The sequence below is a fragment of the Gilliamella sp. W8145 genome (assembly GCF_016101145.1).
Taxonomy (GTDB): domain Bacteria; phylum Pseudomonadota; class Gammaproteobacteria; order Enterobacterales; family Orbaceae; genus Gilliamella; species Gilliamella apis_A.
This window is the reverse complement of record NZ_JACFRC010000001.1, coordinates 1,268,773-1,326,443: the sequence shown is the minus strand read 5'-3', so window position 1 is coordinate 1,326,443 and position 57,671 is coordinate 1,268,773. Positions and strand designations below refer to the sequence as shown.

The 57,671-nt window shown below is 34.8% G+C and carries 41 protein-coding genes, 5 tRNA genes and 2 CRISPR repeat arrays (2 of these 48 only partly in view); of the genes, 40 read left to right on the top strand and 6 right to left on the bottom strand.

Annotated features, from left to right (window positions below):
• The 7 genes from proQ to H3T80_RS05855 form a co-directional block, all read left to right on the top strand.
• Positions 1-333, top strand: partial view of an RNA chaperone ProQ gene (gene proQ, locus H3T80_RS05885; protein WP_110447294.1) — the 3' portion only. Its footprint begins 204 nt before the window's first position; only the last 333 of its 537 coding nucleotides appear in the window; its start codon lies off the left edge, out of view; the stop codon is at positions 331-333.
• A 9-nt stretch (positions 334-342) separates the two neighbouring features.
• Positions 343-2,415 (top strand): carboxy terminal-processing peptidase, encoded by a 2,073-nt coding sequence (prc, locus tag H3T80_RS05880; protein ID WP_198200671.1) that lies wholly within the window; start codon positions 343-345, stop codon positions 2,413-2,415.
• 29 nt (positions 2,416-2,444) lie between these two features.
• Positions 2,445-2,534: a YnhF family membrane protein gene (locus H3T80_RS05875; protein WP_110447296.1), complete on the top strand. Its 90-nt coding sequence runs from the start codon at positions 2,445-2,447 to the stop codon at positions 2,532-2,534.
• Between the two features lie 67 nt (positions 2,535-2,601).
• Positions 2,602-2,689 (top strand) — tRNA-Ser (locus H3T80_RS05870).
• Between the two features lie 150 nt (positions 2,690-2,839).
• Positions 2,840-3,733 carry a 50S ribosomal protein L3 N(5)-glutamine methyltransferase gene (prmB, locus tag H3T80_RS05865; RefSeq protein ID WP_198200670.1) on the top strand — a complete coding sequence of 298 codons (894 nt, stop codon included), beginning with the start codon at positions 2,840-2,842 and terminating at the stop codon, positions 3,731-3,733.
• A 34-nt stretch (positions 3,734-3,767) separates the two neighbouring features.
• The gene (gene aroC, locus H3T80_RS05860; RefSeq protein ID WP_110447298.1) at positions 3,768-4,835 is read left to right on the top strand and encodes a chorismate synthase; all 1,068 of its coding nucleotides are present in this window, start codon (positions 3,768-3,770) and stop codon (positions 4,833-4,835) included.
• A gap of 2 nt (positions 4,836-4,837) precedes the next feature.
• Positions 4,838-5,590, top strand: a complete 753-nt coding sequence (locus H3T80_RS05855) for a TSUP family transporter (RefSeq protein WP_198200669.1) — start codon at positions 4,838-4,840, stop codon at positions 5,588-5,590.
• 281 nt (positions 5,591-5,871) lie between these two features.
• Positions 5,872-6,979: a CRISPR direct-repeat array (repeat unit 28 nt; unit sequence GTTCAACGCCGTATAGGTGGTTTAGAAA).
• Between the two features lie 52 nt (positions 6,980-7,031).
• Here H3T80_RS05855 and H3T80_RS05850 read toward each other — a convergent pair.
• Positions 7,032-8,396: an MFS transporter gene (locus H3T80_RS05850; RefSeq protein ID WP_198200664.1), complete on the bottom strand. Its 1,365-nt coding sequence runs from the start codon at positions 8,394-8,396 to the stop codon at positions 7,032-7,034.
• 319 nt (positions 8,397-8,715) lie between these two features.
• On the opposite strand from H3T80_RS05850, the gene H3T80_RS05845 reads away from it, so the two are divergent.
• The 12 genes from H3T80_RS05845 to H3T80_RS05790 all read left to right on the top strand — a co-directional run bounded on the left by H3T80_RS05845 (position 8,716) and on the right by H3T80_RS05790 (position 27,328).
• Entirely contained in the window at positions 8,716-9,570 is an 855-nt protein-coding gene (locus H3T80_RS05845) for a helix-turn-helix domain-containing protein (protein ID WP_198200663.1), read from the top strand.
• 370 nt (positions 9,571-9,940) lie between these two features.
• Positions 9,941-10,894: a type I-F CRISPR-associated endonuclease Cas1f gene (gene cas1f, locus H3T80_RS05840; RefSeq protein ID WP_367274772.1), complete on the top strand. Its 954-nt coding sequence runs from the start codon at positions 9,941-9,943 to the stop codon at positions 10,892-10,894.
• The gene (gene cas3f / locus H3T80_RS05835) at positions 10,891-14,214 is read left to right on the top strand and encodes a type I-F CRISPR-associated helicase Cas3f (protein ID WP_198200654.1); all 3,324 of its coding nucleotides are present in this window, start codon (positions 10,891-10,893) and stop codon (positions 14,212-14,214) included. Before cas1f ends, cas3f begins: the two co-directional genes overlap by 4 nt.
• A gap of 619 nt (positions 14,215-14,833) precedes the next feature.
• Positions 14,834-16,210: a type I-F CRISPR-associated protein Csy1 gene (gene csy1, locus H3T80_RS05830; RefSeq protein ID WP_198200652.1), complete on the top strand. Its 1,377-nt coding sequence runs from the start codon at positions 14,834-14,836 to the stop codon at positions 16,208-16,210.
• The gene (gene csy2 / locus H3T80_RS05825) at positions 16,210-17,127 is read left to right on the top strand and encodes a type I-F CRISPR-associated protein Csy2 (protein WP_198200644.1); all 918 of its coding nucleotides are present in this window, start codon (positions 16,210-16,212) and stop codon (positions 17,125-17,127) included. The genes csy1 and csy2 overlap by 1 nt, the downstream gene beginning before the upstream one ends.
• 36 nt (positions 17,128-17,163) lie before the next feature.
• A complete protein-coding gene (gene csy3, locus H3T80_RS05820; protein ID WP_198200642.1) occupies positions 17,164-18,177 on the top strand; it encodes a type I-F CRISPR-associated protein Csy3 in 1,014 nt (337 codons plus the stop codon).
• Between the two features lie 4 nt (positions 18,178-18,181).
• Positions 18,182-18,751 (top strand): type I-F CRISPR-associated endoribonuclease Cas6/Csy4, encoded by a 570-nt coding sequence (cas6f, locus tag H3T80_RS05815; protein WP_110447307.1) that lies wholly within the window; start codon positions 18,182-18,184, stop codon positions 18,749-18,751.
• Positions 18,752-19,024: 273 nt separating this feature from the next.
• A CRISPR array of direct repeats spans positions 19,025-19,640; the repeat unit is 28 nt; unit sequence CTTCAAGGCTGCATAAGCCGTTTAGAAA.
• Between the two features lie 924 nt (positions 19,641-20,564).
• Positions 20,565-21,488 (top strand): LysR family transcriptional regulator, encoded by a 924-nt coding sequence (locus H3T80_RS05810; RefSeq protein ID WP_198200640.1) that lies wholly within the window; start codon positions 20,565-20,567, stop codon positions 21,486-21,488.
• Positions 21,489-21,635: 147 nt separating this feature from the next.
• The gene (gene rpsO / locus H3T80_RS05805; RefSeq protein WP_065578587.1) at positions 21,636-21,905 is read left to right on the top strand and encodes a 30S ribosomal protein S15; all 270 of its coding nucleotides are present in this window, start codon (positions 21,636-21,638) and stop codon (positions 21,903-21,905) included.
• A gap of 317 nt (positions 21,906-22,222) precedes the next feature.
• On the top strand, positions 22,223-24,337 hold the full coding sequence (gene pnp, locus H3T80_RS05800) for a polyribonucleotide nucleotidyltransferase (protein ID WP_198201170.1): 2,115 nt from the start codon (positions 22,223-22,225) through the stop codon (positions 24,335-24,337).
• Between the two features lie 24 nt (positions 24,338-24,361).
• Positions 24,362-25,213, top strand: coding sequence for a lipoprotein NlpI (gene nlpI / locus H3T80_RS05795; protein WP_110447308.1), 852 nt, complete (start codon positions 24,362-24,364; stop codon positions 25,211-25,213).
• Positions 25,214-25,561: 348 nt separating this feature from the next.
• Positions 25,562-27,328 (top strand): DEAD/DEAH family ATP-dependent RNA helicase, encoded by a 1,767-nt coding sequence (locus tag H3T80_RS05790; protein ID WP_198200638.1) that lies wholly within the window; start codon positions 25,562-25,564, stop codon positions 27,326-27,328.
• A gap of 50 nt (positions 27,329-27,378) precedes the next feature.
• Here the strand turns inward: H3T80_RS05790 and H3T80_RS05785 are convergent, their stop codons facing one another.
• Positions 27,379-28,776 (bottom strand): MFS transporter, encoded by a 1,398-nt coding sequence (locus H3T80_RS05785; protein ID WP_110447310.1) that lies wholly within the window; start codon positions 28,774-28,776, stop codon positions 27,379-27,381.
• Positions 28,777-28,927: 151 nt separating this feature from the next.
• Here H3T80_RS05785 and H3T80_RS05780 point away from each other — a divergent pair, with 151 nt between their 5' ends.
• From H3T80_RS05780 to H3T80_RS05765, 4 genes are all read left to right on the top strand, one after another.
• Positions 28,928-29,224, top strand: a complete 297-nt coding sequence (locus tag H3T80_RS05780) for a YfcZ/YiiS family protein (protein ID WP_065651730.1) — start codon at positions 28,928-28,930, stop codon at positions 29,222-29,224.
• Positions 29,225-29,249: 25 nt separating this feature from the next.
• Positions 29,250-29,693, top strand: a complete 444-nt coding sequence (sixA, locus tag H3T80_RS05775; protein ID WP_198200636.1) for a phosphohistidine phosphatase SixA — start codon at positions 29,250-29,252, stop codon at positions 29,691-29,693.
• Positions 29,672-33,151 (top strand): exodeoxyribonuclease V subunit beta, encoded by a 3,480-nt coding sequence (recB, locus tag H3T80_RS05770; protein ID WP_198200634.1) that lies wholly within the window; start codon positions 29,672-29,674, stop codon positions 33,149-33,151. Before sixA ends, recB begins: the two co-directional genes overlap by 22 nt.
• A gap of 775 nt (positions 33,152-33,926) precedes the next feature.
• Positions 33,927-35,669, top strand: a complete 1,743-nt coding sequence (locus tag H3T80_RS05765; RefSeq protein ID WP_198200632.1) for a carbohydrate porin — start codon at positions 33,927-33,929, stop codon at positions 35,667-35,669.
• A 98-nt stretch (positions 35,670-35,767) separates the two neighbouring features.
• Here the strand turns inward: H3T80_RS05765 and H3T80_RS05760 are convergent, their stop codons facing one another.
• Positions 35,768-36,772 carry a substrate-binding domain-containing protein gene (locus tag H3T80_RS05760; RefSeq protein ID WP_198200631.1) on the bottom strand — a complete coding sequence of 335 codons (1,005 nt, stop codon included), beginning with the start codon at positions 36,770-36,772 and terminating at the stop codon, positions 35,768-35,770.
• Positions 36,773-37,786: 1,014 nt separating this feature from the next.
• Here H3T80_RS05760 and H3T80_RS05755 point away from each other — a divergent pair.
• From H3T80_RS05755 to H3T80_RS05730, 6 genes are all read left to right on the top strand, one after another.
• Positions 37,787-38,401, top strand: coding sequence for a TIGR04211 family SH3 domain-containing protein (locus H3T80_RS05755; protein WP_198200622.1), 615 nt, complete (start codon positions 37,787-37,789; stop codon positions 38,399-38,401).
• Positions 38,402-39,499, top strand: a complete 1,098-nt coding sequence (locus H3T80_RS05750; protein ID WP_198200620.1) for a multifunctional CCA tRNA nucleotidyl transferase/2'3'-cyclic phosphodiesterase/2'nucleotidase/phosphatase — start codon at positions 38,402-38,404, stop codon at positions 39,497-39,499.
• A 117-nt stretch (positions 39,500-39,616) separates the two neighbouring features.
• Positions 39,617-39,693: transfer RNA gene (locus tag H3T80_RS05745), tRNA-Met, on the top strand.
• A 37-nt stretch (positions 39,694-39,730) separates the two neighbouring features.
• Positions 39,731-39,815: transfer RNA gene (locus H3T80_RS05740), tRNA-Leu, on the top strand.
• A gap of 26 nt (positions 39,816-39,841) precedes the next feature.
• A tRNA-Gln gene (locus H3T80_RS05735) sits at positions 39,842-39,916 on the top strand.
• A 131-nt stretch (positions 39,917-40,047) separates the two neighbouring features.
• Positions 40,048-40,122 (top strand) — tRNA-Gln (locus H3T80_RS05730).
• 265 nt (positions 40,123-40,387) lie between these two features.
• Here H3T80_RS05730 and H3T80_RS05725 read toward each other — a convergent pair.
• From H3T80_RS05725 to H3T80_RS05715, 3 genes are all read right to left on the bottom strand, one after another.
• Entirely contained in the window at positions 40,388-41,893 is a 1,506-nt protein-coding gene (locus H3T80_RS05725; protein WP_198200618.1) for a hypothetical protein, read from the bottom strand.
• Positions 41,894-42,126: 233 nt separating this feature from the next.
• Positions 42,127-42,927 (bottom strand): YdgH/BhsA/McbA-like domain containing protein, encoded by an 801-nt coding sequence (locus tag H3T80_RS05720; RefSeq protein ID WP_198200616.1) that lies wholly within the window; start codon positions 42,925-42,927, stop codon positions 42,127-42,129.
• A 300-nt stretch (positions 42,928-43,227) separates the two neighbouring features.
• Positions 43,228-43,851, bottom strand: a complete 624-nt coding sequence (locus H3T80_RS05715) for a CoA pyrophosphatase (RefSeq protein WP_198200614.1) — start codon at positions 43,849-43,851, stop codon at positions 43,228-43,230.
• Positions 43,852-43,959: 108 nt separating this feature from the next.
• On the opposite strand from H3T80_RS05715, the gene H3T80_RS05710 reads away from it, so the two are divergent.
• The 11 genes from H3T80_RS05710 to H3T80_RS05660 form a co-directional block, all read left to right on the top strand.
• Positions 43,960-46,431, top strand: coding sequence for a class I adenylate cyclase (locus H3T80_RS05710; protein WP_198200612.1), 2,472 nt, complete (start codon positions 43,960-43,962; stop codon positions 46,429-46,431).
• A 201-nt stretch (positions 46,432-46,632) separates the two neighbouring features.
• Complete coding sequence (rpoE, locus tag H3T80_RS05705; protein ID WP_198200610.1) at positions 46,633-47,205, top strand: RNA polymerase sigma factor RpoE; 573 nt, start codon at positions 46,633-46,635, stop codon at positions 47,203-47,205.
• Positions 47,206-47,240: 35 nt separating this feature from the next.
• Entirely contained in the window at positions 47,241-47,801 is a 561-nt protein-coding gene (locus tag H3T80_RS05700; protein ID WP_198200607.1) for an RseA family anti-sigma factor, read from the top strand.
• Positions 47,802-47,900: 99 nt separating this feature from the next.
• On the top strand, positions 47,901-48,809 hold the full coding sequence (locus H3T80_RS05695) for a MucB/RseB C-terminal domain-containing protein (protein ID WP_181414627.1): 909 nt from the start codon (positions 47,901-47,903) through the stop codon (positions 48,807-48,809).
• A gap of 127 nt (positions 48,810-48,936) precedes the next feature.
• Positions 48,937-50,733: a translation elongation factor 4 gene (gene lepA / locus H3T80_RS05690; RefSeq protein ID WP_065578602.1), complete on the top strand. Its 1,797-nt coding sequence runs from the start codon at positions 48,937-48,939 to the stop codon at positions 50,731-50,733.
• 20 nt (positions 50,734-50,753) lie between these two features.
• Entirely contained in the window at positions 50,754-51,755 is a 1,002-nt protein-coding gene (gene lepB, locus H3T80_RS05685) for a signal peptidase I (RefSeq protein WP_110447323.1), read from the top strand.
• Positions 51,756-51,766: 11 nt separating this feature from the next.
• Positions 51,767-52,441, top strand: coding sequence for a ribonuclease III (gene rnc / locus H3T80_RS05680; RefSeq protein ID WP_110448027.1), 675 nt, complete (start codon positions 51,767-51,769; stop codon positions 52,439-52,441).
• A complete protein-coding gene (era, locus tag H3T80_RS05675; protein WP_110447324.1) occupies positions 52,438-53,343 on the top strand; it encodes a GTPase Era in 906 nt (301 codons plus the stop codon). Before rnc ends, era begins: the two co-directional genes overlap by 4 nt.
• A gap of 174 nt (positions 53,344-53,517) precedes the next feature.
• Entirely contained in the window at positions 53,518-55,110 is a 1,593-nt protein-coding gene (gene purH, locus H3T80_RS05670) for a bifunctional phosphoribosylaminoimidazolecarboxamide formyltransferase/IMP cyclohydrolase (protein ID WP_198200603.1), read from the top strand.
• 27 nt (positions 55,111-55,137) lie between these two features.
• The gene (gene purD / locus H3T80_RS05665) at positions 55,138-56,427 is read left to right on the top strand and encodes a phosphoribosylamine--glycine ligase (RefSeq protein ID WP_198200602.1); all 1,290 of its coding nucleotides are present in this window, start codon (positions 55,138-55,140) and stop codon (positions 56,425-56,427) included.
• Between the two features lie 1,043 nt (positions 56,428-57,470).
• Positions 57,471-57,671: the 5' end (the start) of a non-ribosomal peptide synthetase gene (locus H3T80_RS05660; protein WP_198200600.1), read on the top strand. 14,682 nt of this gene lie beyond the right edge of the window; the window shows 201 of its 14,883 coding nt (coding positions 1-201); it begins with the start codon at positions 57,471-57,473; its stop codon lies beyond the right edge, outside the window.

Sequence of the window (57,671 nt, the reverse complement as noted above, 5' to 3'; positions counted from 1 at the left end):
CGTTATCTATATAGTATAAAAGAAGGCACACATCGAGTTGATTTAGATGGTAACCCAACTGAAGTTATCACCAAAGAACAAGAGGAACATGCTCAACAGCAATTGAAAGAAAGCAAAGAACAAGCTAAAGAACGAGCAAAACAAAAACGTAAAGCGGCCCCAAAACCGGCTAGAAAGCCACGAGCTTTGAAATTAGGTGATTTTGTCAAAGTTAATGTTGGTAATAAACCAATAAAAGGACAAATCATCACAATTGAAAAGGAACATATCAAAGTTAAAGTAGGCGCTGGAATGGAATTAATGGTCAAACCTGAGCATATTATTAACAGATAGAGAATTTATATGAATAAGCTACTGAAAAGTTTTGTTAAATTCGGTCTCATTTTATGCATAATTAGTACTGCCGCTCAGGCTAAAACGTCGGCAACAGAACAAATTCCTGTTTTAAAGCAAGACGAAGTACATCAAGTGGTTGCCAAACGCGTGACCAATTTTTTTACGCAATCACATTACCGTGACTTTTCGTTAGATGGTGCTTTTTCTGCTAAAATTTTCGATCGTTATTTCAAATTGTTAGATGGTAATAAGACCATCTTTCTTCAAGATGATGTAAATAAATTTCGTAATCGCCAGGAACAATTGGGGCAAGAACTCATGGATGGCGATTTAAAAACTGCATACGATATTTACAATCTTTTCTTGCAAAAACGTTATAATCGTTACCAATATGCGCTTGAGGTTTTACAGCGTCCGATGGACTTTAATACTAAAGACCAAATAAATTTCAAACGTGAAGATATGGCGTGGCCAACCTCTGAAAAAGAGCTTGATGAATATTGGGATAAACGAGTTAAATATGATGAGTTAAATTTATCTTTAACTGGTAAAAATGAAAGCCAAATTCGTGAAGTTCTAACCAAACGTTATCAACGAGTATTAAAAACCATTGTCCAATCCAATAATGAAGATTGTTTCCAAGTATTTATGAATGCCTTTGCGCGAGAAATTGATCCTCATACCAGTTATTTAGCGCCACGTAAAAAACGCGATTTTGATTCAGAAATGAGTCTTTCCTTTGAAGGTATTGGGGCAACGCTTAGCCAACAAGATGATTATACTGTTATTATGTCTTTTGTGACTGGTGGCCCAGCCGAGAAAAGTAAATTATTATCAGTCGGAGACAGAATTATTGGGGTAGGACAAAGTAATTCTGCAATTGAAGATGTCATCGGTTGGCGTTTAGACGATATCGTTGACAAAATACGTGGACCTAAGAATACCGTAGTTAAATTAGAAATTTTACCCGTTGGTAATAACAGTAAACCGAAAGTGATTGAAATCACTCGTGATAAAATTCATTTTGAAGATCGTGAAGCTAAATTAAAAACTATCGATAATAGCCGTGGAAAAATCGGTGTGATTGAAATACCGAGTTTTTATATTGGTTTAACCAAAAAAGTTGAATCTTTAATTATAGAAGCCAATAGCGCAAAATTACAAGGTTTGGTTATCGATTTACGTGATAACGGCGGTGGTTCATTAGCTGAAGTAATTGAATTAACAGGATTATTTATCGATAGTGGTCCAGTTGTACAAGTACGTGATAATTTACAGAAGATCACCACTTACAATGATAAAAATAAAGGTATTGAATATGCTGGCCCAATTGTTGTCATGATTAATCGTTATAGTGCATCAGCATCAGAAATTTTTTCAGCAGCGATGCAAGATTATGGTCGAGCTGTTATTGTTGGTGAAACTACCTATGGTAAAGGTACAGTACAAACTTCTCGTAATATTTCATACCCAGTAGATGCCAGATTGCATCCTAAATGGCCAGAACTTGGTGGTGCGCAATACACGGTACAAAAATTTTACCGTATTAACGGTGGAAGTACTCAGTTAAAAGGTGTCGTACCTGATATCGAGATGACGAAAAGTCAATATGTTGATGAAACTGGAGAACGCTTCTTAGATAATGCTATGCCGTGGGATAAAATTCCATCCGCTGATTATCTCACTGTTGCTAATATTAAACCATTGCTAGCTAACTTAAAATCTCAGCATCAAGCTCGTATAGCTAATAATCCTGAATTTAATTATATTGAAGAGGATATTAAGCGATTTAATGATAAAAAAGATAATGAATATTTGGTTTCTTTGAATAAAAATGAACGAGAAACAGAACAAAAAGCTAACGATGATCGTGATTTAAAAAGAATGAATGAACGTTTAAATCGTGCTGGGTTAGCACAAATTACCAAATTAAAAGATTTGCCTAAAGATTATAAACAACCAGATGCATTTTTAGATGAGGCGGTCGAAATCCTACTTGATTTAATACCAAATTATCCTAGCATTGAAGCTAGTAAAATTAGAGGTGGATTTCTTTCTTTAGATAAACCAATTGAATAGTGATAAACAAAAAGTAAGGAATAAGTATTATGAGTATCAATTTAAAATATGCTTTAATCGCAACGGTTCTTGTTTTAGCTGTTTTTGCTGTATTTGGAACCATCGTTTGCATGAATTAACACTTGATTAATTGTTTGCAGATAATTATAGTATGCACCCTGCTTTCAAAAAGCAGGGCTAAATTAAGGTGAGGTGTCCGAGTGGTTGAAGGAGCACGCCTGGAAAGTGTGTATACGGCAACGTATCAAGGGTTCGAATCCCTTCCTCACCGCCATAAATATTTATTTAGTCATCGAAGGAAAGAGCCATTAGGTTCTTTAGCATTGCCAATAAAATCTATTAATATGGTCTTGGCATTTACCTCAGCTTTAATGACCTGACGTGACGATTAATCTCTTCCTCTCCACGATCTTTCGGAGTTACTATGGAAAACTTACGCACTGTTCAGGATTATATACGCTGGACCACTTCGCAACTTAGTCAATCGGATATCTTTTTAGGCCATGGCACCGATAACCCTATCGATGAAGCTAAACAACTTATCTTAGCTACGCTAGGCTTATCACTATTTATTCCTCCAGAATTTTATGCTGCAAATCTGACTAATGATGAAAAACAACAACTAAATGAGATCATCAACAAACGTATTAATGATCGCTTACCAACACCTTACCTAACTAATCAAGCGTGGTTCTGTGGTCATAGTTTTTACGTTGATGAACGGGTCTTAATTCCACGTTCTCCTATTGGTGAACTGATTAATAATCAGTTTAAAGATATAATCAGTAGTGAACCAAAAAATATTTTAGATCTCTGTACTGGTAGTGGGTGTATTGGTATTGCTTGTGCTTATGCATTTCCTGATGCTCAAGTTGATATTACCGATATTTCATTAGAAGCATTAGATGTCGCTCAAACTAATATTGAATTGCATGATATGCAATATCAAGTTACACCAATTTTATCCGATCTATTTAATCAATTAGAGAATAAAAAATATGACCTAATTGTGACTAATCCTCCTTACGTCGATGATGAAGATATGAGTGATCTTCCTGACGAGTTTTTATATGAGCCAAAATTAGCACTCGAAGCAGGATTTGATGGGTTAGACTTAGCAAAAAGAATTTTACACGATGCTTGTGACTATCTAACACCTGATGGTGTATTAGTCTGTGAAGTTGGTAATAGCTGGGTGTCTTTACAAGAACAATATCCAGATGTACCCTTTAATTGGATCAGTTTTGAGCATGGTGGATTTGGCGTATTTGCAATCACGCAGGCTGACTTGAAGACTTATCAGCACTATTTTAAATAAATTAACTATAAAATAAAAAATTGGAATAAGAACTATGGCTGGAAATTCAATTGGTAAATTATTTAAAGTCACTACCTTTGGTGAATCACATGGTACTGCATTAGGTTGTATTGTTGATGGCGTACCACCCGGAATGAATTTAAGCGAATCCGATATGCAACACGATCTTGATCGCCGCCGTCCTGGTTCATCTCGTTATACTACGCAACGTCGAGAAGCTGATCAAGTAAAAATCCTATCCGGGGTATTTGAAGGTGTGACTACAGGTACAAGTATTGGATTATTAATTGAAAACACCGATCAACGTTCACAAGATTACAGCAAAATAAAAGATATTTTTAGACCGAGCCATGCCGATTATACCTACCAAAAAAAATATGGTATTCGGGATTACCGTGGTGGTGGTCGGTCATCGGCACGTGAAACAGCCATGCGTGTTGCGGCAGGTGCTATTGCCAAAAAATATTTACATGAAAAGTTAGGTATTACCATTCGTGGTTATTTAGCTCAAATGGGTGATATCCAGTGTCAATTAAATGATTGGCAACAGGTCGATCAAAATCCTTTTTTCTGCCCAGATGAAAGTAAACTAGAAGCACTTGATCAACTATTAAGGCAGCTTAAAAAAGATGGCGATTCAGTTGGCGCTAAAGTCTGCATTGTGGCAGAAAATGTTCCGGTCGGTTTAGGAGAGCCAGTCTTTGATAAATTAGATGCTGATCTTGCCCATGCATTAATGAGCATTAATGCAGTAAAAGGGGTTGAAATTGGTGATGGTTTTGCTGCGGTTAATAAACGTGGTAGTGAAAATCGTGACGAAATAACCCCGCAAGGATTTTTATCAAATCATGCTGGTGGTATTTTGGGGGGAATTAGCTCGGGACAAACTATCATTAGCAGCATAGCATTAAAACCAACTCCAAGTATTGAGATTGCTGGACAATCAATTAATATTAATGGAGAAAGTGTTGAAGTTTCAACCCATGGTAGACATGATCCTTGTGTCGGTATTCGAGCAGTGCCTATTGCTGAAGCAATGGTCGCGATCGTATTAATGGATCATTATCTTCGCTATCGGGCCCAATGTAGTGAAGTAAAATAATCATGAGTTACGAATTACTGGTTTTACTTTTTTTAATTGCGACGTTAGCAGGCTTTATTGATTCAATTGCTGGTGGCGGTGGACTATTAACAGTACCAGCACTACTTGCTGTAGGATTACCACCAGCTAGTGCGTTAGCCACTAATAAATTACAAAGTTGTGGCGGTTCGTTTTCTGCTAGTTTCTATTTTATTCGCCAGCGTATGGTTGATTTAAAACAGCAAAAATGGGCGATTGCTTGTGCATTCATTGGGTCCGCTCTTGGTACATTATCAGTCATGCATATACAAGCGGATTTCTTAAAATTATTGTTACCAATATTAACCATTAGCGTCGGACTTTATTTTCTACTATCACCAACAATCGGAGATAGTGATCGTAATAGTCGGCTTTCGGTTTTACAGTTTGCTTTGATTCCTGCGTTGATTATTGGCTTTTATGATGGTTTTTTTGGGCCCGGTGCAGGATCATTCTATGCACTCGCATATATTACTCTGGCTGGATTCAATTTAACTAAAGCAACCGCTCATACCAAAGTACTCAATTTTACCTCTAATTTAGCAGGATTAATCTTCTTTATTGCTGGCGGTGAAGTGGTATGGTCAATTGGTTTAGTTATGTTAGTTGGCCAATTTATTGGCGCAAGATTAGGTGCAAAAATGGTTATAGCTAAAGGACGAAAATTAATAAGACCAATGTTAATTACCGTTTCAACCATTATGAGTTTCAAATTAATCTATGAAAACTTCTTTTAATCATCGCTAATAAAATTTAGAATCAGTTTTAGTACAATCAATAAGCTAACAACCAAGAATACATTAGCCAATTAAAAACCCCGTTCCTCAAAATTTTGAGGAACGGGGTTTTTGCATTTCCCAAAGTCTATATTTTAAATCAATAATAAACCCTTTTTTTTTACATTAAAATTAATTTATTAAAAATCAGAGAGTTGAAATTAACCGCAAAAAAAGGGTTTTTTATATCAAAATTGTCATTTACCTTTATTTGAACAATGATTATATTATATTGGTTTCTAGTTCAACGCCGTATAGGTGGTTTAGAAAAAGTAGCGAATTTGATAGTTGGGATGGTGAAAGTTCAACGCCGTATAGGTGGTTTAGAAAACGTTGGGAAAAACGGAAAACTGCTATTTGTCGTTCAACGCCGTATAGGTGGTTTAGAAAAATACTAGGAGGGATGATTAATGTATCTATTAGTTCAACGCCGTATAGGTGGTTTAGAAAAGTACAGGGGGGGCCGAACGGAATCGATAATCGTTCAACGCCGTATAGGTGGTTTAGAAATGGTGCAACTATCACACCGGGTAAAACGCGATGTTCAACGCCGTATAGGTGGTTTAGAAAAGCCGAAATGCTCACATCAGTCCAGCCACCAAGTTCAACGCCGTATAGGTGGTTTAGAAAGCGTGGTCCGGGCACTGCAAATCTATATTTGTGTTCAACGCCGTATAGGTGGTTTAGAAAGATCGCGATTTTACATTAAATGCCGGTTTTGAGTTCAACGCCGTATAGGTGGTTTAGAAACGCGACAAATTTTTTACGTCGAATTGTATTACGTTCAACGCCGTATAGGTGGTTTAGAAAAATCATCTTCTGTTGCAGCAGTAGGCCTATTAGTTCAACGCCGTATAGGTGGTTTAGAAAATATAAATATCGGCACTCGACGCCCTAAACGAATTCAACGCCGTATAGGTGGTTTAGAAAAATGCTAGACAAAAAGATGTATTCATTGAATTGTTCAACGCCGTATAGGTGGTTTAGAAAAGAATCGGACAAAAGACCAGCTATTAATATAGGTTCAACGCCGTATAGGTGGTTTAGAAAAGAAGAAGGTACCGAAGTTGAGATTGGTTTTAGTTCAACGCCGTATAGGTGGTTTAGAAATGCAAACAATAAATATGACGACAGCGTTATATGTTCAACGCCGTATAGGTGGTTTAGAAAGACTGTAAATAAATTCATGTTTAAGAAAAAGGGTTCAACGCCGTATAGGTGGTTTAGAAAATCCCAAACCTTAGTTGATCAGTGATCAAATTGTTCAACGCCGTATAGGTGGTTTAGAAAAAATTACCAATTTGAACGACTAACGCGCCAGTGTTTAACGCCGTATAGGTGGCTTAGTGGTATTGCTAAATAAGCTAAAAAACTGAACTCACATGTTCAGTTTTTTTGTATACTAACTTTTTGTATTCACTCGATAAGAGAAAATATAGGCTATAACAGCAATAATGCCAAATACAAGAGATAGAAAAAACATTGTCTGATAGGCGCAATTTACTGAAATTATTTGATCTAGAGTTAGGTTGATTAATATTCCTGATAATATGCTTCCAAATGCACCTCCAATTTGCTGTATCACACGAGTGATAGCACTTGTATCCTTAATCTGATTTTTTTCACAAAACTCAAATGGAGAAGAGAGAACAGCAATCGTTGCAACACCTAATCCGGAGCCTCGAACAGTAAAACCGATGATTTCAGAGGCGTTTCCACCTACTTGAATTATTAATATACTTATTGCTGATATTATTAGACCTATACCAATAATTAGAAATGAATTTATCTCACTTAAAGATTTATAAATAAATTTTCTCGCCAACCAAGCTCCTACACCTTGTAAGGCAAGTAGCAGACCAATATAAGTAATGGATATATTATTATTTATTGCTTGTATTAAAGGAAAAAAAATCATGAAACCGAAAAAGATAAGTGATGTCAAAAATCCCATCATTATTGACATTGAATATTGAGGACTATTAAATGCACTTAAATCAATCAGTTTACTGTCTGACTTATTATTAGTAATAAGCGAAACCATCATCAAACCAATACCTAAAACCAGCATAATAATATTAGAAATATCAAAAAAATTCCCAGATGCGATATTTTTAATTGAGATGAAAAATAGGATTAAAGCAATTAAAAATGTCATAAATACATAAATATTCATATTATATTTAGATGTTTTAGTCTCTGGTATTGTTGTCCTACCAAAGAAAAAAGCTAAAAGCGCCAAAGGTATGTTGATAAAAAAAGCAATTCTCCAATTTAATTGTTCCGATAGGATTGCGCCAAAAATTGGTCCTAGTGCTGGGGCAAAGACTGACGGAATAGCAATCAATGCCATAACCGGCTTTAGCCTTTGCTTAGCAAAATGAGTCGCTATTATCGATTGAGTGATAGGTATTAATATTCCTGCACCAAAACCTTGTAGGCATCTGAACAAGATTAAAGAAACCAGATTATATGAAAATCCAACTAATATAGAACTAATAAGAAAAACAAGAATTGAGCTGATCCATGCGTTCTTGAGCCCAAAATTTTCATGCATATAAGGTGATAGTAATATGCCAGCTGCGCAAGCAAGCATATATATGGTAACCGCCCATTGTATATAAGCATAAGAGGCATTAATGTCATTCGAAATTGCGGGTAAAATAACATTAATAATACTGCTATCTAATAATGGTAATATACTAGATAGCGTCATCGCAAATACTAACTTTCTTTCTGAAATGGTCAGGTCTAGCGATTGTTTCATATTAAATCCTTTCCATATTATATTTAGTTGCGCCTTGTGTATATATTCCATTGAATGTTGATGATGTAATTTCTTTATAATTTTTATGTTTTTCTTTCATGTATCTGTTTCCTTATTAAAACCAGACTATTAAACAATTAATAAATTTGAAAATTACCAATTAATTTGTCTAAAAAACGATTATTTTGTTGATTTACAACTTATCTATTTATTGCTAACGTGTTACCTTTAACTTAATTGAGAAGACTTTAGGATAGCCAGTAGAATAGCGTTTTACTAGCCAATTTAAGCCACAAAATATCCCATTGGGGCCATATAAATGAATACTCCACTCATTTCTCCACAGTTTGCTTCTTCTGATGGCGAACCGATGATCATATCAACAGCCAGCCACTCTTCACAAAGAGTGACACAACGTCATGGTCATTCGAGAGGACAGTTACTCGGCTCATTACAGGGATTAATTTCAATTGAAGCAGAAAGTAGTCAATGGGTAGTGCCTGCAACTCATGCTGTCTGGATCCCCCCGAATGTACAACATAGTCTTCTTGGAACGCATGGACCATTCGAAGGATGGAGCCTCTATATACAAAAAAATGCATGCATTAAACTACCTATCAAACCATGCATTTTAGAATTATCTGACTTATTGCGCGAAGCAATTAACCGAACCATGTCATGGCATAATTCAGAACTGCAACCAGAACAGAAACGATTAATTGCCGTGATACTTGACGAGATTAGAACAATCCCGCAAGTTGAGCTAGCACTGCCAATGCCTAAAGATATGCGTCTGTTAAAAATCGCTTTAGCTTTGTCTGATAATCCTAGTGATGATAGAAATATTGACGAATGGGGCGTTTGGGCTGGTATTTCCCGACGTTCATTAACACGTCGATTTACCAATGAAACCGGATTTAATTTTACCGAATGGCGTCAGAAACTGCGCATGTTAAAAGCGTTAGAATTGCTTGCAGCTGGAAAACCAATTACAGAAATATCTTTATATTTAGGTTATGACAATATAAGTGGGTTTATTGCTATTTTCCGGCGAAATTTTGGGGTAACACCAGGTAATTATCAAAGAGCCATGCGAAACCGTCTCTCATGGCGAAACTTTACTTATACTTCTATTCAAAATGATAATCATATTAATGATAAATTAATCAAATAAATTTTTTCTAAGCCTCGTAATGTAATTAGCAATAAAAGTCGTTTTTAGTAAATAGATCAATTTTTAGAGCAATATAATTTTTTTAATAGAAATAAAAAACTTGTACTTGATAAGTTAATCCCAAAATACCTTCAGATTTAAAAAATCATCTAAGCTATTCAATAATAATTAGCAAAAACCTCAATTAAACAATTTATTATATGATTTAAGTATTAACTTAAAAAGAAAATAACTTACTATGAGATTCATGCCGTATAGGCGGTAAAATCATTTATTAAATCTCTTAGATAATTATTTAAAAGACTCGTTTTATAAATAAAACAATGTTAATTTATTGCTATCTAGAACTTGAGTTTATTTACTTATTATCATGGATTTGATTCATTCGTCTGATCTTAAAACGATTTTACATTCTAAGCGTGCTAATATCTATTATTTGGAGCATTGTCGAGTTTTAGTCAATGGTGGTCGAGTTGAATATGTGACTGATCAAGGGCAGCAGTCATTATATTGGAATATTCCAATAGCCAATACTAGCTGTATTTTACTTGGTACAGGCACTTCATTAACTCAAGCTGCTGTGCGTGAGCTTTCTCGTGCAGGAGTCATGATTGGTTTTTGTGGCGGTGGTGGAACGCCTCTATTTTCCTCGACAGAATCGGAATTTGCCTGCCAATTTTTTTCACCGCAAAGTGAATATCGTGCAACCGAATATCTGCAAAGTTGGTGTCAATTCTGGTTTGACGATAATCTCCGCCTACAAGCTGCTAAAACCCTTCAACAACAGCGACTCAAAATCATTCAACAATGTTGGCCGAAATTTGATTGGCAAATTGACGATAAGCAACTAACTACGTTGTTAAACGATGCTGAAAAACAGTTCAATGATGCTACAACAAGTCAAGCATTGTTAGCTGCTGAAGGGCGCATCAGCAAACGCCTTTATGGCATGGCAAATCAACTGACTTTACAAGATGATAATTTTAAACGGGAGCAAGGCTCACGAGGCAAGCATTATGATCCTGCTAATCAATTTTTAGATCATGGTAATTATTTAGCTTATGGATTAGGAGCAACAGCTTGTTGGGTATTAGGCTTACCACATGGTTTGGCTATATTACATGGCAAAACTAGGCGAGGAGGGCTAGTATTTGATGCTGCTGATATTATTAAAGATGGTATTGTGTTACCCCAAGCTTTTATATCAGCTAAACAAGGTGATAGTGAAAAAGAGTTCCGACAGGCATGTATTTCACAGTTTGCGCAATTAGGTGCGCTGGATATGATTATTGATACATTGAAGCAGATAGCAGATAAAACATGAATATTTTACTGGTTAGCCAATGCAAGAAAAATGCATTAACTCAGACTCGTCGTATTATCGATCAGTTTGCTGAACGTTGTGGTGAACGAACTTGGCAAACGCCGATGACTGCCGATGGTTTACAGACACTGTATAAATTATTACGTAAAACAGCGCGAAAAAATACTGCCGTTGCTTGTTACTGGACGCATGGAAAAAATCTAACCGATCTACTCTGGATTGTTGGCGATAAAAGTCAATTTAATCAACAAGGCCGAGTGCCAACTAATCGTACTAAGCGCAATATATTACGCAATGATAGTGAAAATAGTTGGCAATATGCCACATCTATCCAACTTATCGCAACCATTGCTGCACTATTGCATGATTTGGGTAAGGCGACAGTCGGTTTTCAAGATAAATTACGTAAAAGTCGACCGGCAGGTGATCCGTTTCGTCATGAATGGATTTCATTACAGTTATTCTTATTGATGATTCGTGATTGTAATACTAATCAAGATGTTTTAGTTCGATTAACCAATTTTGCTGATTATCAACAATTAAGACCTGATTGGTATAGAGAGCTAGCAAAGACAGAAAAAAACGATCTCTCTCAATTGCCATTATTGGCCCAATGGATTGGCTGGTTAATTGTTTCACACCATCGCATGCCTTTTTTAATGCCAGTTAGATATAAAGATTGTCAAAATAAACAAAAAGATGATTTCGATATTTCGGGTCTCACAATAAAAAGCTTTTTTAAAACATTCAAAGCAGTTGAACAATGGGTTAGAAATTGTAATATTGAAGACAGTACCGATTTTTGGCAACTTAAAAGTGATATAACCTTAAGCCAATCTTGGCTTAAAAAATTAAGTCGCTATGCAAATAAGGCAATTAATCACCCACCTTTAATGCAACTAACCAATGTTGATTCATTATTATTACATTTATCACGATTAAGCCTTATGGTTGCTGACCATAACTATTCCAGCATATCAATCAATGACGAAGAAGCCCAAAAGGTTGAAGATATTCTTATCGCCAATACCAATAAAAGCCAGCAAGCCAATCAACGATTAGATGATCATCTATTAGGTGTTGCTAATTTTACCGCTCGTTTTGCTCGCTTATTACCTAAAATCAACACTGAATTACCAGCAATTAATCAGCATAAACCATTTACGCAACGCACTACCATTAAACGCTTTCAATGGCAAAACCATGCTTTTGATTTAGCTAAAAGTTATCAACAATTAAGTGATGATAATGGCTTTTTTGGTGTCAATATGGCATCGACTGGCTGTGGTAAAACCTTAGCTAATGGTCGAATTATGTATGCATTATCAAATCCACAGCGTGGAGTACGATTTACGATTGCTTTAGGATTACGAGTATTAACTTTACAAACAGGTAAAGCGTTACGAGAAAGATTGCATTTAACTGATGAGCATTTGGCTATTTTGGTTGGGGGTCGAGCAACAAAGACCCTATTTGAGTTAGAAAATCAACCGCATATTACTAAAAATGAAAATGAGATAAATCCAGAAACTCTTGGTAGTGAATCGACAGAATCATTAGTCGATGAATATATTGATGTGGCAGAGAGTGGTATTGCTGATGGTGAGCTCGGTACCATTATCGAAAACAGTAAGGCCCGTCAATTAATCTATGCGCCGATTATGACATGTACCGTTGATCACTTAATGCAAGCTAGCGAATGTCTCAGAGGTGGCAAATATATTGCCCCTACCTTAAGGTTGCTTACCGCTGATTTAATTTTAGATGAACCGGATGATTTTGATCAGCGAGATTTACCTGCTTTGGCAAGGTTAGTTTATTTAGCCGGGCTTTATGGCAGTAAAGTGTTACTCTCATCAGCCACCTTAACGCCAGATCTGATTGCTGGTTTATTTGATGCTTATCAAGCCGGTCGCAAAATTTGGAATCAGAATACAGGAAGGTCTAATCAGGAGATTATTTGTGGATGGTTTGATGAATATCAGCAGTCAGTCGAACAAATAGCTGATACGGTTAATTTTAAACATCATCATATGCAGTTTATCGAAAAAAGAATAGCGAAGTTGCAACAAGGGACAATTCGCCGTCGAGGGCAAATTTTAGAATTATTAAATTACCCATTCAATAAAAAAGAAAATTTAGATGCAGGCTATGCTTTATTGGCACAACAATTATTAGATCAAGCTTATCATTTTCATTTACAGCACCATCAACAAGATCCGCAAACTAACAAAAAAATTAGTCTCGGTTTAATGCGCTTTGCGCACATTGATGATGTGATGTCGCTCACCAAGCAAATCTACCAGCAAACTGAGTTACCGGCAAATGTTCAATTTCATCTGGTGGTTTATCATGCCAGACAACTGCTACTATTGCGCAGTCAATTAGAAGAGAAACTGGATAGAATTTTAAACCGTGGTGATGCTAATAAATTATTTGAACAACCTGAAATCCGTGCAGCAATAAAAGACAGTGATAAACAACATCATATTTTTATCGTCATCGGCACACCGGTTACTGAAGTTGGACGTGACCATGATTATGATTGGGCAATTGTTGAGCCATCTTCAATGCGTTCAATTATTCAGTTAGTAGGACGAGTTTGGCGCCATAGACCGGAAAAAACAGCCGAAAGTGCCAATGTGGCGATTCTAGGCAGTAATTTAGAAGCGATGAAAAACGGCAACAATTTAGGTGTTAATAGCGCTTGTTTTACTAAACCGGGGTTTGAGCAAAAACCATTATTTTTATTAAAAACGCATAAGACTGAACAACTGATAACGTCAGAACAATTAGCTAATATTAATGCGATTCCTCGTATTATGACTGATTCACAAGCTGGCTTAACACTAGCAGAACTAGAACATAAGGTTATGGCAAATTTATTTCCAATCAATGCACGCAAAAGTAATTATGTTACTAGTTATTGGCAAACTGATTTGGCACATCATCATTGTGTTCATCTACAATTAATCTCGCCTTTCAGGTTGCAAGAGCAACCACAAGATGAGTATATCTGCCAACTTGATGACAACGGTGAATACCAATTTAGTTATGCCGAAATCGCTTGGCAAAAACCAAACCAACAGAGTGAAGATACACAAAATTACAATTTTAAATATGATAATTGGCAATTTACCAATCCATTGATACAGCCATGGCTTATCAACACCGTTGAGCAAGCGATTACTCAAATAGCAGAATATTTTCCAGATAAAAATCATTATCGGCTAGCTAATGAATTTTGTACTATTAATTTAAATAGCGAAACACGCTGGTGCTTTCATCCCTATTTTGGTTTTTATAAAGATAGAAGCTAAAAGAAGAGGTTATTTATTATTTTTTAGAAAAATTTATATTTAAAAAAGGTTTTTACATAACTATTTTTATAGAAAATAATCAGCTGAGTTATGCATGCTAGTAATGTTAGAGTAATTACTCTATACTTAACTGCACTGCCGTATAGGTGGTTTGTTAAAGTTGAATATTGACGTGATTATAACTACTCCAGTCTTCACGGCTGCATAAGTCGTTTAGAAAGCATTTCGATTAAATATAATTGCTGCGATTGAATACCGAATAGGTAGTTTAGAAAATTTGAGAAACTCCAATTATTAATATTGTTAAGGATTAACGCCGTATAGGCAGTTTAGAAAAAGTTATTTATTTCTTAATTAGTTTTTAAATATTGATTATTTCATAGGAATTAAATTAATTAATAACCGCATTTCGATTTAATATAAAATTGACTTTTTGTTTTCTTAATATATAGTTTCTATTGTTAATTATTTTTATATTAAGCATTATGATTTAAATTATTAGTGCTTTGAATTAAATTGATTATTAAGTAAAAATCCTACAAATTTTAAATAATTAAGATGTTAATGCGACAATAAACCGATAACCTAAATAGTATAAAAATGAGCATAAGGAGGGCCAATGAATAATATTTCTTGGCAAGATATAAGAAAGGGGATGATGCATAGCCTTGCAACTATGTATAATTCAGAATATGCAAGTGAACTATTAAGTTTAGAAAAAGCGATTTCTTCAAATGATAGTATTGCTATTAATCAAAGTAATATTAAAATTCAGGCAATAAGTAAACAATTTGAATTTGAAAATTGGATTGAAAATTTTATTACTCAAAAATTAGAAGGAGTAGCTATTGTTACTCACTCTGGAAAGGGAATTCATTCAGCAATTAAAGATTGTAATATCAATTATGACTTACAAGTTAAACCTGAAAATTATCAATTTATTTCGTCAGCAACCCCAAATATTCTACCATTTGATTGTACTAATAATGCTGCTAGAGTTGGGAGTGTATACGTTTTTCTTAATCAGATAATTAAAGATAATATCACTTTATTACAACTAATTATTGATAATAATCCAGAAATTCCTCGAGCTTTATCTGATGATAAAGAGATTGCAAATCAATATTTGCAGTGTTTAAAAAAAGCAATTTTCGATGATTTTCAGAATCCTAAAGCTTCCGAACTAAATAAGCAGTTTTATTGGCCAAACAGTGATTACTCATATTTATCATATTCAGAAAATAATTATCGCTTACTTATTCCACTATATCCAAATTCACTTTGTTATTTGGTTTATGAAAAAATACGAAGTCGATATTCGGAAGAGAATAAAAAAGCACGTGAATTGAGAAAAACAAAAGATATAGAACATCAATCTTATTTTTCTTTTAAGGATTTAGCAATCTTAAAGCTTGGTGGTACTAAACCTCTTAATGTTAGTAAATTAGTTCAAGCACAATTTGGTAATAATTATCTCTTACCTTCAATGCCACCTAAGTTCGAGCGCTCTCGATTTCCGTCAATCAGCTTAAATAAAAAAAATGTATTTGACCATTCCTTACAGTATTTCTGTCGATTTGGTTTTCGATTATTGTTCGATATGGTTGCTGCACCCAAAAATGTAATTGAAGAGCGGGATAACCGAAAAGATGCCTTTGCGGTTATTTTAACTTTATTGCTTAAATTTGCTCGGAATATACAAACTTCCATGCCGGCAGGTTGGAGTCGTGATTATTCGTTGCCAATGTCACAAAAACTTTGGCTTGATCCTAATCGGGCTGAACTTGAAGATGAAGAAAACTTTAAACATCAGTATGAGCAAGGTGATTGGTTAGGGGAGTTAGAGCTTGATTTTGCTTCCTGGATTCAAAAAGCCTTAAAAAAGAAATTCAAAAATATTGAAACACAATTTTCTGATGTTGAATATCGAGAATGGTGTCGTGAATTTCACGCGGCAGTAAAAGCAAGTCAACGTAGGAAGGAGGGGATCTTCTAATGGCATCTTTAAAATACTATCTTCTATTTGACCATGTCAAAATTCATAATGCCAATGCTATCTCCAGTCCATTAACTTATGGTTTTCCGGCTATCTCTGGCTTTTTAGGGGCGGTTCATGCTTTAAATCGAAAAATTGAGTCGGATGATCCTATCTATCTGGATGGTGTATTAATCGCTTGTCATGATTGTGATGTACAAGTTTATCGACCTAATAATTATGCGGATTATACATTTCGACTCACTCGCAATCCGTTAGCTAAAAATGGTGATACCCGCTCGATTATCGAAGAAGGTCGGGTTCATCTAGATGTGTCTTTAATTGTTGAGGTGAAAATTGAGGATCGTGAAACCCTCGATGATGTTAATGATCAAGAAAAATTTATTAACCAGATAAGACAAAAGCTCTATCAGCAACGTATTGCTGGTGGTCAAGTTATTGAGATTGAATCAGTAGGATTATATTCAGCTTCAGAATCTCTTGATGATTTAACTCAAGCTTTATTACCTGCTTTTGTCTTAGTTGAAGCGCAGCAAGATTTACAGGAAATCACTGCCGAGCTACAACAAAAAGATCCGAATGCCACTGCACTTGATGCATTAGTTGAAACTGCCATGTTGCATCATCATCCACAAGAAAAAGATCAGTGGCAAACCACCTCGGTCAAGCAGGGACGAGGTTGGTTAGTGCCAATACCCCTTGGTTATCAAGCTATTTCACCACTGTTTGAAGCAGGAACGGTTGAAAATGCCCGTAGTAATGAGCATCCAACGCAATTTGTCGAATGTATTTATGGATTAGGTAAGTGGGTATTTCCACTAAGGTTACAAGACAATTTATATCAAGCATTTTGGCGTTATAAATGCAGCGAACTGCAATCGAATGACGCAGATATATATATTATTAATCAAGATTAATTAAACAAGTTTAGCATTGAAAAAAAGGAATGAATTATGAGTAAAGATAAAATCACCACCGCATCAGTATTAGCCTTTGAACGTAGTTTTGATATTTCTGATGCCATTTTTGCCCAGCAAAATAGCCATGATGACCAAAAATTAACACCAGTTTTATTATCTGAAAAATCTGTTCGCGGTACCATTTCGAATCGGCTTAAAAATGCTTTAGCAAATGATCCGGCTAAATTAGATGCTGAAATTCAAAAACCTAATTTACAAACAGTCGATGTTGCAGCACTTGATGCCGATAAAGATACCTTAGTGGTTAAATGGAGCTGTAAAGTACTACCTTTCTTAGGTTCGCCATCAGTCTGTAATGATATTGATTACCAAGAAGAGTTAACCAAAACGACCCAAAGCTATATCAAATCAGAAGGGTTACAAGCACTAGCGAAACGTTATGCAATTAATATATTAAATGGCCGTTGGTTATGGCGTAATCGTATGGCTGCTGAACAAATCAGTATTAGCATTACTCGTAAAAAAGATGACAAAATAGCAACGATTGAAGTGAGTGATGTTAAGCAATATCAATTAAATTCATTTGATTGTGATGACAAATCGGTAAATGACCTCGCTGCTTTGATTGAAGCTGGCTTATTAGGCAAAGAGTTCGTTATCTTTAATATTCAAGCCAAATTAAAAATGGGATTAGGGCAAGAGGTCTATCCATCACAAGAATTGATTTTGGATACAGGTAAAGAAAAAAGCAAAGTCCTGTATGAAAAAAATGGTCAAGCAGCAATGCACTCGCAAAAAATCAGCAATGCCATTCGAACTATTGACACCTGGTATGCAGAAAACGCCGAGTTTCCGATTGCCATTGAACCTTATGGTGCAGTTACCACTATGGGACATGCTTTTAGACAACCTAAACAAAAACAGGATTTTTATACCTTATTTGATAATTGGGTACTGAAAGGTGAAAAACCAACGCTTGAACAACAACATTATGTTATTGCAGTTCTGATTCGTGGTGGTGTATTTGGTGCTAGTGGTAAGGAGTAATATTATGCTTACTCACTATTTTGAACTACGGGCAATTCCACAACTGGAGATAACTGAAACTGAAGTGATTAATCAAGTTATGCAATCACTGCATCAGGTGTTAGTTAATCATCAAGGCAATATTGCGGTTAGCTTTCCTTGTTATAATGTCCACAGAACATTAGGTGGGATTATCCGGTTATTTGGCGATGAAGCGCAGTTACAACAATTTAAAACGGCCTTACAGCAGCAGGCCGTAGTTAGTGATTACACGTTAGCTTTGCCAATAGCATCTGTACCGACAAGTGTTAAAGGTTACCTACGCTTAATTCGTATCAATCCTAAAGGACAAAGTGCTTTAAGACGAGCCGAAAAACGTTTAACCGCACAAGGTAAATGGTCAGCCGAGGTAAAAAACAAAATGGTTGAAAAATGGGGCAGCCTTCATTTGAACTATCCACACCTTCATTTTGCTAGCAAAAGCACTGGGCAACATTTTATTATGTGGCTGAAACAACAAAAATGTGCAACGGCTGTTGAAGGAACATTTAATAGTTACGGACTCAGCAAAACAGCAACTGTTCCTGATTTTTAACTAAATAATAAGGGCATTATTATAATGCCCTTAGCTGCCAATAATTAACAATATTAACGGTACAAATTTTGAGGAGCGTACTTTTTAAAGCTAAAAAATTTGAGGAAAGGGGTTTTTAAAACCTAAATACCATGCAGTGTTAACCCTTTTTTTTAACTAAAAATAAAATTTTTAAAAATCAATTAATTGAAAAGCCACCAAAAAAAAGGGTTTTTGCAAAGTAAAATAGACTTTGCCTTTTGCACAACAATGTTTATAGTATTTGGGGTTCTACTTCAAGGCTGCATAAGCCGTTTAGAAATTTTCCTGTATCCCCTCAACGCCCAGAATAAACTTCAAGGCTGCATAAGCCGTTTAGAAAGACTGCAACAACCGTTATAGTCAAGTCAAATCCTTCAAGGCTGCATAAGCCGTTTAGAAATGCTGCAGTTCTGCTGGGTACCAGTTTTTGTACTTCAAGGCTGCATAAGCCGTTTAGAAAAACGCAGGATGACGGGCGAGCCGAATTGCAAACTTCAAGGCTGCATAAGCCGTTTAGAAATAAAAATCGGGTTACGCAGGCTGCAATCAATTCTTCAAGGCTGCATAAGCCGTTTAGAAAAACAGATGGCCGCCACCACGTGCGGCTTTTACCTTCAAGGCTGCATAAGCCGTTTAGAAAACCTGGAGAATCAATTCTCAAAACGATGGACTCTTCAAGGCTGCATAAGCCGTTTAGAAATTAACGTCAATATGCAAATATTCCCCTATATTCTTCAAGGCTGCATAAGCCGTTTAGAAATATTATAACAAAATATTTAAAATTAAATTTCCCTTCAAGGCTGCATAAGCCGTTTAGAAACAACTTATCAAACGCCCAAAGTTCAAGGCTGTAAAAGTGGAAAATTTTGAGGAGCGGGGTTTTTAAGACTAAAATCCATCCGATAAATCACTAAAATTAGTTATAACATCAGCTAGGGTCAATAATAAAAGTTTATTTTTATCAATTAGTTTAGTGCTTCTCATTTAGCGACATCAGCAATGTGCTGACAACTGAGTGAGATTAGCATGACAAACAGGGATGTTTGACAAGGCTGTTGTTTGTCAGAAACAAATCACAGCCGGTGCGTTAAGAGCGAACGATGGCGGAAGGCAGTCACATCGTGACCACTTGCGTAGTCGCCGCGGGAGTTGGTAAAGAGGGTTTGCGCAAACCCTCTTTACTCGGACGTAATCTCCGTATAGAACTAGCTATTAAACAACAAAACGTCCGAAACTCACCGAATAAAAAAATTTGAGGAGCGGGGTTTTTTAAGAGTAAAATCCATCCGATAAATCACTAAAACCAGCTATAACATCAGCTAGGGCCAATAATAAAAGTTTTTTATCAATCAGTTTAGTGCTTCTCATTTAGCGACTTTAGCAATGTGCTGACAACTGAGTGAGATTAGCATGACAAACAGGGATGTTTGACAAGGCTGCTCTTTGTCAGGAACAAATCACAGCCGGTGCGTTAAGAGCGAACGAAGGCAATTACATCGTAACCACTTGCGAGGTTGCCGCGGGAGTTGGTAAAGATGATTCGCGTAAACCCACTTTACTCGGACGTAATCACCGTATAAAACTAGCCACAAAACAACAAAACGTCCGAAACTCAGCGAACTAAAAAATTTGAGGAGCGGGGTTTTTAAAGCCTAAAATCTTCTAAAAAAACAATTCTACGGTATTAGGTTGCGCAAAAACAGCTATTTGCCTTTTGCTGTACATTATTCCAGACAATGTTTATAGTAGTTTATATTCTGAATTAATATTGGTTTTAATTACTAACGATATTATGAAGCTTCAACAGTTACGTTACATTTTAGAAATTGCCCGCTCAGGCTCAATCAATGAGGCTGCTAAAAATTTGTATATTACTCAACCAAGTTTATCAACTGCAGTGAAGGAGTTGGAAGCTGAATTTGGTATTGAAATTTTTGTACGGACATCTAAAGGAGTTTCATTATCGACTGATGGAGTTGAATTTTTAGGTTATGCAAAACAGGTTTTAGATCAAGCTCAGTTGCTAGAACAGCACTATGCTAAAAAAGTACCTTCCAAACAACTGTGTAGCATATCAACCCAACATTATGCATTTGCAGTAAACGCTTTTGTTAATTTAATCAAAAAGAATCATACGGATGAATATGAGTTTACCCTACGTGAAACTCGCACTTACGATATTATAACTGATGTTGCTAATTTACGTAGTGAAGTAGGTATTTTGTATCTAACTGATTTTAATCAAAAAATTATTTTACGCTTGCTTAAAGAACATCGTTTAACTTTTAATCCACTATTTGAGGCTGATCCACATGTATTTATCAGTACCAATCATCCTTTGGCGGCAATGAAGTCTTTAACATTAGATGATTTAGAGGATTTTCCCTATCTTTCATTTGAACAAGGCGAATATAACTCTTTTTATTTTTCCGAAGAGATTTTAAGTACTGTGTATCATAAAAAAAGTATTCATGTCAGTGATAGGGCAACGTTATTTAATTTATTGCATGGATTAAATGGCTATACAATTAGTACCGGAGTGCTCAGTACTGATTTAAATGGTTCAGACATTCTATCTATCCCTTTAGATGTCGAAGAAAAAATATTAATTGGCTGGATAACATCACAAAAAGCACAGCTAAGTTTATCGGCACAAAATTATATCGAAGCGTTGAAAAAGCTTATTCAAGAAGAGTATGGTTTTAAGCTTAAATAAGCGTTTACGATTAATAAATCAAATTGCTATTTTAGTAAATTCCAGTATAATTGCTCACGATTCATATATTTATTATATGGATGCCGAGGGATGTCTGAATTAGAGATCGGTCATTCCATTTTTTATATTTATTTTAAGAGGTTTATTATGTCTCTAACTGTAGAAGCTAAAGCGAAAATCGTTGCTGAATATGGTCGTGGTACTAACGACACTGGTTCAACTGAAGTTCAGGTTGCTCTTTTAACTGCACGCATTAATGACTTACAAGGTCATTTTTCTGAGCATAAAAAAGATCACCATAGCCGCCGTGGTTTATTACGCATGGTGTCTAGCCGTCGTAAATTATTAGATTATTTACGTCGTAAAGACTTTGAACGTTATAGCCAATTAATTCAAAGACTAGGTTTACGTCGCTAATTATTTATCTACTTGAAAAGAGGCTTAGGCCTCTTTTTTCGTTGTGAAAATTCAAGGCTTTGATATAATGCAGAGTCCGAAAAGCTAAATAAATGCTTTGAAGATAGAAATTAATAAAATAAAAGATTGTATCTCATGTTTCGCGCGACTAATGAGAGCTCTATAGTTTATAGATTTGTCATTAGTCGTGACAGTGAAATAATCTTTTGTTTAGTATCCCACACATAGTTGAAGTGTGTATCAATATGTTCCAGCGTCATGCTGCTTCCTGTCGAAATATCAAACTTCAACGTGATTTATTACAAGAGGACATTATTTTGTTTAATCCGACATATCAAAAATTCCAATATGGTCGCCATACTGTTACTTTAGAAACGGGTATTATGGCACGTCAAGCAACTGCTGCAGTTATGGTTAACATGGACGATACTGCGGTATTTGTCACTGTAGTTGCTAATAAAAAAGTTAAAGAAGGACAAGACTTTTTCCCTTTAACCGTTAACTATCAAGAACGTACTTACGCTGCAGGTCGTATTCCTGGTGGCTTTTTCAAACGTGAAGGTCGCCCAAGTGAAGGCGAAACATTAATTGCCCGTTTAATCGACCGTCCACTTCGTCCATTATTTCCTGAAGGTTTTGTCAATGAAATTCAAATCATTGCAACAGTGGTATCAGTGAATCCTGAAGTAAGCCCTGATTTAGTTGCTATGATTGGTGCATCAGCAGCACTTTGTTTATCTGGTGTTCCTTTCCATGGCCCAATTGGTGCTGCTCGTGTAGGCTTTATCAATGATGAATTTGTGTTAAATCCATCAGTAAAAGAATTAGCGACTAGTCGTTTAGATTTAGTTGTAGCTGGTACCAAAAGTGCTGTATTAATGGTTGAATCAGAAGCTGATTTATTAACTGAAGACCAAATGTTAGCGGCAGTGGTATTTGGGCATGATCAACAACAAGTTGTAATTGATAATATCAATGAATTTGTTGCTAAAGCGAATTGTGAAAAATGGGATTGGGTTGCACCAGCTAAAAATGAAGAGCTATTTAATGCGGTTTCTGAATTAGCTAAAGATCGTTTAGGTGAAGCTTATCGTATTACTGAAAAACAAGCTCGTTATGCGCAAATCGATTTAATTAAAGAAGAAGTGTTAGCAGCACTTAAAGAAAAAGATGAAGAACTTGACGAAAATGAAGTTATTAACATTATTGTTGATTTAGAAAGCCAAATTGTTCGTCAACGTGTTATTGCTGGTGAACCACGTATCGATGGTCGTGAAAAAGATATGATTCGTGCTCTGGATATTCGTACCAATGTATTACCAAGAACTCATGGTAGCGCATTATTTACTCGTGGCGAAACGCAAGCGTTAGTTACCGCAACTTTAGGTACTGAACGTGATGCACAGATCATTGATGAGTTAACTGGTGAATATACCGAACGTTTCCTTTTACATTATAACTTCCCTCCATATTCAGTTGGTGAAACAGGTATGGTTGGTTCACCAAAACGTCGTGAAATTGGTCATGGTCGTTTAGCAAAACGTGGTGTTGCTGCGGTAATGCCAAGCAAAGAAGAATTTCCATATACTGTACGTGTAGTTTCTGAAATTACTGAATCTAATGGTTCTTCTTCAATGGCTTCAGTTTGTGGCGCATCATTGGCATTAATGGATGCTGGTGTTCCAATTAAGTCTTCTGTTGCAGGTATTGCAATGGGCCTTGTTAAAGAAGGTGATAATTTTGTAGTATTATCTGATATTTTAGGTGATGAAGACCATCTTGGTGATATGGACTTTAAAGTAGCTGGTACCCGTGAAGGTGTAAGTGCACTACAAATGGATATCAAAATTGAAGGTATCACTAAAGAAATTATGCAAGTTGCATTAAACCAAGCTAAAGGCGCACGTTTGCATATTTTAGGGGTAATGGAACAAGCGATTAATAAACCTCGTCAAGAGATATCTGAATTTGCTCCTCGTATCTATACGATGAATGTTAATCCAGATAAAATTCGTGATATCATCGGTAAAGGTGGTGCAACGATTCGTGCATTAACTGAAGAAACCGGTACTACTATTGAAATTGCAGATGATGGTACAGTGAAAATTGCGGCATCTGATGGTAATAAAGCACAAGATGCAATCGCACGTATCAATAATTTAGTTGCTGATGTTGAAATTGGTAAAATCTATACTGGTAAAGTCACACGTATTGTTGATTTTGGTGCTTTCGTTTCAGTTATTGGTGGAAAAGAAGGACTTGTTCACGTTTCACAAATCGCTGATCATCGAGTGGAAAAAGTTGCTGACTACTTAAAAGTAGGTCAAGAAGTGAAAGTTAAAGTACTAGAAATAGATCGTCAAGGTCGGATTCGTTTAAGTATGAAAGATGCAGTTGAGTCTACACCAGAAGTTGCGCCAACTGCTGAATAAAATATGATCCACTAGGAGCTTAATATGAGATTATTCAACCTGAGAATGTTGTGCTGTATTTTTGCAGTCATTATCTTGTCAGGTTGTTCTAATTCTCTACCTTTACTTGCTGTTCCTGAGCAAGTTTCGTATGATGATGAGTTGAAAATAGCTGAAATAAGTCAACAGTTATCAAGACGAGATCTTGATACTGTTTCTCGAATGCAGCTGATTTTCGAACGAGGAATTGTTTACGATTCATTAGGTTTTAAAGCATTTGCACAAAGTGATTTTAATCACCTTTTAAGTTTTAATCCTGAAATACCTGATGTTTATAATTTTCTTGGTACTTATGCACTAAGAGATGGTGATTTCGATAATGCTATGATGGCATTTAATACTACACTAGAAATAGATCCATCTTATGCTTTTGCTTATTTGAATCGTGCAATTACTTTATATCGTACAGGACATTATCAAGCTGCACAGCTTGATGCACAAAAATTCTATCAATATGATGTCAACGAACCTATTCGTGTTTTATGGCTTTATTTGATTGAAAAAGAAATAGATAAACAAGCTGCCCTAGCTCAGTTGCAAAATCGTTACGATAAACTAAACGATAAAATGAGTTATGGTGGTGATATCATTGCATTTTATTTAGGTAATATTAGTGAATCTAAATTAATGCAAAACCTTCAACAAGGTGTTGAAAATGACCGGCAATTAGCCGAACGCCTATGTGAAGCGTACTTTTATTTAGGTAAATATTACCTAGGTAAAGGTAACAATGAGCGTGCCAAAATATTATTTAAATATGCTTTAGCTAATAATATTTATAACTTTGTTGAACATCAACAGGCACTCTACGAAATTAAGTTACTTGAAGAAAAGTAACAAGGGTCATGCCAGTTTTAAAAGTGAAAATATTGTTATAGCGTAGTTCTGATTTGCCCATAATATTCTCAATTATTTTTATGCTATCTATCTTTTGTATTAAATAAAGTAATTATTTAAGCAACAGTTATGCATATTTGATTGTGTGATTATTGGCAGTTAGTTATTGGGGTGAGTTGTAAATTTTCAATTTAGTGAGCTGGCATAAATTTATATAGTGTTTTATTTAGGTAATGTAATATTTTATGAGCAATATTGTAATCCTCATAAATTATCTTGATTAGTAATTATCAGGTTTGTTGCTAACTTAAAATTAAGCCTATATATCCAATTTGCAAGCGAGTTTACATGACAACAGAAATATCTTTTATTGACCTTGGTTTATCTGAGGAAATCCTTAACGCATTAAATGATCTTGGTTTTACTAAACCATCACCAATCCAAGCAGAATGCATTCCTTTACTTTTACAAGGGAACGATGTGTTGGGTATGGCACAAACTGGTAGTGGTAAAACTGCTGCTTTTTCCATTCCTTTTTTGATGAATATTGATGCTAATTTAAAAGCACCACAATTATTGGTTTTAGCACCAACTCGTGAATTGGCAATTCAAGTTGCTGATGCCTGTGCTGAATATGCAAAATATGTGAAAGGCGTAAAAGTTTTACCACTGTATGGTGGTCAACGTTATGACGTGCAATTACGTGCATTAAAACAAGGTCCACAAATTGTAGTGGGTACTCCAGGTCGATTGTTAGATCATTTAAATCGTAAAACATTAGATCTTTCAAACCTTAAAGGTTTAGTTTTAGATGAAGCCGACGAAATGTTAAGAATGGGCTTTATTGATGATGTTGAAAGTATTATGGCTACGATCCCAGAAGATCATCAAACAGCACTATTTTCAGCAACAATGCCGGCACCAATTCGTCGTATTACTAAACGTTTTATGCATAACCCGAAAGAAGTACAAATTAAAGGTACTAATCAAACTGCACCTGATATTGATCAAAGCTATTGGTTAGTACGCGGTATGCGTAAAAACGAAGCAATTGTACGCTTTTTAGAAGCTGAAGATTTTGATGCAGCAATTATTTTTGTTCGTACCAAAACAGCAACATTAGATGTCGCCGAAGTATTAGAAAAAAATGGTTATAGTTGTGCTGCTTTGAATGGTGATATGACTCAGCAACTTCGTGAGCAAACGCTTGATCGTTTACGTAATGGCCGATTAGATATCCTAATTGCAACTGATGTGGCTGCTCGAGGTTTAGATGTTGAGCGTATCAGTTTAGTTATTAACTATGATATCACTCTTGATTCAGAATCTTATGTTCACCGTATTGGGCGAACTGGTCGTGCTGGTCGTGCTGGACGAGCAATTTTATTTGTTGATAGTCGTGAACGCCGTTTACTTAAGAATATTGAACAAACAATTAAAAAGCCGATTCCTGAAGTAGCATTACCATCTAAAGAGTTGCTCGAAAAACGTCGTTTAGCGAAATTTACTCAGAAAATTCAGCAACAATTAGAAAGTGCCGATTTAGATCAATATCAAGCGTTATTAGAGCAAATCCAAGCAGATAGTGGTGCAGATCTTGAAACGATTGCAACAGCATTATTGAGATTAGCTCAGAGTGATCGTCCGTTGATTCTACCGCCAGATCCAGTATTTAAACCATCAAGAGAATTTCGTGATCGTGATAATCGAAATGGTGAACGTCGCTTACGTGGCGATAATCGTGAATCACCAAAACGTCGTGAACGCCGAGATGTGGGTGAAATGGATATGTATCGTATCGAAATTGGTAAAGAAAACGGTGTTGAAGTGCGTCATATTGTTGGTGCAATTGCTAATGAAGCCGATATTAGTAGTCGCTATATTGGTAATATCAAACTTTATGAAACTTATTCAACCGTTGAGTTACCAAAAGGCATGCCGAAAGATATTCTTAAGCATTTTGAACGGGTTAGAGTACTTAATCAACCAATGAAAATGAGCTTGGTAGCAGGTAAGCCATCTGAAGCTAAACGTGGACGTAAAAGTAGTAAAACAGAATCTAATGACAAAGGTTTTGCGAAAAAACGTGGCCGTCCTAGCGCACCTAAGTTCTAATATTTTTTAGGTTTGCTTCTTAAGAACCTCTGCCAAATGACAGGGGTTTTTTATTGCTTATCTTTTAGATTGTTACCTGCATTTTTCGGCAAGGTAATAAAGTCAATCATTGCTAACAAGGTCATTCCTGCTACCATTAATAGTGCTAACCTAAAATCTTCTACCATTAAACCCGTTTGGCTATGGCCATTATAGCTAGATGCAATAAATAGAAATAAAGCACTTAACACAATGCCGAGTACGTTATTTAGCTGCTGGAAAATGGTAGATAAAATGTTAGCGCTCTGTATTTCTGTTTTATCAATTTCTGAAAAACTAAGCGTGGTGATGGTAGTAAATTGAATAGAACGAGCACCACCGGAAAAGAATAGCACTAATATAATCCAGATGATAGGTGTTTGTGGCGTGAAAAGCGCACATAACACAAAACTTGAAGATAATAACAGCCCATTGATAATCAGAATTTTGCGGAATCCAAACTTATGAATTAAAGGTGTGTTTACTGTTTTAAGCAGGATATTGCCGGCAAATAATGATAGCAGTAGTGAACCTGCAGTTAACGGTGACCAACCAAAACCGACTTGAAACATTAGCGGTAAGATAAACGGAGCACTATTTAAGCCAATACGTATTAATGAACCACCAAAAAAGGTCATTCTAAATGTACGTTTAGAAAAGGCATATAGACTAATTAATGGGTGTTGAGTATGAGCTAAATGATAGTAGGCAAAGATTAATATTAGGCTACCAACCAAAGATAGTGTTACGCCTACCCAGAGACTACTATTTGAATGAGAAATCATTTCAAGCCCATAAACAAATAGTAGTAGGCCTAAACCACAAGTGATAAATCCAACACTGTCAAATGTACGTTTTTCAGGTAATTCTTTGGGTAATAATCGATGAGCGAAAAATAGGGCGATAAAACCTAATGGAATATTAAGAAGAAATATCCAGTGCCATGTTAGATATTGAGCAAAGAAGCCACCAATAATCGGTCCCATTAATGGCGCAATTAAGCCTGGCCAAACTAAAATAGAAATAGTGCTGACTAAATGTTGTTTTTCCGTTCGACTTAATACCACCGTTCTGCCTACAGGCACCATTAATGATCCACCTAAACCTTGAATTAATCTTGCGATGGTAAACATGGTCAGATTAGTCGATATGGCACACAATATTGATGCTAACATAAATAAAATAATCGAAATCGAAAAGACTCGATAGGCGGTGAAACGGTTAGCGATCCAGCCACTGGCAGGTAAACCAATTGTAAGTGCTAGCATATAGGCGCTAATCCCAATAGATAAATCTTGAGGATTGGTTAAAAATGATTTTGCCATAGCTGGAATTGCCGTGGTGATCACTGTAGCGTCTAGATTTTCCATGAAAAACGTCGCAGCGACTAAAATCGCCATTTTTCGAACGTGACTATTTTGTTGCATCATGTGGTTTGATTAATTCAGAAAAATAACAATAAAACTTTAATATACGCCAAAAATTTGTGTTGTGGTAAAGGTTTTTAACATTTTGCCCTTAATTGTGATTAAGAGTATACTAATGCCATATTAATCGGTAAAACAGAGGTAGAGGTACACAATGACAGATTCTTTAAATAAATGTAAAGCTAACGAAACACCTGCATGTTGTTGCGTTGATGTAGGTACAATTATAGACAATGAAGATTGTAGTGCAGAATATGAGCATGTTTTTACATCTGAATCAGAAGCAAATGCCAAATTAGCTACATTAACTCAAGCTGCAAAAGCTGTTGAAACAGAGCCTTGTGAAATTAACAGCAGCATCGATAAAGTTGAAAATGGCTATAAATTAACAGCTAAATTTACTTTCTGCTGTGGCGCTGAATGTATGATTTTCCAATTGAAATTACGTTAATTATTCATTTATGAAAGTTTGTATTATGAGACATGGTGAGGCAGGTTTTGCTGCTTCATCTGATGCAAGTCGTACTTTAACTGATTATGGTTTAAAACAAGCCTGTCAAGCTGGACTATGGCTTAATCAACAAAATTTTAAATTTGATTTAGGGTTAGTCAGTCCTTATTTAAGAGCCCAACAGACTTTCACTGAATTATCCTCTCACTGCCGAGTTTCTCAATTCGAAACTGATAATCTTTTGGTACCTGGTGGTAGCCCTTCTCATATTGCTGATTTATTAATGACACTGCCCGATCGTGGTATCGAAAATGTGATTATTGTTTCGCATCTACCTCTAGTTGGTTATTTGGTTAATGAGTTATGTCCAGATGTATCACCGCCAATGTTTCCTACAGCTGCTATTGCTTGTGTTGATTTATCCGCCAATACGGCAGGGAAGCTAGAATGGTTTCATGTAGTGGAATAAAAAAGCTTAACTTATTTGATTTACCTTTAACTGGTCGAACGCTAATCGAAGCGTCAGCAGGAACAGGTAAAACCTATTCGCTCGCATTTATTTATTTGCGATTATTATTGGGGATTGGTAAAAACAGTTATCCCACACCTCTTGATGTTAATCAGATTTTAGTGGTGACCTTTACTAAAGCCGCTACTCAGGAACTGCGATCTCGTATCAGGCAAAATATTCAAGAATTACGATTAGGGTTGTTACAAGGTCATCATGATGATCCAATTTATCAACAATTAATTGATTTAGTTGATGATAGCAACCAAGCAATACAGAAATTAACCCAAGCTCAACAATCAATGGATGATGCGGCGATTTATACGATTCATGGTTTTTGTCAACGTATATTGACTAGTCATGCTTTCGAATCAGGTGTACTGTTTGAACAAACATTGATAACAGATGAACAAGATCTAAAGTTACAAGTTGTGCAAGATTTTTGGCGTCACTACTTTGTTCCTCTCGACAAAGCATTAGCCTACCTGATTCTTGACTATTGGCAGGATCCAGAAAGATTGCTATCCGACATCAGACCTTATTTAAATTTTGAATTTGATGAGCAGCAAGAAGAACATATTGATATCAGTGGCAAGATTCAGCAATTTTATCAAAAATATTTTCAGCAGATCAGTCTGATCAAAAAACAGTGGTTAGATTCAATTGCCGATCTGCCAGAAATAATTGCTCAATCAGGCGTTAATAAACAATCCTATAGTAGCCGTAATTTACCTAATTGGTTGGCTAAAGTTACTGCCTGGGCGCAGATGCCAATACGTTCATTTAAACTGCCTAGTGAGTTAACTAAATTTAGTCAGTCGATTTTAATTGAAAAAACTAAGCAAGGTAAAAATCCTCCGACTCATGCCGTTTTTGAGAGTATTGAAGCGCTATGTAATAGTTCTATTGATTTACGTGGCGAAGTTCTAATGGATATCGTTAAAGTCATTCAAAAGCGTATTTATATTCAGAAGATCAAACGTGGTGAAATGAGTTTTGATGATCTCTTAAGCCAGTTGAACCGAGCTCTACGTGCTAGAAATGGTAATCGATTAGCAGAGAGTATTGCGAAAAAATACTGTGTAGCGCTGATTGATGAATTTCAAGATACCGATCCGGTGCAGTATAAAATTTTTGATCGTATCTATAATCGTTATCCGAAAGAGACTGGGTTACTGTTTATTGGTGATCCTAAACAAGCGATTTATAGCTTCCGTGGTGCAGATATTTTTACATATCTAAAAGCAAAATCATCAACCGGTGAAAATAATTTTACTATGCAGGTCAACCATCGTTCTTCATCATCCATGGTGAATGCGGTTAATGCATTGTTTAATCATCATGATAATCCGTTTATTTTTGAAAATATTCCATTTTTACCAATGGAAAGTGCCGAACGTAATCAACAAAAAGGTTTAATTATCAATAATCAAGAGGTTAATGCTTTAGCGGCATACTTATTACCTGATGAAGTTAGCTCAAAAACGGATTATCAAGAACATATCGCTAACTGTTGTGCTAAGCAGATTGTGACGTGGTTGATGGATCCGACCATTTTATTGAAGGATAAAGATGGTCAACGACCAATTACAACTGCTGATATTGCCATTTTAGTCCGTACCGGATACGAAGCTGAGATTATCCAACAAAAGTTAACCAGTGTTGGAGTTAAAAGCGTTTATTTATCTAATCGGAGTAGTGTCTTTCTGGCTAAAGAAGCACAGGAGGTCCTGTGTTTATTACAAGCAGTGCTTATGCCAGAAAACGAATCGGCTCTACGCTTAGCTTTAATGACGACACTGTTGGGTCAAACCATGACTGAACTTGAGCAAATAACCGACGATCAAGATATATGGGAAGGTTTGATAGAGGAGTTTAAACAGTATCAGATTATCTGGCAATATTATGGTGTGTTAGTCATGTTGCGCCGGATGATGAAAAACCGTCAGTTAGCTGAAAATATATTAGCCAGCCCAAATGGTGAACGTACTTTAACTAATTTGATGCATCTAGGCGAGCTATTGCAAGAAGCGGCCGACGAACTTGATAGTCCACATGCTTTGGTTCGTTGGTTATCAAGACAAATTGTCAGTCCTGATGCAAATTTAGAAAATCATGAGCAACGATTAGAAAGTGATGAAAATTTAGTAAAAATTATTACTATTCATAAATCTAAAGGTTTAGAGTTTCCTATTGTTTGGTTGCCATTTGCAGCTCAATTTCGAAATTCAGATAGTCAGTTTTATCATGACAAAAATAATGACTATCAACCAACTTATGCTTGGCTATTAACCGATGAAATAAAACAACAGATTGAAGATGAACGTTTAGCCGAAGATTTACGTTTACTTTATGTTGCTATGACACGTTCAATCTTTCATTGTAGCGTTGGGTTAGCATCATTAAAAAACAGTCAATCAGCGATTGATTATTTATTAAAAGGTGACTTACGTTCAATTGCTAAATTTGCTGATTTGGTTGAATTACAATTACCTATTTTAGGTCAGCAGTATAATGCTGAATTAGCCGCTAATCTTTCACTTACCGCCAATGTATTTAAACGTAAATTATCTAATAGTTGGCGTGTAACCAGTTATACCGAATTACAAAAGCATAATAATTTGGTTGGCCTTAATTCAACTATGCTTAGTGATTGGCGTGAAAATAATCCCGAATACGCCGATTCATTATCAATTGAAGAGCAATATGATATCCATCATTTTCCAAAAGGTGCATATGTTGGTACATTATTGCATTCCATTATGGAAAATTTAACGCCAACTAATGCCGATGATTTGTGCGCTAGTACGATTAAAAAATTGAGTTTACCACCACATTGGTTAACAGTACTAAGTGATTGGTTGCAACACGTTTTAGCAACGAAACTAAATAAAAGACAAGATCAAGATGGGCCGTTATTAGCCGATGTTTTAAATAGTCAATGTATTAATGAATTACAATTTTATTTTCCCATTCGCAGTGCAGTGACCAGTAAGCAATTAGATAGTTTATGTAAAGAGTATGATGATTTATCCAAACAATGTCCTTCATTAGATTTTGAAACTGTACAAGGTATGCTAAAAGGATTTATCGATTTAGTGTTTGAGTATCAGGGTAAATATTATATTGTTGATTATAAATCAAATTGGTTAGGTGACGGGGTAGAGGCTTATACCGAGTCAGCCTTAAATCAAGTTATGTGTGAGCATCGTTATGAGCTGCAGTATCAAATTTATTGTTTAGCCCTGCATCGATTTTTACGAAGCCGTTTAGCTGATTATCGATATGAAACTCATTTTGGTGGTATTTATTATCTATTTTTACGGGGACTTCCTAAACAAGGGATATTTTATCATCGACCAAAGCAACAGTTTATAGAAAAACTCGATAAGTTATTTGATGGGATAGATTTAACTTAAATAACGAGGCACAAATACTTGTGATTTTTCGATATCGAGACAACAAAATTGTGTTGGTTTTATCGTTAACTATCTATTTATTATGATGATTTTTTAGTCAGTACATATTCACTTTTATCATTTGATTGGTAACCGCCAATACGATAATGCATACTTATTTTCAATTATTATAATATGGCCATTAAGTTAGCAGTTGCTGAGAATTTTTACATGCCTAAACAAATCACTTTTAGATAAAATCATACACACAAATAAATATTGTTGTTCATTGTTCTTCCTGCTTGCTATCAATTTTTCTATTGTGATCATTTTTTTGATGAAAATACTGATAAATAATCTTTATTTTTGTCTGTTGATCATTTCAGCAATAATCTAATTATTAGATTGTCTTTTTAATAGTTCGTCGTTTAATAATTGTTAATTAATATTATGATTTTACTTGCTAAGCATAAATATTCGTTTACTAAAAAAGAGTTTCATTAACACTTTTGTAATCGGTTACATTAAATTTTATTTAAAAATATTATAAAAAACAATGGTCTTTGACAGGCGTAAAATATTAATGTGACAATTGTCACATTCCAGAGATTTATTTGTTAAATGATCAAGTTTATTGGTTATAGTAAATAAGCTTATTTAATAAGCGTTGGATTGCTACCGTAGCAGTATAACGGGCAAAACCTAAAGCATAGATTATTAATCTACGCTTTAGGTTTTTTTTTGTCTCAATTTTCTGAGACTTCTTTAATCTCTATTAAATAATGAGTAGAAAAAAATGAAATATTTAACTAAAGCAGTATTAAAAGTAAAACCTAAACGAATTGTTTTAATTACTTTACTTGGCTTGTGCTATATACCGAACTCTTTTGCTACTACTCAAGATGAGTTAGAGGCTAGAATATCAATGTTAGAGCAAAAATTATTAGCACTATCTCAAGAGTCAATAGATTTAAAAAAACAAGTTATTGAATCGAATAAACAACTCGCACAATTGAATAAAAATATTCAACAACAACAGGTTGTGATTAATAATCAACAGAAAGCATTGAAAAAACAGAGTGTTGCTGTAGCAAATGTTCAAAACAATGCCGATTCTAAAGTTGTTACACAACATCAGCCCGCACTCGATAATCAAATTGTGTTAATTAATGACGCCAAAGCAAACGGTAGTAAAGACCAGTCAACAGCAACTAAAACAATTAAAAATGCCTATACCCTTTCTGAGTTTAAAGATTTTATCAAAGATGAAATTGGTTTTTCATTTAATGGTTATTTCCGTGGTGGTTGGTCTACTTCAAAAAATGGTAAACCAAAAAATTATGCTGAAGGAGCCCTAGGTAGATTCGGTAATGAGTATGGTGGTTGGTATGATTTGGTATTCAAACAAAAGGTGTATGATGAAGATGGTCATAGGGTTGATGCCATTGTTATGATAGATGGTAATGTAGCTACGAATAAGGCTGCTGGTTTGTTTAATACCCAAGATGATAATATCATGCAGTTTTCTGATATCTATTTATCGACTAAAGGATTTATCCCTGGTTTTCCTGATGCAAATTTATGGGTAGGTAAACATTCACTTCCATATAATGAAATTCAAATGTTGGATTGGAAAACGCAAAAAACCCCTGCAGGTGGCGGAATCGGTATTGAAGGTTTAGATGTTGGCGTTGGTAAACTTGATTTAGCTTTAGTAAGAGCTGATGTTAATGTCAAACAAACTAAAAAAACCGAGGTTGTTGAGAACGGTAAAACTGAAATAAAAGAAGTCACTAAGCGTGAAGAAGTTGATTTAAACGAAGTAGAGTTTCGCTATCGAGATATTCCTTTATGGCAAGATGCAACCTTGGCGATTAATGGCCGTTACTCGGCACCAAATAAATCGAAAATCCAAGATAGTGTTAGTGTCAAAAATGCTTGGTTAGGTAGTTTTGTTCTAAGACAAAATAATTTCTTTGGTGGATTTAATCAATTAACCTTACAAACTGCAACTAATTCAGTGGCTTCTCAATTAGCTAATATTAATACTAATAACCCTGAATTTGCAGCTAATTCTGATAACGATTATATTGGTACACATACTGGCGGTAAGGCTTATCGTTTAGTATCTGAAGGTGAGGCTTATTTAGCTGATAAAGTCATAGTCGCTCACGCTTTAGCACTTACAACAGGTAACGATGTCTATTCGTATGATTTGAGTTCAGCTCATACCGATTTTACTAGTTTCAAATCGGCAATCAGACCTGCTTATATTTGGGATACTTACAATCAAAGTGGTGTCGAGTTAGGTTACTTTAAACAAAAAAATAAAGTTAAAGGTAAAAATTATACTGAAGAAGGTGTCAAAACAACACTCTTCCATTCGTTTAAAGTGGGTGAGAGCATTTTAACTTCAAGACCTGATATTCGTTTTTATGTTTCTTATATAGAATCAATGCAAAATGAAATTAGTAAATTTGACTTTAATGGCAAAGAAAACCAAATTAGCTTTGGTGTGCAAACCGAAGTTTGGTTTTAGATAATCTTGTCAGGGTGAAATATAATATTAATGTCGAAAACGATAATTATAGGTTTTCGACATTTTCTAAGGGATTTGTTAGCTTTAAACTTAATATATTAGCGGATATTGTTAACTGAGTATCGCTTTGTTAACGTTGGAGTAAATACATTAATTAAGTTAGTCGGAGGCGGCTCTCCTTTTGCTAATCGTAATGCAAGTTCAGCAGCTTGTTCGGCCATTGTGTGTAGTGGATAACGAATGGTTGTTAGCTTAGGATGTAGATACCGAGCAATTAAAAGATCATCAAAGCCAATAATTGAAACATCATTCGGAATTTTTATATCATTATCATATAATACTGACATAGCCCCAGCTGCCATTGAATCATTGTAACAGGCAATTGCCGTAATTTGTCGATTTCGTTCTAAAAGAGACATCATGGCTTGTTCTCCACCTTCTTCATTAGGCGAAGCGAAGGCAATAAAGTTATCATTAATATCAATATTATGTTCGATTAATGCATCTTTATAACCCTGCAATCTATCTATTGCATCAGATATGCTATGTTTAGAACATAAATATCCAATGTTGGTATGACCATGCTGAATTAAATGTTTAACTGCTAGGTATGATCCATAACGACTATCAAGCGCAATACAGCGTTTTTCAAAACCTTTTAATATCCGATTAATTAGGACCATACCAGGTATTTGTTGCATTAATTTTATTAATTGATCATCGGGTAACATTTTTGCATGCACAACTAAAGAAGAACAACGATGTTCTATAAGATTGGTTATAGCTCTATATTCTTGCTGTTTATTATGATATCCATTACCAATTAGCAAAAAATGGCCGTTTTTCGCTGCAACTTTTTCAACAGTACTAATCATTGCGCCAGAAAATGGATCGGATAGGTCTGCTACCACGATGCCAATAGTATTAGAGTTTTGTTGGGATAACGCTCGGGCGTTAGCATCAGGATAATAATTTAATTTTTCCATGGCTTTTTTTACTGTTTCACGAGTCTTATCACTTACATTGTCAGCGTTATTAATCACCCGTGATACCGTTGCAACGGAAACTTTTGCTAGCTTTGCAACATCTTTTATTGTCGCCATAAAAAATCCTTTTAACTTTTTAACTCATTGCCAATATAGAGTTTTTAGATTATCGATTGGTTAGAATAAATATCTCGTAAATTGGCGGAAAACCTAAGATTCAAATATTTCGATTATATTTGCTATTGATACAACCTGTAATATTCTGAATATCTACTTAACTGGTTATAATAGAACAAAATTTTCAGTTTGCCAATAAGCTCATTTTTATATGAATCGTTTCAGTAAAAAAATATTAATGTAGCAGATTGAGAATATTAAGTTGTAAAATTTAATGGAAAAATTACACACCTTAGTTTGTTATTACTCCTATTAACATGGTGTAACTAGGTTTAGTTCTAGTAATAGTAAATAAATATTCATTAACCAATGGTGTTGGATAATAGATTGCATAGCATAATTATTGATTATTAAATCGATATTTTGCTGAGTTCTAAAATTTTAATCTGGTGTAGTTCATTAGTAATCATATCAGTGATGCTAATTTACCTCTAAAGAATCAGTTGGTTATATAAAATTAGCAATAATAAGTATATAAATATAATTACTTTTTGCTGCCAATTTGCTACATGATAATTTTATATTACAAGACTGCTATCAAGCTTTAATTAGATGCTCTCCCATTTAAGAAAGAGCTTATTTTAATGTTAATTGATAAATCCCGTACAGTTACTATCAGTACAATTATCACATGGATATTTATTATAATGTAATCGATTACATTATCAGGGTGAATGGCATAGGTTTGACTGGTTAAAATGCTCCATATATCTAGGTTATTTAAGATAGATTATCTATATTTATCATTATTTTTCTAATATTAATATTATGATTTTTAATTGATTAATATCATTGAGGTGTTGTTTTTTGATTCATATAGTGAATCGATATATTCGATTTTATTTTGTTATTAATAAAGAGTTAAACTTCACAAATTTTTATTACAAATGGTTGTGCGAAAAGCCTACATTTTGTGTTATTATGTTTTTATTATGGGTAAAATTTTAAAATATCATGAAAAAACAGAATATTATTACTTTACTTTCTTTTATTGCTGTAGCTTTTAGTGCCAATGCTGTTGATAAATATGTTACTGAAAATGTTGATATTTATCTACGTCGTGGCCCAGGTTCACAATATGCCTATTCAAACGCAGTTAAAGCCGGTCAAAAAGTAATTGAACTTGAAAAAAGTGCTGATGGCAAATATACAAGGATACAGCTTTCTAATGGTAATTCAGCTTGGATTGAGTCTAATAAATTAAAAGATCAACCTAGTTTTAAAGAACTTGTGCCATCATTAGAAGCACAACTCGCTGAGTATAAAGATAAAGTTGATAATGCAGAAAAAAATCAACAAAATGCCATCCGAGATTATGCGGAAAAACTACAAAAAGCTGAACAAACGATTGAAAGCCTACAAGCTAAGAATAATGAGTTAGAACAACTTAATAAACAGCAAGATATGAAGCTTGAGTCTATGTTAAATCAAGTTGATGATAAGCGCCGTGATCTAATTGTAACTTGGTTTACTTATGGTGGCTTAGTTGCTGGTGGTGGTTTGCTTCTTGGTCTTATTTTGCCGGCTATTATGCCTGGTCGTCGTAAAAAAGATCGTTGGATGCGTTAAATGAGTAAAATCTATCTTGTTGGTGGTTCAGTTAGAGATAGATTGCTACATCTCCCTGTTGTTGATCGAGATTGGGTTGTGGTTGGTGCAACCCCAGATGAACTTCTGGCATTAGGTTACCAACAAGTTGGTAAAGATTTTCCTGTTTTTTTACACCCTAAAACTAAAGAAGAGTACGCTTTGGCTCGAACAGAGCGGAAATCAGGTAAAGGCTATACAGGCTTTATATGTGACTTTAGTAAAGATATTACTTTAGAGCAAGATCTTATTCGACGAGATCTTACTATAAATGCGATTGCCATGGATCAAGAAGGCAATATTGTCGATCCTTATCATGGTGTTAATGATATTAAGCTTAAATTATTACGCCATGTTTCTCCTGCGTTCAGAGAAGATCCGCTACGAATTTTACGTGTGGCTCGTTTTGCTGCCCGTTATCACCATTTAGGTTTTAGAATCGTTGCTGAAACGAGTAATTTAATGAAAGAGATGGTCTCTGCAGGTGAAATAAATACCCTTACAGCAGAAAGAGTATGGAAAGAGACTGAAAAGGCGCTAGCGACTGAGGATCCTCAAGTTTATTTTCAAGTATTGGAACAATGTGGTGCTTTAGCGTTATTATTTCCATCTCTCAAACTTTCCAGCGCTATTACTGATGCATTAAAAAAATCGACTTTATTGACAGATGATTTGACTGTGCGCTTTGCAGTCTTGTGTAGTGAGTTTGCATCCAAAACTGAGCTAGAAAAGCTTTGTTTACAAATTAAAGCCCCCAATCAATATACGAAATTAGCAATTATGGTGCAGCAATTTCACAATAGTGTTGCTAATGTGATACAGTTAACTGCGGAACAAATTATCGAATTGTTCAATAAAATAGATGTATGGCGCAATCCAGCCCATCTTAATCAATTGATAATTGCTAGCCAATCTTATGCTAAAACGGAATTATTTCCTCAAGCTCAATACCTTGAACAAGCATATAAATTAGCTCTAGCTGTCGATGTTCAAAATATTATTGCCGAAGGTTATACTGGAAAGTTAATTCATAATGAGTTACAAAAAAGGCGAATTGAAGTGTTATTAAACGGTATTTGATTGCATCTTAATCAATCGTCACTTTTTTTTAAAATATCTAAAAAAAAGGGTTGACGATTTGCCGTAACACAAGCATAATGCGCCTCGCAGTGTTGGTTATGACGTTGCGAATGAAATGGCTACGTAGCTCAGCTGGTTAGAGCACATCACTCATAATGATGGGGTCACAGGTTCGAATCCCGTCGTAGCCACCATTAAGGTTAGTTTGTATTTTTACCGAAAGTATACAGTGCGGGTGTGGCGAAATTGGTAGACGCACCAGATTTAGGTTCTGGCGCCGCAAGGTGTGTGAGTTCAAGTCTCTCCACCCGCACCATTTTAATCTTAATGTCTATCCTTTATTGGGGTATAGCCAAGCGGTAAGGCAGCGGGTTTTGATCCCGCCACGCCCAGGTTCGAATCCTGGTACCCCAGCCATTCCAATCTGCTCATATTTTTATATCTGACTTTTTAGTCTATTTTTTATATTGGAACTTTGCCACTATAATCAATTCTATAAAAATATGCGGAATTAGTAGATTTACTAGATATCTAATCTCGATTCATATTGGGGTATAGCCAAGCGGTAAGGCAGCGGGTTTTGATCCCGCCATGCCCAGGTTCGAATCCTGGTACCCCAGCCATTTAATTTTCAAACATTATCTATGTATTAATCTTTTGAGTGAATTGATTAATGTCAATTGATAATCATCTTTGAAAAATTAGCCACTATTTATTTTTGGTTTAAGTTTACTTGTCTTATTTAGTATATAAATGATGAATTGCTTTTAACAGTAAATACTAAAGTGGATTATTTGCTTTTTAAAAGCTAAATTAGAATTATTCTAACTATAATAAGAATAAAAATTGCGCTATACCTTCTTATAACGCAATTTATGAATGTATTTTCTATTTCAGCACACAAACAAAATATAATTCATTATCTTTTAACTGCCATTCAATAGCGCCTTTTGTTGCACCTACTGCATATTGGTTATTACTATCTCTTTCGTCCGAAGTCCAATATAAACGTCCTTTAGGGAAATGGTTACCGGGATAGGTGTGATGATAATAGTTTTCTTCGTTAGTTACATCACCCCATTCAGCTAAAAGATTGTTTCCAACCCGACGATAATAGTGATTTGTTGTAATAGCTAGACAATTATCTGAGTTATTATCAGACTGGCAAGCACCACCACTCGTTATAAGACTTTGGTCACTGTTGGTTAAATCTTCAATAGATGGAATGATATAGTTTCCCTGACAAATACTTCTACGTTGATTATAAGGATAAAAATCTTGGCTGGGTGCGGAAAACCATTTCTTAATAGTAAACGAATAAATATCTTCACCGTTGGATTTTATAGAAAATGTAGGATTTGCTTCAGTGGCTTCTCCTAGCAATTTGACTTGAACAGCCGTGTTAGCTAGGTGGCTATCTACATCATTATCACTAATTTTTTTTATCTCTACATTTACTCCCTTTGAACTATTTGATGATGTTATTGTCGATAAATCAAATGGTACGCCAGCTATAAACATGAGAAATCGTGCTTGATCAAACCCTGTATTTGGAAAACCACCAGAACTGACTTTATTAACGAAACCAGAATCAACTATGTATAGATTGTTATCGCCCCAAGTTAAATGGGCCCAGTCGCCAGTATAATCTCTATTTTCGAAAGGAAATGAGTTTACAATTGATGGTCGATTGGCACAAACGGTAGGTTTGATCGCATTGTAAATCAAAAAATCACTCTTGGGCGTAGAATAAATTGTATAATTTGGTATGCCATATTCAGAGACTAAAGCGATGGTGCCTGAAATTCTGATATACGGATTCCACCCCAACCGTGCTAGTTCACAAAAGGTTCTATCTCTATCTGGTTCCAATAATAAATAAGATATATTGGCTGCTCGATAGAACCAATCTATTTTAAAACCGTCATCAGGTGGGGTTATTTTGGCTATAACATCGCCGTCATCATCAGAGACGTTCTGGTTATCAATTGGATTAGTCGGTGAAAATGGCATTATTATAGGTTCAAAACCATAATCAGACTTTAACATCGTTAACAATTGATTGGGTGTGGTGGTATTAGGATCAACCTGAGGGAAATTTATGGATTTTATTGTGTCATTTAAACTATTCAATTCAGCGTTTATTGTAGTTTGTAATTTTACTCCAAAATAGTGAAAGTTTTGTTGATTATATTCTCGAGATCCATTTATGCCTATCGCATCTGGGTTAATAAAATAGGGGGCGGAACCATGAATAACTGCTACTGTTTTTGCATCCAAAGCCAAAGCTAAATCGTTCATTAAAAACAGTGAAATTAAAAAGAATATGATAAATCGTGTTAACCATGGAAATTGAGAAAACAGAATAAATTTAAATCCTTTCAATAACATCATCTTACCTTACCTTTTAATTCTTAAATTTAAATAAAAAATACATTTATTGTGTTTAAATTATGCTGATACTTATTACTACAAACTTAGATCGTAAAAAGCTTAATTCTTGGATAAAAATGTTTTTCTTATGAATTGCAATATTAGGTCGAGCTTGAAACTAAAAGTTTAGTTACGTAAAAAATCCATGTGTGAAAATATGGCATTTAACACATGGATAATTATGTAGTGGATCGTTATTTATATAAATTTACATAAACTGTTTGAGCTGTGTCGGCACGATTGGCAGAGACTTCTTTAACATAATAGAAATGAGCATCATTAGCGATAGCATATTTTTGTGCAGCAGCACTAATTTCGCTAGTATTATTAAATGTGCCATGGAACACAATAGTTTGATAAGGTTTCATTACTTTGAAAGCATCACTAGTGATTTCATAAGCATCTTGACCTGCAATTGCTTTAGAGATAATAAAGTCACGGACAGGTGCATCTTTTTTATATAAAGCAACATCGATTTCCTGCTCATTATTTTTAACATCATCGGCAGTAATTGAATACACATAAAATGCATAAGCATTTTTTTCAGCAGCTATTTTACTTGCTGAATCCATTATTTCAGATGTGTTGTTGTAGCTACTTTTGAATTTGACTATTTCAAATGGTAAATAATAAAGAGCTTTAGATCGTGGATAAAGCACAATGCCGTTATGGGTAGCTTCATCTTTGCTTACAGCAATTGGTGCATTTGATAAATAAATATCAGCATAAACAATAGCACGATCGGTTGAAGTTCCAGTAGCTGGTTGTTCAATACCAGTGATATGATAATATTTTGCTCCAGCTTCATCAGCAGCTTTAGATATATCATCTGCTGCATTTTGTGCTTGTAAATAGCTACCAGTTACTGAAATTTCTTTGTAAGGAATGAGGTTATTACTTTCTTCAGCTGTTAATGGTAATGCCGCATAAGTATTGGCAACAGGTAGAGATAATAGTAAAGCTAATGCAATAGATGATTTATTAAAACGTTTCATAATAATGTCCTTCATATTTATGTTATAAAAATTAAAAAACAATTTGTAACGCTTATTCTATGAGGGTATTGCATGAGAGTTTTTTAAACAAGAATAACGCTCTCGAAATAATTTTTTTACTAATTCTTTCAGACAGCTAGATAAAACAGGGTAGAAATGATAGAAATGAGAAATAACCGATTAATAGTATATATTAATCAAAATATTTGTGTAGGTACCACTTGGTTTTTTTTGAAAAAATTTTTCTTAAAGCATTTTATGTTAAAGTCAAAACTGAATCATATTTAATTTAGCTGTAATTTATAATTGGGCATTACATTTGATGGTTCTTATAAAACTATTAATAATTTGTGCAGTTAATCCCCAAATAACAAAATTTTCATATTTATAAAAATAAACATCATGTTGTGACTTTTGTTGCCAATTTGCTGTTCGATTAGGTACCAATTCAAATGGAAAATTGTCGTCAGGTTTAAAACCAACTAACATAGTGGCTTGTTTCGGTTGATGGTTAATAAACCATTCAAGTGGAACCGTAAAAATAGATTCAACTTCATCTTGATTAAGTAGCAAATTATCTAAAGATTCAATTTTTGCGACAAATGGATAAATCATCATTCCTAACGAAGCAATAAATTTCGGTAATTGTCCTAAAATAGTTATTTTATCAATGGTAATGCCTAACTCTTCAAAGGTTTCACGTTTAGCTGTATATTCAGGGTTATCATCAGTTGCTTCAACGCGACCACCAGGAAAACAAATATCACCGGGTTGCCATTTAAGTTTCTTTGAACGTACTTGAAAGAGTAGGTGTAATTGATTTTCGATAGTTATAATTGGGATTAAAACAGCAGCTTTATTAATAGTATGAAATTGGTTTTTGGTTTTTTTTAAAGCTTGTGATATTTTTTTTATTGTGGTCATGATATTTATTTCGTTTTATTTTTAGATTTACATTCTTTTTACGTTATAATATAAACTTATTGGAGAAATTGTTCGTCAATAGTACATCTGTTTCACCTGAATAATACTATGCAATACGATATTAATAACATAAAAAAAGAACTTGATGATCTTGCTATTCTGAAACATGAGCGAGCTCGAAGTGGAATGCCTTTGGAATTCCAACGAGTTTTTTCATTGTTACCAGTGCTTTTTCATTTTCATCATCCAGATCTTCCCGGTTATCTTGATATAGAAACGCCATCAGGTATTGCATACTATCAACCTTCAAACGAGATTATTGAACAACTACAACATTGTTTCAATTTTAATAACACTACACAGAAAAAATATTCTGATATATCTGCACTATATTCAATGGGTAGTACTTGCTCTATAGGACAGGCAGTTACCTCGGATCTTGATATATGGGTTTGTATCGAAAATAATTTATCTACAGTTAAAAAGCAAGCTTTAATAACAAAGTGTCGATTGATTGAAGAGTGGGCTGAAAAAATTGGTGTAAAACTTACTTTATTTGTCGTTGATGTCGATCGATTTATCAACCAACATCATGAATGTTTGATGGGTGAAAACTGTGGTTCAGCACAACATATTTTATTGCTTGAAGAGTTCTATCGTTCGGCCAATCTTTTAGCTGGTAAACGACTGCTATGGTTTGCAGTTCCAGCTGATTTTACAATTAATGATGTTACTTACCCAACTTATGAAACATGTGTTCAAGCATTGGTGGTTGCTAATATAATCAAACGTGAAGAATGGATCGATTTTGGACCACTTACAGGATTGTCTGCAGAAGAGTATTTTGGTGCAAGTTTATGGCAACTCTATAAAAGTATCGATTCACCATTTAAAGCTGTATTAAAAACATTACTACTTGAAGTTTATTCTTCAATCTATCCTGAAAATAGACCAATTGCTTATGAAATGCGCGAGTATATTCAAAAAGGTGAAATTCACGTTCATCATTATCTTGACTCATACTCTATGTTATTAGATCGGATTTCTAATTATCTAATTGAAATTAGAGATTTTCAACGCCTTGAGTTGGTAAGACATTGCTTTTATTTAAAAGTAAATGAAAAATTATCAGATAATGATCAACCATCATCATGGCGTCGTAAAATATTACATGAATTAGTTCAACAATGGGGATGGAAGCATAAGTTATTGGTAAAATTGGACGCCAGTAAAACATGGAAAATAGAACAAGTACGTGAAATACACGAAATAATGCTCCACACAATGATGACAGGTTATCGTAATTTACTCAATTTTGGGCGTCGTAATAACTTAGATTCACTTATTAGCCCACAAGATTTGGCCATATTGACTCGTAAATTATATGCCTCTTTTGAAGTTTTACCGGGTAAAATTTCAACATTAAAACTTAATATTTCGGATAATCTGCAAGAAGAGGTATTAACTTTTATTCATGTCAAAGAAGATCGTATTAATCGAGCCGGTTGGTATGTTTATAATCAAACGCCTAAACTAAATTCTATTATTGGTCATCAATACTTAGAATATAGTAAATACTTAGTCAAATTAGTTGGTTGGTGTTACTTTAATGGTTTAATTTCTGATTCAACCAATTTTTATTATTACGATGGTGATGAACGAGAAAATCAAAGAATAACCAAGCTCATCGAAGATCTGAAAAATTATTTTCCGATAGATGTACCTACCGCAACTGAGGAACAGTTATATGGGCCTTGTGAAATACGCCATTTAGCTATTATCTTGAATTTAGAAGATGATCCAACTATTAATTTAGAACTTGAGGATGAAATTAGTACTAATGTTTTAAATTATGGCAAGCAAGAATTAAGCTTAGTTGGTTCTATCGATTTACTTTATCGTAACTCATGGAATGAGATTCGAGTGTTACATTTTAGCGGTTCTTTATGTGTACTTGAAGCTATAAAAGCATTACTTAATCGTATGCATAAAGATGCTGATTTACCTAACTCAGTCGAAATTTTTTGTTATAGTAAACATCTTAGTCATGAAATCCGTAAACAAATGAAAAAACTGATGGATGACTGTGTTGATTTACGATTAACTACTACTAAAAATAACTTAACTCAAGTCAAACCACTTAGAATAGATGGTGCTTCATGGTATCTATTTTTTGAACGATTTGGCGTTTCATTTCATCAGTTTGAAAATGCTATTGATTTTTATGGAGCGGTATCGAATAATAAGGTTCAAGGTAGGCCGTTAAATATCTTAGATGAAAGCAATGAATTACCTAAAGAGATAGATAGCGTCGCTTATGAAGGTATTATTCAATTCTTCTTTGAAGATACCATTTCAGGATTTGACTTATATATTTTAAATGAACATAATCAAATAGAAATATACCGTAATTGTAATGGTACTAAAGAAAATATGGTTAAAGATATCAATGATTTTTATGTATTATCTGATGACCGTTTTACTTTCACTACCAGTAGCTCAGTTAATTTTAATTTACCGCAATTTTATCAGATCACATATAATGATGCGGGTGAGCGCGAAATCTTCTTATTGAATTAATTATCTAAAAAAATTTATCCAAAAATTTAATAAAATCATTATCTTTTAGTATATAAATAATTAAAAATGAAAATGATTGATTCAAAAAATGAAATTTCTATTAAAATAATGGGAACTTTTTTTAAATTTACGAATCTAACTGTTAGAGTGCACAGTTTTGGGCCAACTAATAGTTATTAACATAATAAGGAATGGCCTTTAATGGGGGAGCAAATAACAGACCAAGTTTTAGTTGATCGCGTTTTAAACGGAGATAAAAATGCGTTTAATTTACTTGTTGTTCGTTATCAAAATAAGCTAGCTCATTTGGTATCACGTTACGTTTTACCTTCTGAGGTCCCTGATGTTGTGCAAGAAACCTTTATCAAAGCTTATCGTTCGTTAAGTTCTTTTAAGGGTGAAAGTATTTTTTATACTTGGTTGTACCGAATTGCGGTTAATACAGCAAAAAATTATTTAATTTCGCAAGGTCGACGACCGCCATCTTCGGATATTGATGCTAGTGAAGCTGAAAGTTATGAAGGTGCCGACTCATTGAGAGTTGTCGATAACCCAGAAAGTTTGGTTCTTTCTAAAGAAGTTGAAAAAGTTGTATTTGATGCAATTGAAGCATTACCTGATGATTTGAGAACTGCTATCACATTACGTGAAATTGACGGTCTAAGTTATGAGGAAATTGCGGAGATTATGGGAACACCGGTTGGAACAGTTAGATCACGAATTTTTAGAGCTCGTGATGCTATTGATGAAAAAATTAAACCTTTAATTGGTTAAATAAATTAAGTAGCAAGACATTTAAGGTATCTACTATGCAAATAGAACAGAAACAGCAACTTTCATTATTAATGGATGGTGAGTTAACTGATCAACACTTTGTTGAAATGGTTACTCATGATGAAAGTTTGCAATCCTGCTGGCATCGTTATCATATTGCAAGAGACGCAATGCGAGGAGAATTGCACGGTAGTTCATTAACATTAGATATTACTAATCAAGTTGCTTTGGCGATTGCTGATGATGATTTATATCCACAATTAACTGAGCAACCATCTCAAAATAAGATTTCAATTCCAAAAGCCGAAAATCTATTCTGGATACGAATGAAAGATATTATGGCTAAAGTTAGTCAAGTTGGATTAGCTGCTTGTGTTACATTAGCTATTATTGCTGGAGTTCAATATCATCAAGGTCAATCAGATGAAGCTAGTGGTGCGCCTACGCTAAATACTATCCCTATGGGGGTAAACGTTGCGCCTGTTGGTGGTATACAACAACATAATGATCAGCAACTTCTTGAAAAAAGACAATATGATAAGATTAGGTTGTTGGTTCAAGATTATGAATTACAAAAAAGGTTAAATGCTCGTTAACTTAAAATGAATGTTCTTTATTCTTTGATAACACTTAAGCTGAAACAGAGTAACAATTTTATTATTACTCTGTTTTTTATATTTTTCTCCGCATCAGTTATGGCTGAAGAAACACATGATGCACTGAGTTTACTCAATAAAATGACCAAAGCGGTGCAGACACGAGATTATCAAATTCATTTTGTTGCCCAAGATAAAGATCAATATGCAACTACTTTTGAATATAATCATTTAGGTGCTGATAAGAAAGAGAATATTAATGCTCAACTACTTTATCTTGAAGGTCCAGCTAAAGAGATTATTTTACATAATAATACTACTAGTTATTTTCAACCAGATAGTCCTTCTTTTTCGATTTCAAGTTCCCGCATTACAGAAGCTTTTCCTGACGTTGTTTATAATGATTTTAATTCATTAGCTAATATTTATGATTTTATTTTATTAGGAAAAGCTAGAACGGCTAACCGAGGCGCTCAATTAGTCAAAATTATTGCTAAAGATAAAGATCGTTACAGTTATGTTATATGGATCGATGATGAAAATTTTTTACCTCTACGCATTGATTTACTAGATGAAGATAATGATATTGTTAATCAATTAAAAGTGGTTGATCTCGATAAAGACTTTGATGCAAAAAAATTTAAAAATTATATTGATAATCGAACCTACCCAATTTTATTATCAATTGAAAAACAAAATAATCTTCTTGATGCTTGGCATTTAGCATGGTTACCTAAAGGGTTTAAAGAAATAGCTGCTTATAATGTAAATTTTTATAGCTCTGATATAGCAACTAAGCTGTTTTCTGATGGTGTGTTTTCATTTACTGTAAATGTTTCTTTAGAGCAGGCCAGTCAATTAAATCAGATTATACAGCAAGGTGGCCGAACGATTTTCTCAACTAACATGGGTAATAAAAATATTATAATTATTGGCAATTTACCACAAGTGACAATAGAAAAAATTGCACAAAATATTGTTGAGAAATCATCGGAAAACTCTCGATAACACTATGCTTACTCACTATTAATGTGTAGAATGTCTGCTTTCAAATTCGTGATTATTTGACTTGTTATTTATAGCCAATAACATTAATGATAATTAACAGTACATAACTAAAATATAACTTATTGATATGAATAAAAATATCCGCAATTTTTCAATTATTGCTCATATTGACCATGGTAAATCAACGCTTTCTGATCGTATTATCCAAATTTGTGGTGGACTTTCTGATCGCGAAATGGAAGCTCAAGTTCTAGACTCGATGGATTTGGAACGTGAACGAGGGATTACGATTAAAGCTCAAAGTGTTACTTTAGATTTTCATGCTAAAGATGGCCAAACATATCAGCTGAATTTTATTGATACTCCTGGACATGTCGACTTCTCTTATGAAGTATCACGCTCGTTAGCTGCATGCGAAGGAGCATTATTGGTAGTCGATGCTGGACAAGGTGTTGAAGCGCAAACACTTGCCAATTGTTATACGGCACTCGATATGGATCTAGAAGTCGTGCCAGTACTTAATAAGATCGATTTACCTGCGGCTGAACCTGAACGAGTGGCAGAAGAGATTGAAGACATTGTTGGTATAGATGCTAGCAATGCAGTCAGATGTTCAGCGAAAACCGGTGTTGGAGTAGTTGATGTACTTGAACAACTTGTTCATGATATTCCTGCACCCGAAGGTGATTCCAATGCACCATTACAAGCGCTAATTATTGACTCATGGTTTGATAACTACCTAGGTGTTGTATCACTAATTCGTATTAAAAATGGTGAACTGCGCAAAGGTGAGAAAATCAAAGTTATGAGTACCGGAATGACTTATAATGTTGATCGTTTAGGTATCTTTACACCAAAACAAGTTGATAAAGACTGTTTACATTGCGGTGAAGTAGGTTGGGTGGTTTGTGCTATTAAAGATATCTTAGGTGCACCAGTCGGTGATACCTTAACATCAGCTAGAGCACCTGCTGAGAAAGCATTACCAGGTTTTAAGAAAGTTAAACCACAAGTCTATGCAGGTTTGTTTCCAACTAGCTCAGATGATTACGAAGCATTTCGTGATGCATTAGGTAAATTAAGCCTTAACGATGCTTCACTTTTTTATGAACCAGAAAATTCAGGTGCATTAGGATTTGGTTTCCGTTGTGGTTTCCTTGGCTTGTTGCATATGGAAATCATTCAAGAACGATTAGAGCGCGAATATAACCTTGATCTTATTACAACAGCTCCAACGGTAGTTTATGAGGTTTTAACCACTCAAAATGAAATCATTTATGTTGATAGCCCTGCTAAACTACCGGCCGTAAACAATATTCAAGAACTGCGTGAGCCGATAGCTGAATGTAATATTTTAGTACCACAAACTTACTTAGGTAATGTAATAACATTATGTGCTGAAAAACGTGGTGTACAAGTTAATATGGTTTATCATGGCAATCAAGTTGCATTAACTTACGAAATACCAATGACCGAAGTTGTGTTGGATTTCTTTGATAAACTTAAGTCGACTTCACGTGGTTATGCTTCCTTAGATTATAGTTTTAAACGTTTCCAAGTTGCTGACATGGTAAGACTTGATGTATTGATTAATGGTGAACGAGTTGATGCATTGGCACTTATCACGCACAAAGATAATGCACCTTACCGTGGCCGAGAATTAGTGGAAAAGATGAAAGATCTTATTCCTCGTCAACAGTTTGATATAGCAATTCAAGCGGCAATTGGTAATCATGTAATAGCACGTTCTACAGTAAAACAATTACGCAAAAACGTATTAGCCAAATGTTATGGCGGTGACGTTAGTCGTAAAAAGAAACTTTTACAGAAGCAAAAAGAGGGTAAAAAACGCATGAAGCAAGTAGGTAATGTTGAACTGCCTCAAGAAGCGTTTTTAGCAATTTTGCATGTAGGAAAAGATTAATCAGTTAAAGAGGAAAACAAATGGCTGGAACATTTGCCATCATATTAACACTAGCAACCTTTATTACCGCAATCTTCTGGTTTTTAGAAAAATTTAGATGGAAACCAGCTAGACAACGTAAAGTAGAAGAAGTGCGTAAAGCCCATAATGGTGAGGTTGATGGGCGAATCCTTGCTGAGGTTGGAAAACCAAAAGGTTGGGTAGAAAGCTTAGCATCTTTTTTTCCGGTTTTATTCGTAGTTTTTGTTATTCGTTCATTTATCTATGAACCCTTTCAAATTCCTTCAGGGTCAATGATGCAAACTTTATTAATTGGTGATTTTATTGCTGTAGAAAAATTTTCTTATGGCTTAAAAAATCCAATTAACAATAAAGTACTAATTGCTACAGGAAAACCCCAAAGAGGTGATGTTGCTGTATTTAAACACCCTAACATACCGCAAATGGATCTAATTAAACGTGTGGTTGGTTTACCTGGCGATAAGATTGTTTATTTGGTTAATGAAAAGAAAATAGTTATTTATCCTGCGTGTCAAACAGCGGATAATAATTGTGTTGGTCAACGATCTGAACCATTAGATTTGCACTATACTCAACCACAACCAAGTAATTGGAAACAAGTACACGAAAAAGATAAATCTAACCCAAGTTTTTATACCTTGGAACAATATAAGGACAAAGGTATTGTTGATTCTCAATCCATGAGAACGTTTGATATAAAAATTCAACAAGAAACCTTGGGTAACAAGTCGCATGATATTTTAACCACGTCAGGAATAGAGGAAGATCCGAGTTATTATTATCATCAAAAAGGTCAACCGGTTGCTACTTGGGTAGTACCACAAGGTAATTACTTTATGATGGGTGACAATCGTGATAATAGTGGTGATAGCCGATATTTTGGTTTTGTTCCCGAAGAAAACTTTGTTGGTCGTGCAACCGCCATTTGGATTAGTTTTGAAAAACAACCTGATGAATGGCCTACAGGAATTCGATTCAGCCGTATCGGTGGGATCCACTAACTGTGATAACTATGAAAAATTTGAATCAAATACAACAATCGATTGGTTATCATTTTAATGATACATCTTTACTGCAACTCGCACTGACTCATCGCAGTGCGAATAAAATGCACAATGAGCGGCTAGAGTTTTTAGGTGATTCAATCCTTAGTTTTGTTATTGCTGATGAGCTTTATCATCGATTTAGCAAGCAAGATGAAGGTGATCTTAGCCAAATGAGAGCAAGTTTAGTTTGCGGTCAAACTCTTGCTGAAATGGGTAAAGCGTTTAAATTAGGTGATTATCTTATTTTAGGTCAAGGCGAATTAAAAAGTGGTGGTTATCGCCGTGAGTCGATTATTTCTGATGCCGTGGAAGCTATCATCGGTGCTGTTTATTTAGATAGTAATATTGAAAATATTCGTCAGTTAATTTTAGCTTGGTATACAACACGTTTAAACGAAATTAAACCCGGCATTAAGCAAAAAGATGCTAAAACACGGTTACAGGAATATTTGCAAGGTATTCGACATGAACGACCATGCTATTTAATTCTTGAAGTTACTGGTGATAATCATGAGCAAGAGTTTCTCATTCAATGCAAAATTGACAATGATGATCATCAATATTTAGGACGAGGTTTAAGCCGCCGTAAGGCTGAACAAGCCGCTGCTCAAGAAGCTCTAAACCAATTAGGTATAAAATGACAGAATCAAAACAACATTGTGGATTTGTTGCCATCGTCGGGAGACCAAATGTCGGCAAATCAACTTTATTAAATCAACTACTTGGCCAAAAAGTATCAATCACTTCACGCAAGGCACAAACTACACGCCACCGTATTGTAGGTATTGATACTCAAGGTGATGATCAAATTATCTATATTGATACCCCCGGTCTTCATATTGAAGAAAAAAGAGCGATTAACCGTTTAATGAATCGTGCTGCTAGCAGTTCAATTGGCGATGTTGAATTGGTTATCTTTGTTGTTGAAGGCACGCACTGGACTGATGATGATGAAATGGTTGCTGGCAAACTTAAAGATTGTAAGGCCCCCGTATTGCTGGTGATCAATAAAATTGACAATGTTACGGATAAAACCCAACTGTTGCCTCATATTCAAGAAATCAGCCAAAAAATCAACTTTTTGGATGTTGTGCCTATTAGTGCTGAAAAAGGCGAAGGTGTTGATATCATCAAAGACATTGTTAAAAAACATTTACCTGTTGGTGAACATCATTTCCCTGAAGATTATATTACTGATCGTTCACAACGGTTTATGGCATCAGAAATCATCCGTGAAAAACTAATGCGCTTTTTAGGTGATGAACTACCTTATTCTGTCACGGTTGAAATAGAACAATTTAAAGTCGATGAACGTACTGGCATGTACCGTATCAATGGTTTAATTTTAGTTGAACGTGATGGTCAAAAGAAAATGGTCATTGGTAATAAAGGTGAAAAAATCAAAAAAATTGGTATAGAAGCACGTAAAGATATGCAATTATTTTTTGATAATAAAGTTCATTTAGAATTGTGGGTAAAAGTTAAAGCCGGCTGGGCTGATGATGAGCGAGCACTTCGAAGTTTAGGCTATAGTGACGATTAATCCAAATTCTTTTGTATAAAAATCAGGCAAGATTTTGCCTGATGATTACTTTCTAATTTATCAACTCCTGTTCCGATTTATTTTTCAAAAGTTAATGCTAAACATCTACTCTGGTTTTATATATAATAGCCTCTCACTGACTTGGATTTAGAATTTTAATTTCGGAGCTTTTTCATGCAGCAGTTTCGTCCTATCCGTCGTGCTCTACTTAGTGTTTCTGATAAAACAGGAATTATTGAATTTGCCAAAGCCTTATCAGAGCGTAATGTAGAACTCCTTTCCACTGGTGGTACCGCCAAACTATTAATTGACAACCATATTCCTGTTACAGAAGTATCTAATTATACTGGTTTTCCTGAAATGATGGATGGTCGAGTTAAAACCTTACATCCTAAAATACATGGTGGTATTTTAGGCCGTCGAGGTGTTGATGATGACGTCATGCAACAACATCAGATCGATCCAATTGATATGGTTGTTGTGAACTTATACCCTTTTGCAAAAACTGTTGCTGATCCAAATTGTAGTTTAGAAGATGCGATAGAAAATATCGATATTGGTGGGCCAACCATGGTACGTTCTGCCGCCAAAAATAATAAAGATGTTGCGATTGTGGTTGATTGTCAGGATTATAACACAATCATTGATATGTTGGATAATCAACAAAATTGCCTTTCCTTTAAATATCGTTTTAGTCTAGCAATAAAAGCTTTTGAACATACAGCTCAATATGACGGCATGATTGCTAACTATTTTGGTAAACTTGTCCCACCATATTATGGTGACACTGATAAGCCTGCTGGAGAGTTTCCTCGAACTTTAAATCTGCAGTTTATTAAAAAACAAGATATGCGATATGGTGAAAATGCTCATCAACAAGCTGCGTTTTATGTTGAAGAACAGCTTGAGCAAGCCTCTATTGCAACCGCTAAACAGCTACAAGGTAAAGAATTATCCTATAATAATATTGCCGATACTGATGCTGCATTGGAATGTGTAAAATCCTTTGATGAACCAGCTTGCGTAATTGTTAAACACGCCAACCCATGTGGTGTTGCAGTGAGTGATAACATTTTAACTGCATATTTAAATGCTTTTAAAACTGACCCAACCTCTGCATTTGGTGGCATTATTGCTTTTAATCGCCCTTTAGATGCTAAGACCGCCCAAACTATTGTCGATAAACAATTTGTTGAAGTTATTATTGCGCCTTCAATTGATCAAGATGCTTTAGCTATTACACAAACTAAAAAGAATGTTCGTGTACTTGAATGTGGTAGTTTATCGAGTAATTCTACAACTAATTTAGATTTTAAACGTGTTAATGGTGGGATTCTTGTACAAGAAAAAGATTTAGGTATGGTTACTAAAGATCAGTTAAAAGTTGTTACCAAACGCCAACCAACTGAAAAAGAACTATCCGATGCGCTATTTTGTTGGAAGGTAGCAAAATTTGTTAAATCTAACGCCATTGTTTATGCCAAAGATAATATGACAATTGGTATTGGTGCAGGGCAAATGAGCCGTGTTTATTCAGCGAAAATTGCCGGCATCAAAGCAAAAGATGAAAACCTAGAAGTTGCTGGTTCGGTAGTTGCTTCTGATGCTTTCTTTCCATTTAGAGATGGCGTAGATGCAGCCGCTGCGGTGGGCGTTACTTGCGTTATTCAACCGGGTGGATCGATTCGTGATGATGAAGTGATTCAAGCCGCAAACGAGCATAATATTGCGATGATTTTTACCAATATGCGTCATTTTAGGCATTAATCTTTAAAAGTATTGAAAGGACCTTGTATGAAAGTTTTAGTTATCGGTAATGGTGGACGTGAACATGCCTTAGCATGGAAAGCAGCACAATCACCATTAGTGACCAAAGTATTTGTTGCGCCGGGTAATGCAGGTACCGCACTTGAAACAAATTTAGAAAACATCAATATAAAAGCAACCGACATTGCCGGACTATTAAATTTTGCACAGGAGCAACAAATAGACTTAACCATAGTCGGACCAGAAGCGCCATTAGTTATCGGCATTGTTGACAGTTTTCAAAAAGCTGGATTGAAAATTTTTGGCCCATCTAAAGCGGCTGCACAGTTAGAGGGATCAAAAGCTTTTACTAAAGACTTCTTAGCTCGTCACAATATCCCAACGGCTGAATACCAGAATTTTACCGAAATTGAGCCTGCTATTGCATATATTCGCCAAAAAGGTGCGCCAATTGTGATAAAAGCCGATGGTTTAGCTGCTGGTAAAGGTGTGATTGTCGCTATGACGCTAAAAGAAGCCGAAGATGCTGTACATGATATGTTAGCGGGTAATGCCTTTGGTGATGCAGGTCATCGAGTTGTCATTGAAGAGTTTCTTGATGGTGAGGAAGCCAGTTTTATTGTTATGGTCGATGGTGAACATGTTGAACCAATGGCAACTAGCCAAGACCATAAACGAGTGGGCGATGGTGATACAGGTCTTAATACTGGTGGAATGGGAGCTTATTCACCAGCGCCAGTGGTAACTGATGATGTATTTACTAAAGTGATGGAACAAGTCATCTATCCAACAGTTAATGGCATGGCACAGGAAGGTAATGTGTATGTTGGCTTTCTTTATGCCGGTTTAATGATTGATAAACAAGGTAATCCAAAAGTTATTGAATTTAACTGTCGATTTGGTGATCCTGAAACCCAACCAATAATGATGCGAATGCAATCTGATTTGGTTGAACTCTGTTTAGCTGCTGTAGAGGGTAAATTGAACACAGTTAAATCACAATGGGATCCAAGACCTGCTTTAGGGGTAGTTCTTGCTGCAGGTGGATACCCTGGTGATTACAATACTAAAGATGTCATTTTAGGCTTACCTGCTGAAATAAATCAAGATTGCAAAGTCTTTCATGCTGGAACCAGCTTAGAAAATGGACAAGTATATACTAATGGTGGGCGAGTTCTTTGTGTTACTGCACTAGGTAACACGGTATCTGATGCTCAACAATATGCCTATGAACAACTTAAAAATATCTATTGGCATGGTTGTTACTATCGTCATGATATTGGTTATCGAGCTATTGAACGAGAAAAAAATAGTTAGAAGACTAATCAATAAAAATAGCGCTGTATAGCGCTATTTTTTATCTGTTAATAAGTTAAAAAAAATTGAGGAGAGGGGTTTTTTAACCCCCAAATCTCATTATCACTTTTTCAAACATTATTTGGGCCTTTTTATATTTAATTCATTATCGATATTATATTTTTCTATTCACTGTTTTTGACAATATAATGTGATTAACTGTGAATTAGAACATGATAGATAATAACAAAATGGTAAGATAAATGGGATGTAACAGAATAAAAGGGAAATAATGAAATTGTTTTTTGAAATAGTTTTACAAAATATGAAATAAAAAATTGAATTGTTGAACGCTTCGTAATGACCATGTTTAATGTTGTATTATAATCTTTATTATTGATATAAGCCGCTCGCAAGAAAGGTTGTATTCTCATCCTCTAGTCTAATCATTACTATTATTGGACTTTTTGGTAGATCATAAACCTAAAAATCAAGCTGATTTAATTAATTTGTCCCCAATATAGCTTATAAATAATATTATTGCTTATATTGAAGAGAAAAACATAATTAACCCATCACTATGATACTCAATATACATAAAAGAGTTTTGTTTGGCGTTTTCTAACTGATGAATAAAGCCGTTATCACTTTCATTAGTTGATTAAAAATACAGCAAACTCACTGTTTTCCATCTAATAAAAACTTTAGCATAAAAATGTAAAGTTTTGTTAATGTTTTTAAATTATATTAAATATTTGTTTTTTTGTGAAATATTTCTTTTTGCCAAAGAAAATCCATTTTAACAACTCGCTAAAAAAATTGACTTTTATAAAATTGATGTAAAAAACATAATTAAAATCAAAATATTAACACGGTTTAATTGAAACCGTTTACACAAACAGATAATATATATAGTATATAAATTAAAAAATATTTCTAATTTATCAACGTTAGTTATTAGGTTTTCATAAAGGAATCGAAAACTTGTGTAGTAGCCCAAAAAAGGAGTAGTACGAAATGATTGTAATTTTATAAAACAAATACTATTTTTATAGGCAAGAAAGATGAAGAAAATAAGACTTACTCCCTATCAATCAATTTTTTATTATGAATGGTTAGCAAACCCATCAAGAAGTGATTACAACATTGTATGTGATAATATAATCTCTGGAGAACTCAATCGAAAAAAACTTTTTGAAAGTTTTAAGAATGTGGTTAATGAACATTTTGTTTTCAGGAGTTTCATTGTAAATCAGGAAGATGGT

Coding starts and splice junctions, on each gene's coding strand:
- H3T80_RS05750 (WP_198200620.1), top strand. CDS start 38,402: ATGAGTAAAATCTATCTTGTTGGTGGTTCAGTTAGAGATAGATTGCTA.
- H3T80_RS05780 (WP_065651730.1), top strand. CDS start 28,928: ATGACAGATTCTTTAAATAAATGTAAAGCTAACGAAACACCTGCATGT.
- H3T80_RS05785 (WP_110447310.1), bottom strand. CDS start 28,776: ATGATGCAACAAAATAGTCACGTTCGAAAAATGGCGATTTTAGTCGCT.
- H3T80_RS05875 (WP_110447296.1), top strand. CDS start 2,445: ATGAGTATCAATTTAAAATATGCTTTAATCGCAACGGTTCTTGTTTTA.
- purH (WP_198200603.1), top strand. CDS start 53,518: ATGCAGCAGTTTCGTCCTATCCGTCGTGCTCTACTTAGTGTTTCTGAT.
- H3T80_RS05715 (WP_198200614.1), bottom strand. CDS start 43,851: ATGACCACAATAAAAAAAATATCACAAGCTTTAAAAAAAACCAAAAAC.
- rnc (WP_110448027.1), top strand. CDS start 51,767: ATGAAAAATTTGAATCAAATACAACAATCGATTGGTTATCATTTTAAT.
- H3T80_RS05810 (WP_198200640.1), top strand. CDS start 20,565: ATGAAGCTTCAACAGTTACGTTACATTTTAGAAATTGCCCGCTCAGGC.
- recB (WP_198200634.1), top strand. CDS start 29,672: ATGGTTTCATGTAGTGGAATAAAAAAGCTTAACTTATTTGATTTACCT.
- H3T80_RS05710 (WP_198200612.1), top strand. CDS start 43,960: ATGCAATACGATATTAATAACATAAAAAAAGAACTTGATGATCTTGCT.
- cas1f (WP_367274772.1), top strand. CDS start 9,941: ATGGATTTGATTCATTCGTCTGATCTTAAAACGATTTTACATTCTAAG.
- H3T80_RS05725 (WP_198200618.1), bottom strand. CDS start 41,893: ATGATGTTATTGAAAGGATTTAAATTTATTCTGTTTTCTCAATTTCCA.
- H3T80_RS05755 (WP_198200622.1), top strand. CDS start 37,787: ATGAAAAAACAGAATATTATTACTTTACTTTCTTTTATTGCTGTAGCT.
- H3T80_RS05700 (WP_198200607.1), top strand. CDS start 47,241: ATGCAAATAGAACAGAAACAGCAACTTTCATTATTAATGGATGGTGAG.
- prmB (WP_198200670.1), top strand. CDS start 2,840: ATGGAAAACTTACGCACTGTTCAGGATTATATACGCTGGACCACTTCG.
- cas3f (WP_198200654.1), top strand. CDS start 10,891: ATGAATATTTTACTGGTTAGCCAATGCAAGAAAAATGCATTAACTCAG.
- H3T80_RS05695 (WP_181414627.1), top strand. CDS start 47,901: ATGGCTGAAGAAACACATGATGCACTGAGTTTACTCAATAAAATGACC.
- H3T80_RS05760 (WP_198200631.1), bottom strand. CDS start 36,772: ATGGCGACAATAAAAGATGTTGCAAAGCTAGCAAAAGTTTCCGTTGCA.
- sixA (WP_198200636.1), top strand. CDS start 29,250: ATGAGACATGGTGAGGCAGGTTTTGCTGCTTCATCTGATGCAAGTCGT.
- H3T80_RS05845 (WP_198200663.1), top strand. CDS start 8,716: ATGAATACTCCACTCATTTCTCCACAGTTTGCTTCTTCTGATGGCGAA.
- cas6f (WP_110447307.1), top strand. CDS start 18,182: ATGCTTACTCACTATTTTGAACTACGGGCAATTCCACAACTGGAGATA.
- H3T80_RS05790 (WP_198200638.1), top strand. CDS start 25,562: ATGACAACAGAAATATCTTTTATTGACCTTGGTTTATCTGAGGAAATC.
- H3T80_RS05720 (WP_198200616.1), bottom strand. CDS start 42,927: ATGAAACGTTTTAATAAATCATCTATTGCATTAGCTTTACTATTATCT.
- era (WP_110447324.1), top strand. CDS start 52,438: ATGACAGAATCAAAACAACATTGTGGATTTGTTGCCATCGTCGGGAGA.
- rpsO (WP_065578587.1), top strand. CDS start 21,636: ATGTCTCTAACTGTAGAAGCTAAAGCGAAAATCGTTGCTGAATATGGT.
- aroC (WP_110447298.1), top strand. CDS start 3,768: ATGGCTGGAAATTCAATTGGTAAATTATTTAAAGTCACTACCTTTGGT.
- lepB (WP_110447323.1), top strand. CDS start 50,754: ATGGCTGGAACATTTGCCATCATATTAACACTAGCAACCTTTATTACC.
- csy2 (WP_198200644.1), top strand. CDS start 16,210: ATGGCATCTTTAAAATACTATCTTCTATTTGACCATGTCAAAATTCAT.
- csy3 (WP_198200642.1), top strand. CDS start 17,164: ATGAGTAAAGATAAAATCACCACCGCATCAGTATTAGCCTTTGAACGT.
- H3T80_RS05850 (WP_198200664.1), bottom strand. CDS start 8,396: ATGAAACAATCGCTAGACCTGACCATTTCAGAAAGAAAGTTAGTATTT.
- nlpI (WP_110447308.1), top strand. CDS start 24,362: ATGAGATTATTCAACCTGAGAATGTTGTGCTGTATTTTTGCAGTCATT.
- purD (WP_198200602.1), top strand. CDS start 55,138: ATGAAAGTTTTAGTTATCGGTAATGGTGGACGTGAACATGCCTTAGCA.
- prc (WP_198200671.1), top strand. CDS start 343: ATGAATAAGCTACTGAAAAGTTTTGTTAAATTCGGTCTCATTTTATGC.
- lepA (WP_065578602.1), top strand. CDS start 48,937: ATGAATAAAAATATCCGCAATTTTTCAATTATTGCTCATATTGACCAT.
- H3T80_RS05855 (WP_198200669.1), top strand. CDS start 4,838: ATGAGTTACGAATTACTGGTTTTACTTTTTTTAATTGCGACGTTAGCA.
- csy1 (WP_198200652.1), top strand. CDS start 14,834: ATGAATAATATTTCTTGGCAAGATATAAGAAAGGGGATGATGCATAGC.
- rpoE (WP_198200610.1), top strand. CDS start 46,633: ATGGGGGAGCAAATAACAGACCAAGTTTTAGTTGATCGCGTTTTAAAC.
- H3T80_RS05765 (WP_198200632.1), top strand. CDS start 33,927: ATGAAATATTTAACTAAAGCAGTATTAAAAGTAAAACCTAAACGAATT.